This is a genomic window from Vibrio sp. zbq_1 (assembly GCF_043102935.1).
Taxonomy (GTDB): Bacteria; Pseudomonadota; Gammaproteobacteria; order Enterobacterales; family Vibrionaceae; genus Vibrio; species Vibrio parahaemolyticus.
Map to the genome: position 1 here is coordinate 519,044 of NZ_JBICJH010000015.1, position 54,532 is coordinate 573,575.

Genomic DNA, 54,532 nt, shown 5'->3' on the forward strand with positions numbered 1-54,532 from the left:
TTTGCGGCCAAGATGCGTATCGGCGATGGCAACACTTTCATCCGTTGTTTGTCTCACCACAACATTGATGACGGTTGGGACTTGTTCAACAAAGTGGAAGATGGCGCAAACGGTGCGGTGACCATTTTGGATTCCATTTCGTTCAGCAACGGTCGCACACTCGATGTTGCCAACAAGGGTGGCACGATTGGTAACGGCTTCAAGCTAGGCGGCGAGGGGATTCCGGTTCCACATGTGGTGAAAAATAGCTTGTCTTTCAATAACAACATGGACGGATTTACGGACAACTTTAACCCTGGTGCACTGGTATTGAGCGACAACGTGTCGATTGATAACAAGCGCTTCAACTACTTGTTCCGTAAGAGCCCATATTCCGGCGAGATTGAGCAAGGCACGTTCACCAATAACCGTTCTTACCGATTCCACGTCAGCAGCAAATATGACGACGTGATCAACAGTGCGAAATCGACTGGCAATGCGTTGGTCGAAAATGGCACGACTTACACCAGTGATGGCAAAGCGGTCGACAGCAAAACGCTCGCGCCATTAAAGCAAGCGTCAGTGATTGATACCCAGCAAGCCATTCCGGGTAAGCAAGAGGCGATGCAGCTTAAGCAACTTATTCACTAACGAGTAACCACGGGCTCTCAGGAGCCCTTTTTTTTCGTCAAAACTCACCTTACAACGGTCGCATTTTTACGCTTTTCGACTTGTCAGTGACAATCTCTTTTTGGTTCTAAGATTAACTAAGGGAATGCAGCAACGACGAGTATGGATCCGCAGTTATTTACAAGACGCTCACTATTGATCTTCATCACGTTTGAGCGCAAAAAATAAAAAATGAACCGTTGTTTTGATTTTTGTCTCAGTTAGTTTTGTTTTTTGAAAATATAATTTATCTAAATTAAAACAGCGTTTCGAGGTTTCTATTATGGAATACGATTACTTAGTAATAGCAGGCTACTTTGCCCTGATGGTGGCAATCAGCTTGCTGTTCAAAAAAATGGCAAGCAATAGTACCAGCGACTATTTCCGCGGGGGCGGTAAGATGCTTTGGTGGATGGTTGGTGCCACAGCATTTATGACTCAGTTCTCTGCATGGACGTTTACCGGTGCAGCGGGTAAAGCGTTTAACGATGGCTTCGCAGTATTGGCTGTGTTTGTTGGCAACATGGTGGCGTACGTTTTCGCTTACTTCTACTTTGCTCGCCGCTTCCGCCAAATGCGTGTCGATACACCAACTGAAGGGGTAAAACGCCGCTTTGGTAACACTAACGAGCAGTTTTTCACTTGGGTAATCATTCCGTTAAGTGTGATTAACGCGGGTGTTTGGCTAAACGGTTTGGGTGTGTTTGCTTCTGCGGTATTTAATGCCGACATCGTGACTACCATTTGGGTGACTGGCCTTGCGGTATTGGCTATCTCATTGCTGAGTGGTGCGTGGGGCGTAGTGGCGTCGGACTTTATTCAAACGCTGGTTGTTGCGGTTATCTCCATTGCTTGTGCGGCAGTTGCATTGTACGTCGTTGGTGGCCCTAGCGAGATCGTTGAGAACTTCCCTGGTGGCTTCATCATGGGCCCAGATATGAACTACCCACTACTGTTAGTTTGTACGTTCATCTTCTTCGTAGTGAAACAGCTGCAAAGTATCAACAACATGCAGGAGTCTTACCGTTTCCTTAACGCGAAAGACTCGAAAAACGCAAGTAAAGCTGCGTTGATGGCGCTTGTGATGATGCTATTTGGCGCGGTAATTTGGTTCATCCCACCTTGGGCTTCAGCAATCCTGTACCCAGATGCAGCAACGCAATACTCATCATTGGGTGCGAAAGCAAGCGATGCGGTTTACCTTGTCTTCGCTCGTGAAACAATGCCTCTAGGCACCGTTGGTCTGTTAATGGCAGGTCTGTTTGCGGCGACCATGTCTTCGATGGACTCTGCACTAAACCGTAACTCAGGTATTTTCGTTCGCAGCTTCTACTCAAACATCGTGCGTAAAGGCCAAGCTTCGGATAAAGAGCTACTGCGTGCTGGTCAAATCGCATGTTTGGTGAACGGCATCCTCGTTATCATGATGGCTCAGTTCTTCAACTCACTGAAGCACCTAAGCTTGTTTGACCTAATGATGCAAGTGGCGACGCTACTTCAATCACCAATCCTAGTTCCATTGTTCCTTGGCATCATCATTCGCAGAACGCCGAAATGGGCACCATGGGCAACAGTTGTGGTTGGTATGTTTGTCTCTTGGTCAGTGGTGAAAATCTTCACTCCAGAATTTGTTGGTAGCTGGTTTGGTATGGATGAGCTAACACGCCGCGAAGCAGGTGAAATGCGCACAATGATCACTATTGCTGCTCACCTTGTCTTTACTGCTGGTTTCTTCTGCCTATCGACTCTGTTCTACAAAGAAGAAACAGACACGCACAAAGAGACAACGGCGGAATTCTTTAAAGATGTGGACACCGAGTGTGTTGCAGAAGAAGGCCAAGACATTGTTGACCGCATGCAACGCGCGAAATTGGGTACGCTGGTTATCTACATGGCCGCAGGTTTAACACTGATGGTGTTGATTCCAAACCCACTATGGGGCCGCCTATTGTTCCTTGCTTGTGCAGCGTCAGTCTTTGCTGTGGGCTACGGCTTGAAGAAGAGTGCCAAGCTAGACACGCAGCCCTCTAAAGTAGCCGCGACAACGACCCAATAATCTGAATTTTTGTTTTGGCTGCCCTCGCTTGGGCAGCCCTTTTGTGGAGATATATTATGGCTAAAGGTGATGTGATTACTCTCAACTTCGAAACGTTTGTTGATAGTGATACCCAAGTGAAAGTGACGCGATTAACGCCAACGGACGTGATTTGTCACCGTAACTACTTTTACCAGAAGTGCTTTACTCAGGATGGAAAAAAGCTGCTGTTTGCAGGTGATTTCGACGGAAATCGCAACTATTACCTGCTTAACCTTGAAACGCAACAAGCAGTCCAACTGACGGAAGGTAAAGGTGACAACACCTTTGGCGGTTTCATTTCGACGGATGAGCGTGCATTTTTCTACGTGAAAAACGAACTGAATTTGATGAAAGTCGATTTAGAAACGCTGGAAGAACAAGTCATTTATACGGTCGATGAAGAGTGGAAAGGCTACGGTACTTGGGTGGCAAATTCTGACTGTACCAAGTTAGTCGGCATCGAGATTTTAAAACGTGATTGGCAACCGCTGACATCTTGGGAAAAGTTTGCCGAGTTCTACCACACCAATCCAACTTGTCGCCTAATTAAAGTGGATATCGAAACCGGTGAGCTGGAGGTGATCCATCAAGACACTGCGTGGCTAGGTCACCCGATTTACCGTCCGTTTGATGACTCAACGGTTGGTTTCTGTCATGAAGGTCCGCATGATTTGGTGGATGCGCGCATGTGGCTGGTCAATGAAGATGGCAGCAACGTTCGTAAAATCAAAGAGCACGCAGAAGGTGAATCGTGCACGCACGAGTTCTGGATTCCAGATGGCAGCGCAATGGCGTACGTTTCTTACTTCAAAGGTCAAACTGATCGCGTGATTTACAAAGCCAACCCAGAGACATTAGAGAATGAAGAAGTGATGGTGATGCCACCTTGTTCTCACCTTATGAGTAACTTCGATGGTTCTTTGATGGTTGGTGATGGTTGCGATGCGCCAGTTGATGTTGCAGACGCGGACAGCTACAACATCGAAAATGACCCGTTCTTGTATGTATTGAACACAAAAGCGAAATCGGCGCAAAAACTGTGTAAGCACAGCACATCTTGGGATGTGTTGGATGGCGATCGCCAAATTACTCACCCGCATCCGTCATTCACACCGAACGATGATGGTGTGTTGTTTACCAGTGACTTTGAAGGCGTTCCTGCGATTTACATTGCGGACGTGCCGGAGTCTTACAAGCACTGATTACGTCAAACATGATGATGAAAAACGCCCGGTGATGCCGGGCGTTTTTATTAGGATGAGAGCTGGAATCGAAAAGACATGAACCACTATTGATTGGATTCCGCGTCTTCACGTTTAATCACTTTGTGCCCATCTTCAGACACGCCTTGCTTCCAATAGCTGCTGATGTAGATATTCTCGCGATCGACTTCTTTCTCATTGCGGAAATATTGGCGCAGCGCACGCATTGAATCGAACTCACACGCACACCATATCGAAGCGTTACCATCTAACCACTCGAGTTCGCGAACGCTATCAGCCAAGGCTTGCCCTTCGGTTAACCAAATCAACTCCATGTCTGCTGGCGCGTGTAGGGGTTGGATGTCGGCTGGAGACATCACGCTGATCACGGCATAGCCTTTGGCCTCTTCTGGCAACGTACGAATTTTCGCAGAAAGCGCTGGAAGTGCCGTCATATCGGCAGCCATGAAGAACCAATCCGCCTCAGTATTTAAGTTGGAAATGCTACCCGGCCCCACGATGTTGATCGTGTCGCCTTTTTGCGCGGCCATTGCCCAACGTGCGGCAAATCCGCATTGCAGATCTTGCGTTACGTGTCGGACGAAATCCACTTCGATTGAGCTGGTTTCTGGATGAAAACGTCGAATTGTGTAAGTGCGCATGATTGGTCGGTCGTCTTCTGACAGGATGCTCAGATCCGGGCCGCCCATATCGTTAAACAGTAATTTGATGTAACTGCCTTCGCAGTCACGAGGAAAGTGGCTCAGCGCCTCACCTTGCAAGGTAATGCGCTGCATGTTTGGAGTGATGGTTTCTGTGTCTGTGACAACAAGCGTTTTAGGTTGAGGCTTCTTTTTCATTGTTACTTTACTCGATAATTATTCTCTTTCTCATTTAAAGGTTATCAAGTTCCCTAACAAGAGGGTAGCGTCTTTAAACAAATTTACACTGTGAATTAACGCCAAAGCCCCAAGAAAAATATTACCTCTATCCTTTCTCTAACCACGTAAAGTGAGTCGTTTTTTAACCATAAATGGACTTATATCATTGGAATCGTAGACAAAAGCAACAGAGCGGCCATGCTGTAGTTGAACCCCTTAACGCGTTTATCGGTGGTCAACCAACGCTGCAATTGCATGCCTGCCGCCGTCCAAAATGTCACCGATGGCAAGTTGGCTAAACAGAAGATACCGGCGATAAAAGTCAGTTCAAGCCAAGAACCGCCGCTGGTGTATACCGTAATCGCCGTCAACGCCATCGACCAACCTTTTGGGTTCACCCACTGGAATGCGACAGCCCCTAAAAAAGACATCGGGCGAAAATCGTGTTTTGCTTCGGTTTTGTCGCTGGTGGCGATTTTGTACGTCAAGTACAGCAAATAACTCAAGCTCAATACTTTCAAAATCGAGTGGGTGAGCGGGTAAGCGTGGAACAGGCCCATCAAGCCAATACCCACCAAAATTAGCATGGCACCAAAGCCGAAGGTAATGCCCAACATGTGTGGGATAGTGCGTTTAAAGCCGACATTTGCCCCTGAGGTCATCAACATAATGTTATTGGGACCCGGCGTAAAAGTGGAGACAAAAGCGAACAACGCCAAAGCGCCCAGTTGATGATATTCCATAGATTGTTCCTTGAATCAGTTCTCGATAAGTTGAGAACAACTATAAGTAGAACTGAGGTCAATATTGTGCTTTTATTTGATGATTAGAAACTAAATAAGCAATGAAACATCATCATGGATAGATTTGACGAAAGAATATTGCAAGTGCTCAAACGAGACGGAAGAATCTCCAATGTGGAGCTGTCGGAACGCGTTGGTTTATCTCCGTCTGCAACCTTACGCCGAGTGCAAGATTTAGAGCGTAAAGGCGTGATCAAAGGCTACCGAGCAGTACTGGATAATCAGCAACTTGGCGTGGGTTTTGTTGCTTATGTGTCGATTGGTTTGGCCTCGCACTCTAAGCAGGCACAGTTGGGTTTCGAAGAGCATGTGCGTTTTGTAAACGAGGTGGTGGAATGTCACAACATCACTGGCGCGAATGAGTATTTGCTGCGTGTGGAAACGCAAGATCTCGCCGCTTATAAAGCGTTTCACGCTGATGTGTTGGGTGAGTGCGAACACGTCAAGTCGATCACAACCATGGTGGTGATGGACACACCAAAAGACGAGCGCTAGCCAAACGAGAGTGAAAGTTTTTGTGGCACACGAATTTGAAGTGACTCGAAAGAGTCAGTCGAGTATGAGAATGGTTCACAACAAATGCTGGAAAGCAGATGGCACTCTTACAATTTCCATATTTATTCTCACCTTCTAAATAATCCCATCCTGCTAGTTTTGCTTAAACCGCTTGTGTTTCAGAGCGGCGAGTCAGCAAAATTAAGGATGAACGATGAAATCACATGTAACACTTCCTCTTTTGAGCTTAAGCGCTGTTGCCGCATTGAGCTCATTTAACGTCAACGCCCATGGCTGGGTAGAGTTTCCAAGTGCTCGTCAAAATACGTGTTATTTAGACGGTGGCTTTTGGACCAACGAGATCCCTAACCAAGCGTGTAAAGCGGCTTTTGAAGAATCTGGCGCGTACCCGTTTGTGCAACGCAGCGAAATTGCGGCGAACGTACCAAACTACCGCGACATGGCACACGTTCAGGCGGTGGTTCGTGACGGTGAACTGTGTTCTGCCGGCGATGCCGCTAAGAAAGGCTTGAACATTCCTTCTCCAAACTGGCAGCGCACCAATGTTACGCCAGATGCAAACAACCAGATTGAATTGGTGTTTTACGGCAAAGCGCCGCACAACCCATCGTACTGGGAATTCTATCTCACCAAGCCAACTTATGATGATTCAAAGCCTCTTACTTGGAGTGATTTAGAGCTGATCGACACCGCAGGTGATGTGTATGTTGATGCGGAAAAACGCTACCGTATTCAGGTGACTTTCCCTGCTGATCGTTCCGGCGATGCGGTGCTTTATACTCGTTGGCAGCGCATTGATGTCGCTGGGGAAGGTTTCTACAACTGTAGTGACATTACGTTAAACGGAACGGGCACGACGCCACCGACTGACCCTGTTGATCCAACCGAACCGGGCAACAATCTGACATCTCTAGGCTACTTTGTTCAGCAAGGTTTTGGGCCAGTAGAGTCTGGCGATACGGTGCGTTTCCGTACGTTTAATGCGACGGGGAATGAAATTGTCGATATTTCACTACCAATCAGCGCAAACAATACGGCGACTTGGGCGGCAGAAATAGCAGATCAATTTAACGCGCAGCAAACGGGCGATTGGTATGTTGGCATTTGGCATCAAGAGATGAACCACTACATGTTCGATAGTAAGAACGTGAATGCAAACCAAGTATTAGCGCCAAGTGCAGACTTCAGTTATGCGTTGTCACTGATCAAAGCGGATGTACCGCCACCAGTTGAACCAACCAACTTGTGGGACAAGACGGCCGTTTACAACCAAGGTGATGTGGTGACGCACAACGGCAAAGAATGGACTGCCCAGTGGTGGACGTCTGGTGAGGAACCAGGCACAACGGGTCAATGGGGTGTATGGCGTTAAGCCAGTTATTTGGGCCCTGAACAGTAAAACCCTTCTCATGTGAGAAGGGTTTGTTTTTTCAGTCTAAAACGATCACTTTGGTTGAGTGGTTGTCTTGAAAATCAGAGCACATATCGTTATTCGCTTGCTCTCCACTCGCTCCAGTTGAGCATCGCGTAGTCTGCCAGTTTGAGCATCGGAATGTCTTCATGCGTATCACCGTAGGCATAAATAGACGCAAACTCGTCGAGCGAAAACGCCGCTTTCACACGTGAGACTTTTCTTTCTAAACTGCAATCACCTTGCTGGTAAAAGCCACTCAGTTTTGGCTGTTCTGAGATCAGTTCACTGCACAGCAAGTGGTAACCGTTCACTTCACACCAAGGCTTGAGATACGCATTGAGTGATGCCGACACCACCACAATGGTATCGCCTCTGTGTTGATGCCACGCCAACCTTTCCATTGCTTCTGGCCGTAAGTACAGCGGGATCACTTCGTGGGCAAACTGAGCGCCAATCGCTTCAATTTTCTGCGTTTCTTTCCCTGAAAATGCAATAAAACTGCTGAGTGGACGCATAACACGAGCGGGTAACACTCCGAGTTTGTACAGCACATAAAATGGCATGATAGCGACCTTTCCTACTCGTTTGCGCAGACCATAAGCAGAATAGTGGAGGAAAAGGCTAAACATATCCTCTCGGGTGATGGTGCCATCAAAATCAAACAGTGCCAGTGACGGCTTAGTAGTATCGAGCAAATTCAGCGCCTATTTTTTGGTTTAAGATCGTTTTGTGTTTATTGATAAAACACCGCCAACCAGATGGTTTCTTGCGTTGGGTCAGTCCAGCTCACTTTGTGTTTGGTATGAGCGGGAATCGTAACGTGCTCGCCTGCATCAAGCCGTTGCACGACACCTGATTCAAAAGTCAGCTCTCCAGCTCCTTTAAGAACCAATACCCATTCATGTTCTTCTTGATCGTACCAGCCACTTTCGGGCGAGGTTTGCCCCGTTGAGACAATGCGTTCTATACGCAGGTTTTTGTGGGTCAGCAGGTCTTCGAACACTTCCTCGTCGAGGTTATTCGGTAAGTCTTTAAACAGGTTCATGGCCTTTCCTTAGAGAATGATCAGTCCAAAAGGCGCAAGCAATTGCTCTTGTTGCCAATCACAAATTTTAACACCAAACAGAGAAACGCGGCGAACATCCAGCCCGTCCAGTTCGACATGAGTCAGATCACACTGCTCAACGTTAAAGGTTCCCCATTGTTCTGGCGAGAATTCGCAGCGAGATAAATCCGAGCCTTTGAGAGTTGCCCCTGCGAGGTTCGCACCGTTCCAACGGTTTTCAAAGAGGTCACATTTTTCTAGTAACACTCGCTCGAAGTTACAGTAGGTGAGGTTGCAGCCAGTAATAAAAGCAGAACAGAAAAACATGGTGTTACTGACGCGATTAGCAAAGTTCGCACCTTGGAAGTTTGCCCCTTTGAGATCGCACTTACGCAGCTCCAAGCCCATACAATTTGCGCCGTTAAACAGGCTCATCGCCAACATACAGTTCGTGAAGCTGGCATCTTTTAAGTTCGCGAAGCGAAAACTACACCCTTCTAGCGCTTTGGATTCGATAAAGCGACAGTCGATGAACTTAGCATCGCGCAGATCGGCATGGTCGAAACTGCACATATAAAAGTGGCAGTTTTTAAAGGTGGCATTCTGAAAATCGTGATGAGAAAAGTTTTCTCGTTCAAAAATGAGATCGGTTTTTAACATGTCTTCTCCTTAGCTGCGAGCAGACTAGCACTCCAAGTGACTGATTTTCCAGAAAAATAACTTCTTGTATTTCAGTGTTTTACAAACTCCTCAAATCGCGATTTTAAGGGGGCAAACGAGCGTTTTAAGTGGGTTGTTTTTTGAAAATAGAAGACGTAGAGGAAGAAAAAAGTTTTTGCTGGCTACGGGCCTTAGCGAGAGGATTCGTATTTTTGAGTATGCATGGTTTCTCACACGCACAGTTTGCATTACAGAATTGTATCCGATTTGCATAATTTGTTGATCGGTATGGCGTTTCTCTATACAAAAAACCTATATTTTTCACAAATTGATTTCCATCAAAATAGTAGGGTTTCTATGTGCTAGATTGCGCGCAGCTCAAAAAAAATATAGATGCCCGTGTGCTTCAAGGCGCTGAGTTTACTTGAAATCTAAGGCCAGTCAGCAGGCACACCTTTGGGTACGACATAACGAAGCCCTACAAAAGGAAATAAAAAATGAAAAAAACAATCTGCAGTCTAGCAGTGGTTGCTGCACTCGTGTCACCAAGTGTTTTCGCTCATAAACAAGGTGACTTCGTTCTTCGTGTTGGTGCGGCGTCTGTCGTTCCAAATGACAGCAGCGATAAGATTCTTGGTTCTCAAGAAGAATTGAAAGTGGATTCAAATACACAGCTTGGTTTGACGTTTGGCTACATGTTCACAGACAACATCAGCCTAGAGCTTCTAGCTGCAACACCATTCAGCCACGATATTTCAACAGACTTGTTAGGTCTTGGTGATATCGCGGACACCAAACACCTTCCACCAACGCTTATGGTTCAGTACTACTTTGGCGAGCCACAAAGTAAGTTCCGTCCATACGTTGGTGCAGGTCTCAACTACACCATCTTTTTTGATGAAGGCTTTAACAACAAAGCGAAAAACGTAGGCTTAACTGATCTTAAGCTAGACGATTCATTTGGTTTAGCAGCAAACGTAGGCGTGGACTACATGATCAACGATCAATGGTTCCTTAACGCATCTGCGTGGTATGCAAACATTGAAACAGAAGCAACATACAAATTTGGTGGAGCGAAGCAAAAAACCGACGTCAAAATTAACCCTTGGGTATTTATGATCAGCGGCGGTTACAAGTTCTAAGAAAAGCGGTAGTTACACACATTACACGCGCATTACAATTATTGGCATGACTTTGGGGGCGGTTACGGGGACTGCCCCTTTTTTTATCTGCATTTCCGTGTGTATTAGATTGCACACGATTCAAGCAATAGTTCAAGGTTTAAAACTGGATCTTAACCTTGCAGATCATTTTATTGTTCCAAGATCGAAAAGTCCTACACTGGTCACATAATTGAACAAGTGGACAATATAAATGAGCGGCGACATCGCGAAGCATTCTTCCGCCAGATCTAAGCTGGTAAAAACTCTTTTCTTCACTCTCTGTGTTATCGCATTTGGTGCGATGTATTGGTCTTGGCAGTATTCAGACAGTCACCCAAGCACAGAAGATGCCTATGTTAGGGCAAAAATTTTGTCGGTAGCGCCTCAGGTAAAAGGCCAAGTGGTTTCTGTGGATGTCAAAGACTTCCAATCTGTTAACAAAGGTGACCTACTGCTGAAGATAGATTCACGCCCATATTTGTTGGCAGTGAAGCAAGCAAAAGCGGCATACCAATTGGCGGTCCAGCAACATGACGTAGCCGATAAGCAGGTAACTGAAGCTGTTGCGGGCTTAGATGCGGCGCGCTCTAACCTGACAGAAGCGCAAGTAGAGTACAAACGTACGGATTCTCTAGTGAAACGCAAACTGGCGTCAGACCAAGATTTAGATACGGCGAAAAACAAACTAGCCAATGCTCAAGCGAGCCTAGAGCAAGCGCGCGCGACGGTAGAAAAAGCCATTGCGAACCGTGGTGAAGAAGGCGCAGAGGCTGCGGTTGTTCAACAAGCGGCGGCACAGTTAGCGCAAGCGGAGCTGAACTTGAGCTACACCGACATTACGTCACCAGTGGATGGCATTGCCGGTGAAATCAATACGCACGTAGGCTCGGTCGTTAGCGTGGGTCAAACGCTGTTCCCTGTGATTTTAAAAGACAGCTATTGGGTACGCGCGAATTTTAAAGAAACCGATCTTACTCATATTAAACCTGGCATGCATGCGGATGTGGTGATTGATATGTACCCAGACGTGGTGTGGAAAGCAACGGTAGAGCAGCTGTCGCCTGCGAGTGGTACATCGTTCTCCTTGATGCCACCAGAAAACGCAACGGGTAACTGGGTTAAAATCAAACAGCGTTTCCCTGTACGTTTGGCGTTAGAAGTATCGGCTGATGCGCCGCAACTTCGCGTGGGTGCGAGCTCAGAAGTCACTATTGATTTACAAAGTAGCGTGCAATGAGCCATCAAATTACGGCAGACAAACGGGGGATTGCCACCGTCGCCGTGATGCTTTCTGCCATCATGGTGTTAATCGATATGACCGTTGCGAACGTGTCGCTATCGCACATGATGGGCGCGTTGGGCGCAACGGCAGACCAAATTACTTGGGTGCTGACGGGTTACAGCATGGCGGAAGCGATCTTCATTCCGATGACCAGTTTCTGGGTGTCGCGCTTTGGTGAACGCAAAGTCATGCTGGTTGCTGTGATCGGTTTTGTAATTGCCAGTGCGCTTTGTGGGCAAGCACAGTCTCTTGAAGAGATGGTGCTATTTCGCATTATCCAAGGCGCTTTCGGCGCGTCGGTGATTCCATTGGCGCAGTCGACGTTAGTGCAGATTTATCCGTACGAGCAAAAAGGCAAAGCGATGGCGATTTTCTCCATCGGCATTTTGCTTGGTCCTATTTTGGGCCCAGTCGTGGGTGGCGTGATCACCGACAACATCAATTGGCGCTGGATATTTTACATCAACTTGCCATTCGGTTTGATCTGTACCTCTTTGATTTATCGCTATATCCACATCGACAACAAATCCAAACCTAACTTTGACTGGTGGATCATCGGTTACATGGCGTTAGGTGTGGGCGCGTTGCAGTTTGTGTTGGATAAAGGTAACGAAGAAGACTGGCTCAACTCACGTATGATCCAGACCGCGATATTACTCGCAGTCATGGGATCGGTGATGTGGATTTATCGCAGCTGGAAAACCAAAAGCCCAATAGCGCCATTATGGCTGCTTAAAGACCGAAATCTTATGGTCTCGTCGTTGATGATTGCCGTGGTGTCGATGGCGATGTTTGGTCTGACGACTCAACAACCGATGCTGTTGGAAAGCTTGCTGGATTATCCGGTCTCAACCACTGGCTTATTAATGGCACCGCGTGGATTGGCGTCAGCGGCGATGTTAATTTTGGTGATTAAACTCAATCCGCAATTCGATCCCAGAATCAAAATAGTCTTTGGCTTGAGCTGCATCGGGATTGGTAGTTATTTGATGACGCAATACTCACTGCAGATCGATACATTTTGGATTGTGATGCCGAGTATGATTCAGGGGATGGGGCTTGGTTTAACCTTCTCGACGCTGTCCACCTTGGCGTATTTAACGATTCCGAAAGAGCAATCTGTCGCGGCGGCAAGTATTTACAATCTGTTCCGTACGATTGGCAGTTCGTTTGGTATCTCTATCGCCACCACGTTCCAATATCGTGATAGTCAGCAGCAATGGCATGCGCTGGGAGAGGGTATTAATCCTTATAATCCTAACTTGCATGACTGGGCGGCCAATCAGGGGCTTTCCATTACCGACCCGGTTGCGTTAGACCAATACCAACAGATGTTGCAGCAGCAATCGCAAATGGTCGCGTTTGTGCACACCTTCCAGCTTGTGGGAGTGATGTTCGTGATCATGATGCCGATGCTGGTTTTCATCCGGTCGCGTGAATAACAACAAGTTCAGGTGAACCGTGTAAGAGAACGCCTCTCAAGTTGTGTCAGCTTGAGAGGTGTTTTTTATTGGACGGCGTCAGTGAAAGAAGGACGTTTACTCAAACGTCACTTCGTCAAAATGCGGATTGGCTTTGAGCGCGCGCATTGCGACTAATTGTTCAGTCGGGAAGGCGGTGTGCTCACCATCCATATCTAAAAACAAGCACTCTTGTCGCTGCATGTCGTAGCCTGTGTCGAACGCGTTGCCCTGATGAGTTTCACCATTTTTTAGTGTGATCTCGATAGGGAGCTTAAACATACAGGCGATTTCAATAAAATCGTATTGGCTGCAAGTCACCATAGTTTTCTCCTTTCAAACCGACGCAGTATTCAGAAGGTTTGAGAACCGTATCCTTAAATAGAAGACGTTTGATTGAAACTGAATCTTCATCTTACACCTCATTTTGGTCACGAAATAGACATACACGCACGTTTTAATAAACCTACTGTTGAGCGTTCGCAAGCGAGACAAAACTACGATATGTCTGAGACGATACTTAAGCGCACATACCTAACGAGTGAACAAAAGACACAAAAGCCAAGTTCACTGATTTCCCCTCAAACCTACCATGCGCAGTTGGCGCACCGTGTTCACCACTCGCCTCAATTTGAAAACGGCCGCGTTAAAAACGAGATGCCAAATGTCCCTAGTCCGCAATCATTCTGGCAGGTGTGTTGGAGTTATCTTGGTGGTAGAACGCCGTTGAGTCCTAACGAACATCTGCCACATTCCCCAATTCAACCTACGCAGTTTGCGCGGCGAAGTGAATCGATGCGCCTTACTTGGCTGGGCCATTCCACCATGCTGGTGGAGATCGAGGGCATTCGAATTCTGACCGATCCGGTATTTGATTACGCTTCTCCGTTCATCGCAAAAGCGTGGTTTGAACGCAATATTCCCAATACCCATGCCAGAGATCGTTTGCCGATTCCTGAAATTATTGTGATTTCGCACGATCATTACGACCATTTAGAAGCATCGACCATACGTTTTTACGCCGATAAACCCGTGACGTTTTATGTACCCTTAGGGGTAGGCAAGCATCTGATAAAGTGGGGTGTTTGCGCAGACAACATCGTGGAATTCGATTGGTGGGATAGCGTGCACTATGCCGGAATTGAACTGATTTGTACGCCTGCTAACCATAATTCGGGTCGTACTTATTTCGATAAAAACGCGACCCTGTGGGCTTCTTGGGTCATCAAAGGCAAAGAAGAGACGCTCTATTTTAGTGGTGATTCAGCTTACGATTCGCACTTTTCCGAGATCGCACAGCGATGTGGACCAATCGACATTGCCTGTTTGGAAGTGGCTGCCGATGTGAAAGGCCAAGGTTATCCGGTCGAAAACTGGGGGCACATGCAGGCTCATCATACCGTGCAAGCGTTTCACGATTTAAATGCGAAAAAACTGTTGCCAGTACATTGGGCTACATACGAGCTGTTTACTCACCGTTGGGACGAACCGATTTCAGATTTGCTTGCCCATTGTCAAAAAGAACATATAACGCTGCTGACGCCAATGCCGGGGGAGAGTTTTTACGTTCATCAAGAACATATAAATAAACAGTGGTGGCGAGAAAAAGAAATATGTGAGCCAGCTAGAATTTTGACTTAATAATATGATCTTACTTCAATAATTATTTTAGAAATTAACCTTGTTATTTTCAGAATATAACAAGGATTTTACTGGTCATTGAAATTAAAAATTTCCATAGATTCACTTTCCAATTGTGATCTCACGCTTTTATAAATCGATTGGTGTCATTTTTTGATACTTTTGATCTGAAAATTTGCGCTCTTATCAGAAAAGTTTTAGTAAAAATCTTTGCCATCTTAATTTTACTCTTCAAAACAATTATACTGACTATTATCTTGATAAGCCCATAGAGCAATGGCTATAACTTGTTCTTGATGGGTAAAATGTATCCAGTTAAAGAAAAGTAAAAAAATCTAATGGATAAGACATGTTTTACGCCAACAAGATAGAATATTGAGACCAAAATCACAAGAGTAGGACTCTCTTGAATTTATCATCATGGATGCTGAATAAATAAAATACAGGCATTGTTAGATGAATAATTCTGCAACGTATTTACTTGCTGCTTTACGAGAAAAAATAAAAGAAAAAGGCATTGGATATTCCGAGCTTTCTATTGGACTTGGAATCCCGCTTTCTACTATAAAAAGGCAGCTTCACAATACGTCTCTTGGTTTAGATAAAATCTTGTTGTACGCCACGCACCTTGATACGGATTTGGTTGAGTTATCCATGCGAGGTAAGCAGCTGCAGCAAGAGAGTGAACAGTTTATCACTGACACCAACAGTGAGATTTTCCATCAATATCCTCACTTATTTGATTTTCTTTATCTTTTGCGTCGACCTGAGTGGTCTTTAGAAGAGATCGCACGGAGATACCAGCTGAGTGATACTTCCGTTGCGCTCTATTTACGTGCACTAGAAATGATGGATTACATTGAACTGAAAGGGGATAAACACTATCAATTTAAAGATACAGGCCGCTTTATTTTTGAAGAAGGTTCAAATTTAGACACGCTATTTGCACAGCGCTTTCGTGAAGAAGTGTTTAGCCACGATATTCGACCTCCAATTTGTGTTGGACGCATTGCGATTACCGAAGAACAAGAAGAAAAACTGGCAAATGAAGTGTACAACAAATTAATTGAGTTTGATGTTCAAAATAAAACCAGTGAAAACAGTCAACGACTAAAAAATGTTTTACTCACTTTTACGCCTGGTAATCAGATATTTTTGGCTGACACAATTCCGAATATTAATGGCGATTTATTAAAAGCCATCACTATCGCTAAAGAAAAATAAAAGAATAATTATTGGAAGCTCGTGCTTATTTAGTGCGAGCCGGGCTTCTGCACACTAAAAACACTCATTTATATAAATGAGAATATAAAAATAACGTAAATAATAGGGAAAAAGTATGTTTAAAAAGAGCACACTTGCCATTCTGATCGGGGCTACTATTTCGCTTGTTGGATGTGGTTCCAATGATAAAACTGAAATCCGTTTACCACAGGCGCCAACTTCAGAATTTACTAACGTGATTGATCGCACTGGTAATCCAACTTACCTGCGTGATTACGACAGTTATTCGAACCTGAAGTACAATGCACTCACGGACAACGGCGCGTGGCATGGCCATTTGCTACCTGAAGATGCGGCGGGTTATGGCGCTTTCGGCGGTATTATGCAAGTGACGCAAGAGTACGCGCATTTTATGTCTGACCAAACGTTCGACAAGCTCACGTTGACCGACAAAGTGAGTGGCCAAACTTACGATTTATCGAACGCAGAAGCGAAAGTCTATTCCATTCCAGGTGCGTTAGTGCAGGTGTTGGACTTGGACGATATTCACGTGCAAATGGTGCTGCGCTTCGTGACTGACCGCTCTTCGCTGGTGGAAACGCTCATCACTAACAAAACTGATCGTGATATGAACTTGGCGTTGGAGTGGGACGGCGAGTTGGTGAAATACGCGCTGTCGACGCGCAAAGACCAAACCGTGGCGCAGTACTACCCAGATTACAAGCGCCAGATTTCGACCATCGAAAACGGCATTAAAATTAACTTTAGCGAGATGAAAGACAACTGGGCGATCCGTAATGACCGCGATGCCGAGTTCCGCATTACTCGTTCTCTACCGACGAAGACGTTCACCAACGAAACCTCATTCAGTTCTACTGCGGAGATGAGCCTACCAGCTGAGCAAACATCGGCGGTTTATACGGCGTATTCTAACCTGCACAATGCGAAAGAAGTGCAGTCAGAATCGTTGAAATTGCGAGATGTATTGGCGAATCCAACTCAATACATGGAAGCGTCGAAAGCGCGTTGGGACGGCTATTTAGCGAATGGTCTTATCAACAAAGAAGCGACAGCAGACCAAGCTCGCGTAGCGGTAAAAGCGATGGAGACCCTAAACGGTAACTGGCGCTCTGCGGCGGGCGATATTGAACAAGCGACAGTCACGCCATCGGTCACTGCGCGTTGGTTCTCTGGTAACTTAACATGGCCGTGGGATTCGTGGAAACAAGCGTACGCGATGGCGCATTTCAACCCAGATGTTGCGATGGACAACATTCGCACGGTATTCCAAGAGCAAGTTCAAGCTGATGACAAGATTCGTCCGCAAGACAAAGGCTACTTGCTGGATGTGTTGACGTACACCAAACCTGTTAGTCGTGGTGGTGCTGGCTCTGAAAACTGGAACGAACGCAATACGAAACCTTCGTTGGCGGCATGGTCTGTGATGGAGGTGTATCACGCTCTGGTGAACCAGTTTGATCGCCCAGAAGACGCGCAAAAATTCATTGATGAAATGTATCCGAAGTTGGTGGCATACCATGATTGGTGGCTATCCAACCGCGACCACAACCAAAATGGTGTGCCTGAATACGGCGCGGCAGTAGACCCAGCACACAACACGGAAGAAGGCGTGATGTACGTTTGGGTAGAAACGCGCGATCCTAACTTCACGACCATTATTCCGGCAGAAGACATCATCGAGCAAAACGGCAATTCTTATAAAGTAAAAGGCATGGCGTCTTACAATAAGATTCTCGATAAAGTGGATTACATGACGATTCACGTCGGCGCACAAGAAGCGGCGGGCTGGGAATCGGGCATGGATAACGCAGCTCGTTTTGGCTTTATCTACAACATCCATAACATGAATTCGCAAGCTGAAGACATCAGCAACCCAGACAGAAATGTGGATCAACTTGGTCGCTACGCGGCAAGTGCGTACGGCTTTGATAACAGCATCAAGCTGGAAGGCGAAGAGTGGGTGTACAGCAACACGTCAGCGGAAAACTTAGCGAAACTCGATCTTGCGAAGAAAGATTGGGAAGTTCGTTTTGCAGAAAATCGCACCAACAATAACGCAGCGGACGGTGAGCTGCTTGGCTTCTCTATGCTGCAAGAATCGGTGGATCAAGCCTCTTACATGTACTCAGACAACAAATACTTAGCGGAAATGGCGAAGTTGGTGTCCGATGGCGTAGAAGGTAAAGACCGCGCGCAAGAATTCCTGAACGGCGCCGAGAAAATCAAAACGTACATTAACCAATGTATGTTTGATGAAAGCACAGGATTTTTCTACGACATTCACTTAAATGTGGCTGAAGATGGCACTACTCCTGCACCTCTTGCAAATGGTTGTGCGGGTTTGCCGATTGTAGAGCGTGGACGTGGTCCTGAAGGTTGGTCGCCGCTGTTTAATGGTGCAGCAACGCAAGAGCATGCCGATAAAGTGATCGCGGTGATGCGAGATCAAGACGAGTTCAACACGCCAGATAAATTCCAAGGAACGGGTGTGCCTTTGCCGACCGCATCGCAAACCAACCCTGCTTACGGTAAAGATGTGTACTGGCGTGGTCGTGTGTGGCTAGACCAAGTGTACTTTGGCTTCCGTGCGATGGAAAACTACGGCTACAAAGAAGAAGCGATTGCAATGGCAAATGAGTTGTTTAACAACGCAGAAGGTATGACGGGTGACATGCCAATTCGTGAAAACTACAACCCTGAGACGGGCGCGGTACAAGGTGCGTCGAACTTCTCTTGGTCTGCGGCGCATTTGTACATGATGTACAACGGATTCTTCAAAAACTAGATCGCACACATTAGGCGCTTTGGATGACCCCCCTAGCATTCGTAGCGCTTAACGAACGATAATTCAGTGATAAATAAGACAAACCGGACTGTATTGGCAGTCCGGTTTTTTTATGTCTCTTGTCATACAGATTTCAGTGCTGGGTAAGGGCGTGTTGCCAAATCGAAAGCATCTCTTCACTAAACAAGTAAAAGCGCATGTCGAGTGCCGCGTATTCCGGTCTTTGGCAAACGGCCATCGCGACTTCTGCTGCTTCTTGAGGTGGGTAACCATACACTCCGCAAGAAATCGCAGGCAGCGCCACACTTTGGCAGTGGTTGGTGAGCGCGAGATCCAGCGAACGTTGATATGCAGATTCCAACACCGCTTTTGGATCGGCGAATTTATCGTAAATCGGGCCAACGGCATGAATGACGTAACGCGCGTTTAAATTGCCAGCCTCAGTAATGCGTGCGTCACCAAACGGGCATCGAATACCGTCGACATCATCAACGGCATAACACGCATTGATAAGCGCAGGCCCTGCTGCGCGATGAATGGCACCATCGACGCCACCTCCGCCGAGCATTCTCGGGTTTGCTGCATTCACGATGGCATCGACATGTGCGGTGGTGATGTCGCCTTGGACTAACGAGATCGCGTTCATTTTTTTGAGCCTTCTACAATGATGAGAAACAAATGGTCAGTAACACAGTTAAGTGTAGCTTACTCATCAATCACTTGAGGTTTTAACTCGACGACATTTCCTTCCGGATCATGAATATAGAGTGAGCGACCGAACCCCTGTGCGCCGTAGCGCTTTGCAAACTCTTCGGTTTCAATGCCGTTCGAACGCAGATATTCCAGCATTTCATTTTCGCAAAAAGGCGCCAGTTGCAGGCAAAAATGGTCAATATTACGACCATTTTGAACTGGTGGCTTTCCGCCAAGTTGCCCTAACTCGCTGTCCACCGTCACCACATCAATCAATGCGTTACCAGCCCTAAGCTGGGTTAAACCAAGCTCCATTACTTCGCGCTCGACTGGGCAACCCAAAACATCTCGATAGAAATGCAACATGGCGTCGAGGTTGCACGTTCTTAGCACGACATGATCAAGGGCTTGGATTGCGATTGGGTTGTTGGTGGGCATGCTTCACTCCTTTTGTGCGGTTATGGAAAAGTATACGACCTGAACGTCCATATTGATCGTTAAACCATTTTTAACATATGCGCGTTTAGTCATAAAGAGTGCGTTTAAGAAGAGAGAAAGAGTTTTGGCGAAATGCCTTGATGTGCGACCGCGTCAGGCGTTTAGGCCTGTAGCAAATTGGTCACGCGCCCAAGCTCGCAAACGTTGATGGGAAGTACTCGACTCATCTCGTTTATGGAAAATCAGTTTATAGCTGACCGGCTCGGAAAACATTGGAGTTTGAATGACTTGCAGGTTCAAAGCCGATTGCCATTTCTGCGCCAAAGACAGGGGAAGCACGCCTAAGCAATCGTGTTTCGCCACATAAAGCATCATGCCAGAGAGCGATGTTGTCATCATTTCCACATCACGCTCTTGCAGCCCTGGCTGGTGAACTTCGGTGTCGCTAACTGGGAAGTCTTCGTCTCCGACAAATCGACAGTGCTTTTCAGAATAAAACCGTTCTTGTTCGATTTTTCCTGCGATACGTGGGTGATCTTGACGACAAATCACCACCATTGGCTCTTCAAAAACTGACTCACTGATAAACGATGGGTCATGAATGGTCGTTGGGCTAATAATCAAATCGATCTGTTTAAGTCGTAGATCATTCAATAACGAAGGTAAATCCGTATCGGCGCAAATGCTGATCGTGTTGGTTGGTGTGATGCGGTGGATCAGCGCTTCGTTACAGCTCAGGCGGAAAGTGCTTTGATCGGAAATGGCATCATTGATCATCGCAAACGCCTGATGAAATTTAGGTAGCAACTGATGCGCTACAGAAGTGAGTTTGATTTGTCGCCCATCCTTCACAAATAACGATTTGTTGGTTTCTTTTTCCAAACGCTTCATGGATGCGCTAATCGCTGGCTGAGTTAGCCCTAGGTGCTCTGCGGCGCGAGAGTAAGATTGATATTCAGCAACAATTAAAAAGGTTTGGATTAGATTAAAATCCATACGATACCTAAATAAAAATAATCACCAGATTGAGTGGGTGGCTCTTTGATTTTTGGGCTTGATGTTCGCCCTAGACACCCACCTTGAAATAAGCCTCCTTAACGCACTTACGAGCTAAGGAGGCGACAGAGCAGTGGTTCGTTAAAACGAATTATTTAACTACTTTGATTTCAGGCATTTGATACTCACCACTTTGGATTGCATCGTCTGCGCCGTAGAAACGCATGATGGCGTAGAACGGTTTTTCAGGTACTGGCAAGAAGTTTGGATCGTCTGCACGGCCTTTCTCGTTCGCACTCATGTAAATGGTGTAGTAACCGTCTTTGTCCGCTTTCATGGTTCGGTCGCCACGGCTGTGACGGTTTAGGTCGTTTTTCGCCATCAAACGGTTGTCGTTGCCGTAAATAGTAACAGACCAGAATTCGCTGACGTTCGGCGCTTTAAAGCGCATCACGTAATCATGCTTCGAACCATCCAGTTTTTGACCAGTGCTGTCGAAATCTGATTTACGGTAAGACGCTTCGATAGGTGGTAAGCCCCACTGACCAAGGTAAGTACCTTCTGCAAAAATATCGCGTGGCGCATCACCCAAGGTATCGCGTGTACCAAGCAACGTACGAGCATCTGTCATTTTAGGCGCAAGTTCGACGAGGTGTTCCATGCCTTTCTTCTCACCAATTTTTGCCAGTTTTAGCTGCTCAGGTGTGAAGTCAGTTTTGCATGGTTCAACGCCGATAGATTGGTATTTGTCCAACCACTGTTTGTCTGCATTGCCCATCGAGCCATCACATAGCACGAAGTTCACGCGTTCAAGCCATGTTGAATTTTTGGGATCTGGGTACGTTCTTTGTACTGGTTTTGGCCCGTTCTTACCTAAATATTCCGATAGGGTACGAATGTTCCATTGGTCCATGTAGTTAAGCGCGACTTTCGCATCTTCGTCATTCACTGCCATGATGCGACCCATCAGCTTCACAAGGTTGCTGTCTACGCGAACCACTTCGTCGACAGAAGCTGGCACTTCACCTTGCCAATCTTGTGCTGCAAACATGAACTGGCCGCCTTTTGTGCCGCGAGTACGAGAACTGAACGCTGCGTTGGTGTAGTGGCCCATGTCCATTGTATGCAAGATCCAGTAACGGCCTTCATCCATATCAGGCACGCTCACAATGACAGGTTCTGCAGCAACATCTAACCAGCCCATAAGGTGAAGCGTATCGTTATTAATGGTTGGGTGAGCGGTGTAAGAGTCATCAGCTAGAGCACGAATATTCTGAAAGCGGTTGAGCGGATAGTTGTTTTCTACCGCCGTGTGATAGAAAAACTTGTACGCTTCATCAATAGAGTATCCGTAGATATAAGCATCTTCTGCAAGATCAACATTGGTGTTAGCCGCAAATACAGGGCTGGCACCTAGCGCTGATAATCCCAATAGAGTAACGAGTAATTTTTGTTTCATGGCTGGTTTCATCCATTTGGTTGTGAGGATATGTTTCCAGCTAAGCTTAGTCGTTAACCCGTTTATTACAGAAATGAATTGTGAGTATTTAGTCTATATCAAAAGTGATATGCTTTGAGAAAAGCTAAAGAGATAACGTTGATGAACTTTGATTACAATTTGCTCAAGGTGCTTGCAGTGATTCTTGAAACACGTAACACCACAACGGCTGCGGAGCGTTTGTGCACCAGCCAGCCTGCTGTGAGCCGAAGCTTGCGTAAAATTCGGGATTTGTTTAACGACGACATTTTAGTGCGTAAGGGCACCAATATGGAGCTCACGCCGAAATCCGAAGAGATCAAAGCGCAGCTTTCTGGGATCATCAACGACATCGACAAGCTGGTGAATGTTTCTCATAGTTTTGATCCTGCGACCGAAAACAGTGTGCTGCGTGTTGCGATCAACTCATCCATTGCACAATGGTTTTCTGCCGCGTTTACTCAGCTGCTAGCCAAGGAAGCGCCGTTTATGAACTTGGTGATCGAAGACTGGACGGAAACCACGCCAGACAAAATCGATGCGGGTGAAATCGCTTTTGGTATCAACTATTTCCCTATGGAGTTGCCGAAGCATCTGGTTCAGAAAAAAGGCGGGCGGGACGACTTTGCTCTGGCCTGCCGTGCGACGCATCCGCATGGTGGCAAACGCATGTATTTGGATGACATTTCAGAGTACGCGTACGCGGTTCACATCATCCAACATTGGAATGAAAAAGAAGATCACATCTCGCGCTTATTACAGCCTTTTTCAGTTGTCCCAAGAATTCAACTGCGTACCACGCACATCAACACCATTTTGAATTTGGTTGCGGATAGCGATGTGCTGTTTCCTTGTTCGCGTCACTTGATCAATCAGTTAGATAAGCGTTTTTCTTTTATCGAATTTGATGACGCGCTGCCGAAATTAGAGGGTAACTTCGGTTACGTTTACAGCGTAAAGCGCCGCAATGATCCGTTGATATTGTGGGTTAACAACACCGTTGAATCGTTGATGAAGTCGTTAGGCATTGAGTCGTAACAATGGTTGGTGAAACGGTTTGAACAACCGGGTTCGATAACGCACTGATCCCGGTTGTGTTGCTTGATGCAATTACTCGTATTCAGAAGCGTAAGTTTCTTCATAAGTGTGCGAGTAAAGCTCGAAAAGGTTGCCGAATGGGTCTTCTAGATAAACCATTTTCGCAGGCTTGTTATCGTCTTCTGGGTGGTAACGCATGATGTCCATACGCACTTTGCCACCAAACGCTTCAGTGCGCTTGATTGCACTTTCAAAGTCGTCCGTCTGCAAACAGAAATGGAAGATACCGATGCGAGAAAAATCCACTTCATGGCGCTCTTGACGCTCTTTCATTTCAAATAACTCAAGTCCGATGCCATCGCTTGTCACTAGATGCGCAATGTTGAAGCCTTTAAAGCCCTCACCAAAGACCGCAATACACATTCTGCCAATTGCGGTTTCGCGTTCTTCAATCACTTTCGTGTTGCCCATAACGACTTTTAGACCAAGCGCTTGCGTGTAAAACTCAACCGCTTTATCCATATCTCCGACCATAATACCGACATGATTCATTTTCATTTGTTTGCTCCCAACATGTGTGCTTAAACGTTGTTTTGTTTCGATGTGGGAGAGTATATGGTGTGGTTTTAATTACATGAAATTATCATAAATTATAAAAATAATAATTTTTTGCAATCAACATGGACGGGGTTAGAGCTAATTGGCTAATGTCTCAACAGCTTGCTGTACCGAGGTGAAGTGAATTTTGATGATGCATCTTTGTGCGAGACTAAACTCATGCGACTGGATGAGTGACGTAACTTCCTCGACGGACAGAGTGCGTTCTTCCGGTTGTAAAACGGTGGCGTTCGAACCATTGTATTGCAACCCGAACGTGTTGCCATTTGAGTCAATTACGTAATCATCTGGCCCCCAAATGAGCGCTTCGCATTCGGAATCAAGATCGGCATGAGAACGCAAATAGATAAGTTCATCGTCGCCATCGAGTTTCAATAAACATGGCCATGTAACCATGGGGCCTCCAGTGTAGTGGCTAAAATTGTTTCAATGTCTGAAAGGGCAAGGTGAGCGCTGGCATTCAAGGTGTTGACCTTAAACCGCAGTCAAAAATTACGTGTGTTGAGCAATAATCGAAAACAGCTCGTCAACCGTTCTTGCCACGTAATCTGGTTGCACGCTCCAATGCTCTGGCATCGCGCCGCTGTACGCTGCTGCAACGGCAATCACTTTACTTTGGCCACCCAACTGCTGTTCGATGTTGCGTGCGAATTGCGTGTCGGCTTCATGGTCACCGATGTACATCAGCTGTCGATTTTCTGCGTGACCAAAAATCGACTCAACGCATTTGATGCCACTGTACGCATCGGGCTTTTGATGCCCGTTCGAGACGTCATCATACCCGACGATGGATTTAAACGGCGCGCTGATGCCGTTGTCGGACAGCACTCGATGAATATTACTTTGTGAGTTTTGAGAGCAAATGCCGTGAGGCAGCTGCGCAAACTCTTTAATGACGCCATCAATGCCTTCAAACAGGGTTACCGGTGTTTGGTTTTTCTCTTGATGCTCTGCCCATAAACCACCAGCTTTTAGCATTTCATCATGGGACATGCCGTAGTAATCCACGTAGAGCTCTTGCCAGTTTTTCGCCGCGTGGTTTGCGTAGTGATAGTTGGCTTCTGAATGGAGATATTTCGGTAAATTATCGCCAGTTAAATGCGGGGCTACGATGGCTAAGATCGCTTTGGTGATGTCGATGTTTTTCGGTACAGAGTTTACGAGTGTCCCATCGTAATCCCACAATATGGCGTCTAATTTCATTCAACGTTCTCGTTGTTATTGATGGTTAAAAGCTGGAACCGGGTTGCTGCAAAAATGCTAACTCTTCAGGAGTGCCTTCTCTACCCAAGATGGCGTTGCGATGTGGGTAACGTCCAAATTGGTCGATGATGGCTTTGTGTTTTAGCTCAAAATCGTAGTTATTTTCAAGCCCTGATGCGCGAAACAATTTCTCAGCTTCGACATGAATGAGGCGAGATTCGCTGTGCATAAACGGCATGTACAAAAAGCTTAGCTGCTCAGGCGCTAATTCTTGATCGTGTCCTAACCGAATTGCTTCTTGAGCCAATGCTAATGCGAGCGGGTCTTGCGCAAACGCTTTTGGGGTGTTGCGATACACATTACGTGAAAACTGGTCGAGGACGATGATTTCGGCCAATCGTCCTTGTGCGCTGTCACGCCAATTAAACAGTTCACAACGAGCGGCTTGTTCGAGTACCGAGGCAAATCGTGACGCAATATGTTTGTCCAGTTCTGGGTTGTTTTCAAACCAGTTTTGAGGCGTTAGCTCCTCGAACCAGAACTTGATGATTTGTTGATGCATGGCGCTTCCTTTTATTGTGCTTTAATAGTAAAAAGCCAGAAGCGTGGCTTCTGGCTCTTGGCGTGTTATCGACCGTAAGTCTCTACGATGTAACGTTCAAAATCGTCACACATTTGTTCGTCAGAGATGGCGTTGCTTGCCAGTTCTGTACTGCCGTCGACGACTTTAATCGTCGCGTTCAGTGAAGCGACTGGTGCTCGTTCTCGTGTTGCAAGTGAGTCGATTTTCTTCTGCTGCACTTCCCACGCCTGTTCTGGGGATAGGTTACACACGTCTGCAAGGTACTTGGCGTTAAAGCCTTCACCAGTCAGGCTGACAATGGTTTCGTTGTGCGACAAATGATTGCCTGCGTGCCAGTAGTGTTTTGCCAACAGTGGGCCAATTTCTGGGTTATCCGTCAGGTAGCCAAACTGCTCAAGGAAGTATGCACGGGTCTGATACACCGCCATGTGCGCGAGTAGATAACCTTGGTATGCACAAGCCGCTTCGTCAGATAGCAAATGTGGAATCGCCATCAGTGGGCGAGGGCTGCATTCCAAACCAAGGATCTGTTTTTCACAATCGCGAGCCAGCTTAGTGATGTGCTCTGGCGTTAACTCATCATCGCTAAGTTGATATAACGCGCGCTCAAAGTAAGGCACAACCAAGATGCTACGTTCTTCATAAGCTTTGAATGGCTGACGACTGTTGATCATCGCTTGAATTGTCTCATCAGGAACCGAATTCCCTTCATCATCCAGTGCGTACTGTTTTAGCCAATCGGCATCGGTTAACAGGCTGTCACAGAACATCGACTGAGTTTCTGCATAAGCCATCGACGTCGGCGCAAACTCCTGCGAAAAACAAGGCGCGTTCATTTTTACGTTCGCAAAGTGTGCTGCGTGGCCACCTTCGTGGAACAGCGTGTTAATGCCATCGTAGCCGCTGCCCACTTGGTCTGGTTTGGCATTGCTGGTGAAGTTCACCTGTGCTGCGACCCATTCGCCTTGATTGTAGAAAGAAGGGATCGGGCCGTGGCAGAACCCGTTCGGGTACTTACCTTTGCGGTCTAACAAATCCAGCGTTAGCGTCGCGCCAGAGTAATCAATATTCAGACGACCAAACGATTCTACCCAGCGTCTCAGAGATTTAGAGAACGGCACGTATGGGTCAAGGTCACGCATGACGTCACCCGCGAACGAGTAAACAAAGTTGAAGCCAGTGAGTGCGCTTGCGCCTTTCTCTTTCGCCAAGTTTTCTAAGCTGTTTAGGTGCGCATCTCGCGTGCGTTGTTCGAAATCTTCCAAAATCTCGAATAGCTGCTCAGAGCTCATCTTTTCCGTTTTTTGCACGGAGTAATCAAAGAAGGTCGCATAACCCAGTGAGCGAGCGAACTGGTTGCGCAGTTTGATCAGTTCTATAAAGCCGTTTTGCAGTAGCCATTGTTCAAGGTTCAGCAACGCTTGATGAGCCGATTGGCGAACTTCTTCATGATTGCTGGTGCGAATGGTTGAGCTCAATACTGGCAGTGAGCCTTCTACTTGCTCGCCGTTTTCATCGGTAAACGTTTGTACGTGGTTCTGTTTTTTCTCGAATAGCTCAGCTTCAAAGGCAATGAGCTGATTTTTCAACGCTTGTGCTTTTTCGCCCTCGATTGCGTGAGATTCAAACATCGCTAGCCAACCAGAAAGGCCCGTAATGGTTTGTTGTTTCTCTTGTGGGTCGGTAATTGAGTCCGCGGCTTCAAGCTGTTGTTTGATGGCAGTAATTTGCTCGGCGTTGCTCAAAAAGCTTGTCCACGCCGTTTGTGCTTGCGTCGAGCCATCATGGTCATCGCTTATACCCATGTAAGTTTCCCAAAAGAAATCTTCTTTGGTGCGGTGAATCGCGAGGTAACGTTGATTGAGGTCGTTGAGATAATCCGTTGCGGTCATTTTGATCCTTCAAATGGTTTCGTTATGTAGACAGTTGATTATTGCACGCTTGGCAGCGAGAAAGGAGCGACAATCTCATTTGTCGATTTTGCATCGCGTAAACGTGATTTTACTATTTGTTTACATTTTAAATGGTTAGTAGGTTATTTGTTGTGGCGCACCTTACGTTTGGGCGCTGATGGTATACAATTTATAAAATTTCTTGTTGCGGTCGTACAAAGCGGAAACGAAATGATAAATAAAGAAAAAATAACGTTGCTTACGCTAGGAGTGGTTTTAGCGGGATGTTCGTCAGTGACGGCTCCTAAAAAGGATGCCATTGAGAGTATTCAGCAAAAATGTGCGGTCATTCTGAGTAGTGATGTTTCTGATGATCACCGTTGGCAGGTGTATAACGAGCTGATGCAAGAATATGCGGTACATGCCATTAAAACTCAGGCTCAACTTGACCGTTTTGAAGCGTTTGTTCAACGAGTGCAAAGTGATGATTCAGGTCAGCTGATTACTGAGCTGATTGAAGTCACTGACTGGGGATGCTCAAACGGCAATTATCTTGAAGAGATGGATATGTTCATTCAAGAGGTTCAAAAGTAAAAAACCGAGCGTTAAGTCGCTCGGTTTTTTGTTTTTGTAGCACTCTTTTTTGTAGGCTCTAGTGCGCTGGCTCATCGGGACGTTTACTCTTCTGGGTACTCGCCCATACCCTCAGTTTTGCCTTCTGCTTTCCAGTGCTCATTGGCATCATAAGCTTCATCGCATAAGTCCACGGTGTAGCCCATTTCAGTAATTTCTTTCAAAGTGAGGTTGTCAGCAATTTTGGCAATTTCGCCTGCTTTATTACGCAATTCCATCGTGTTTCCTCCGTTATCGCTCACTTGCAGCAACGTGACTACAACGCCTAGTAACAAGGCATCGAAGTCTCTTTGCTTTAAGTATATATCCCTCTGTTCAAAATGACGGATTAAACCCTTTTTTATGTGTGGTTAAGGCGTAATGATTTGAGCTACGCCTGCAATTTGCATCGACAGCATCGCGATAGCAGGCTATTTGTGATTTATTGAGTGATTCATTTATAAGTTTGGAAAATCGAAATGGTGATTCTCGACCACTCCTTAGCACAGCAAATTGTTGATCGAACCATGTCCATCATTGGTCACAATGTGAATGTGATGAACTCAGCAGGCATCATTATTGGCAGTGGCGATCCCAAACGCGTTGGGCAAGTGCATGATGGCGCGGTATTGGCGTTGAATCACGGCGATTCACTAGAGCTGAATGAGCAGCAATGTTTGACGTTGCAGGGTGTCAAACCCGGAATCAATATGCTGTTGAAATTGCATGGCGACGTGGTCGGTATTGTTGGTGTGACAGGCGAGCCAGAGAAAATCCGAGATTTTGCCAAACTGGTCAAAATGACCGCTGAATTGACAATCGAGCAAGCTGCGCTGGTGGAAAAATTTCAGTGGGACAGACGTCATCGCGAAGAGTTTATTCTGGCTTGGATCAATGGGAAATTGACCGATGAAGAGCTAAAAGATTGGGCGATGCGTCTTTCTATCGATGTTACTCAACCACGGGTGGCAACGGTGATTGAAGTCTCGACGCCGTCCGCCTCGAAAAGCATGAAGAGTGTGCGCAATATTGTTGAGCTGCTTGAATACCCAGAGCGTAACAACCTAGTTGCGATTGTCTCAGTGAATGAAATTGTGGTGCTGAAACCGTGTCATTCCGCCAAGCAGTGGGATAGCCAAATCGAAAGTGAACGCATTGATAAGTTGATGTCGCGTTTAAGCGATCACGATTCGCATACGTTTCACATTGCGCTAGGGCAGCTGTTTAATGAGCCTAAAGATGTCGCGTTGTCATACCAAAGCGCGAAGCAGGTATTAGCCATTGGCAAGCAATTCTACCCAGAGAAACGTAAGTACCTGTTCGATGAACTTCGTTTGCCTGTGCTGTTAGCGCCGTTGGCGGATATTTGGCAAGGTGAACAAATTATTGATGGCGTGAAACGGTTGAAAGAGAAAGACAAATCTGGGCAATTACTGAAAACCCTAGATGCATTGTTTGAATGCAATGGCAATGTGACAGAATGCTCTAAAATGCTGTTTATTCATCGGAACACACTGCGTTATCGGCTAGAAAAAATCACCGAGATAACAGGGCTGCCAACCACCAATTTTGTGGGGTTAGCGGAGCTTTATATTGCGACTCGGCTCTCAAAAATGGCGTGATATTGTGCATTTGCACAATACGCGTCATTTTTTGACCACATCATTTGTCACTCCGCCTAAAGGAATTCTAAAGCAAACGATTAATAATTCATGCGTCCCTACATGTTGAGTGAGCCAACACGGACTCGCTCAGCAAAATAAGAATAAATGGAGTTATCATGAACCTTATATTAATCCTGCTCGGGGTGATCGCATTTATTGTGCTCACGACCACCAAATTCAAATTACATCCCTTTTTAGCGCTGATCATCGCGGCGTTCCTTGCGGCATTTGCTTACGGCTTACCGGCAGATAGCATTGCCAAAACCATTGCTTCTGGCTTTGGCGGCATCCTTGGTTACATTGGTTTGGTTATCGTTTTAGGTACCATCATCGGTGTTATTTTGGAGAAAAGTGGTGCGGCGATCACTATGGCCGATACGGTCATCAAAGTGTTGGGTGAGCGTTTCCCAACATTGACTATGAGTATCATCGGTTACATCGTTTCTGTTCCGGTATTTTGTGATTCAGGCTTTGTCATTCTGAACTCGCTCAAAGAATCACTCGCGAAGCGTTTAAAAACCTCAAGCGTTGCGATGAGTGTGGCGTTGGCTGCTGGCCTATACGCGACGCACACGTTTGTGCCGCCAACTCCTGGCCCGATTGCCGCTGCGGGTAACTTAGGCCTGGAATCTAACCTTGGTTTAGTGATTGGTGTGGGTGTGTTTGTTGCAGCGGTTGCGGCGCTAGCGGGTATGTTGTGGGCGAACCGATTCCAACATGTTGAACCAGATGGCATTGAAGCCGCAGAGGAAATTCAGCATGACTGGCAAGCACTCAAAGCGTCTTACGGCAAATTGCCAACGGCGAGCCAAGCATTCGCTCCTATTTTTGTTCCAATCTTATTGATCTGTTTTGGCTCTATCGCGAAATTCCCAAGCCTACCGCTGGGCGAAGGTTTTGTGTTTGATGTTCTGACTTTCTTAGGACAGCCACTAACGGCATTGGTGATTGGCCTGTTCCTTTCTGTTCGCCTACTCAAGTCAGACAACAAGATTGAAGAATTTGGCGAGCGAATCAGCCAAGGTATTACGGCTGCTGCGCCTATTCTTTTGATTACCGGTGCGGGTGGCGCATTTGGCGCGGTATTAAAAGCAACGCCGCTAGGTGAATACTTGGGGACGACGTTATCAGCGCTGGGCGTGGGTATTTTCATGCCATTTATCGTTGCGGCTGCGCTAAAATCGGCGCAAGGTTCGTCAACGGTTGCATTGGTGACCACATCGGCTTTGGTTGCGCCTATGCTTACGCAATTGGGGCTAGATTCAGAAATGGGCCGCGTATTAACGGTGATGGCGATCGGTGCAGGTGCGATGACGGTTTCTCATGCAAACGACAGCTTCTTTTGGGTAGTTTCGCAGTTTAGCCGCATGTCGGTGGGCTTAGCCTACCGCGCGCAAACCATGGCTACGCTCGTTCAAGGTGTCACGGCAATGGCATTGGTGTACATTTTGAGTCTCGTTCTCTTATAAGTCTCTGGAAATACGTATGAAAGTGGTAATTGCACCTGATTCATTTAAAGAAAGCTTAACCGCCAAACAAGTGAGCGAGGCGATCAAAACGGGTCTTGCTCGCGTATGGCATGATGCCGAGTTTGTTACGGTTCCGGTCGCAGACGGAGGCGAAGGCACGGTTCAATCTTTGATAGATGCAACTCAAGGCGAACAAGTCTTCACAACAGTGACTGCGCCATTAGGGAATGATGTTGAAGCGTTTTATGGCATCCTCGGCGACGGCGAAACTGCGGTTATTGAAATGGCGGAGGCCAGTGGGCTACACCTTGTGCCGAGTGACGCTCGCGACCCAAAACTGACCAGCAGCATTGGTACCGGACAGCTGATCAAACACGCGCTAGACAGAGGTATTCAACGCTTAATCATTGGTTTGGGCGGCAGCGCTACCAATGATGGTGGCGTGGGCATGTTGACCGCGTTGGGGGTAACGTTTCTTGATGAATCTGGCCATGCAATTACCCCAAATGGAGGCGGGTTAGCGGCGCTTGCATCCATCGATATTTCTGGTCTTGACCCGCGCTTAGCTGCTTGCGAAGTGTTGGTAGCGTGCGATGTTGATAACCCACTCTGTGGCGACAAAGGCGCGTCGGCTATCTTTGGCCCGCAAAAGGGAGCGACAGCGTCAGACGTCACTCTGCTCGATAACGCATTGCGCAAGTTTGGCGAGTTGACGGAACAAGCGACGGGTAAGCACGTACTGACTCGTGAAGGGGCGGGTGCTGCTGGTGGTATGGGCGCGGCCTTGCTCGGGTACACGCCAGCACGTTTGCAACCGGGAATTGAGATTGTGCTTGAAACGGTCAAGCTTGCTCAGCATGTTGCGGATGCGGATATCGTATTCACAGGCGAGGGTCGCATCGATCATCAAACCGCACATGGCAAAACGCCGATGGGCGTTGCTAAGGTGGCCAAGCAGTTTAATTTACCAGTCATTGCATTAGCAGGCTGTGTGGGCGACAACTATCAGGCGGTTTATGAGTGCGGTATTGATGCGGTGTTTGCTTGCGTACCAAGGGCGATGAGCTTATCTGAGGCCATGAAAGAGGCCGACGTCAACGTTGCCAATTTAGCCGAAAACGTCGCGAGAATGTGGCAAATTAAGTCGCACTGAGGGCGATAACGATACGAGAAAACTCCACCTTTGCGTGGAGTTTTTTGTTGTTACCTGTTTGCGTGTGTGGGCATAAGTTCATTTAGCAAGAGCGAGTTAACAGACATGCTTTGCTATCAACTTTGCCAGTGTTTGCATCGCGTGACTCCAATCGGTTTCATGACCAAAGTTTGCCACGCTGATGCGCACGCAATGTCGATATTGCTCTTGAGTGCCAAATACGGTGCCGGGAAGTAGGCTGATTCTGTGCTTATTGCACGCTTGATACAACGCATAACTGTCCGTGTCTTCGGGCAGGCGTAACCAAAGCAAGAACGAGCCTTGCACGGCGTTGATCTGGTATCGATTTTTTAGAGATTCGTATTCATCTAAGTATTGATGAAGCATCTGGATAAATCGGCGCATGTTGTTTTGATAAACCCGACCCATTCGCGCAGTATGCGTTCGATACTTGCCTGACGTTAGAAACGTTGCCACGGCAGATTGCATCAGGTTCAAACTGCCCATGTTCTCACACAGTAGATATTGCTCAATTTGATCTCGATATCGCCCCGCCAACATCCAACCAATTCTCAAACGCGAATCGAGTGTTTTGGATAACGAATTCACGTAAATCACGCGTTGCTTGTCATCGAGCAAGCTCAAGCTTGGCAACGGCTTATCATAACTTAACCCGCCAAACACATCGTCTTCGATAATAGGAACATTGCCGGACGCCAAGAGCAATTGCTGGCGCTTTTCTAACGGCATCATGGCACCAGTAGGGTTGGTGAAGTTTGGTGTTACGATGATCGCTCTTATGTCCCATGTCGCCATTGCTTTTGCTAAGGCTTCGGGGCACATACCGTCTCGTGGGCAACTCGGGATTTCCACCACTTTGAGGCCGAGTGATTCGAGCATCAATAAGTTTCCAAAATAACAAGGAGACTCCACCGCGACGATATCGCCTTTTTGTGTCGTTGCGCGCAGCGCTAGGCTTATTGCTTGTTGCGCGCCGTGCGTCACCATGATTTCATCCAATTTGGCTGGCGTGCCCAAATCTTGCGTGATTTTCGCCAGTTGTTTGATTAAGAGGTGATCTCCGGGTGGCAACTGGTAATGGCTCGGTACATGCGTTTGCTGGCGGCTGTGACGGCCAATCTCGGCGTACAAGCTTTTGATCGCGGGGGAATCAATGTTTGGGTGGGCAGAGCCAGCGGGCAAACGCTCTTGGTATTCAGGGTACGTGAGTATTTCTTTACAGATCGAGAGCAAATCCACACGAGTCGGATCCGGAATTGAGCGAGAGGTCGGCAAGGCGATTTTCACTCGATAACCCGATTTGGGAACCGAGTACACCAAGTTTTGCGCTTCCAGCTCTTGATATGCACGAATCACGGTGTTTTTGCTGACGTTTAACTCTTGGCTCAATGAGCGAATGGAGGGCAGTCGATCATCCGCTTGATAAACGCCACCATTGATGGCTTGTTTGAGGTGTTTTTCCACCACGAGGTACTTATTCCCTTCACCGCTTCCCAATAAATCTGTACCCATAAAAACACTTCCATCTGTCACTTTTTGAAAACACTGTACCTAATTACATTAGCAGCATCTCAAAACATAAAGCAAGCGTGAGTGAGGCGAACATGTTAATCCGAGCCATCCCTTTTGTATTTGTCATCCTTTGGGCTTCTGGATTTGTTGGTGCGCGTTTTGGTTTGCAATATGCCGAGCCAGCGACACTACTTTCTATCCGTATGGCATTCAATGTCTTACTGTTTTTGGTTCTTGTGGCGGTATTGCGTAGAAGGTTGCCGACAGGAACAGATTTTTGGCACAGCTGCGTGGTTGGGGCGTTAATCCACGGTTTCTATCTGGGCGGTACTTATTTCGCTATCGCTTTGGGTATGCCTGCGGGGTTGAGTTCGTTGCTGGTGGGCATTCAGCCGATTTTAACCGCGGCTTTGCTGGTTGCGTTTGTCCGTGAGGAATTTAAACCCTCGCAATGTCTGGGTTTGGCTCTTGGTTTTGTCGGTATCGCTATGGTGTTGATGGGCAAAATGGAGTGGCAATCCGAGCAGCACAAAGTGTTGGCCATTGGTTTGTGTTTATTGGCTTTGGTTGGTATCACGCTAGGGACGCTGTATCAGAAAAAACATTGCCAACAAGTGGACATGGTTGGTGGTGCGACAGTGCAATATTTGGCCGCGCTCATCATGTTTCTGCCTGTTGCGATGCAGTTTGAAACCATGCAAGTGCAATGGGAAATGGAGTTTATTTTTACCGTGTTGTGGTTGGTCGTCGTGCTCTCTTGTGTGGCGATTCTATTGTTGCTGTACATGGTGAGAAATGGGGCGTCTTCGAGTGTGGCGTCTGTGTTTTACCTAGTGCCGCCAACGACGGCGATTCAAGCTTGGCTCGCGTTTGGAGAGTCGTTTGATTGGATGGGCATTTCTGGCTTTGTCCTAGCGGCTACGGCGGTGTATTTGGTGGTTAAAAAACCAGATCTGACGATAAAAAAGGCTATCAAAACGGAATATACCTAAATTAGGTAGGGACATTCACGTGCCAGTGAGTACAATTCTGCTTCATCTTAATCCGTGGAGCAGAGTGATGACGGCAAAGCCAGACCGAATGACCGCGATGCGTAATATCATCGACCAAGTAAAAGCTGAACTACCGATTTACGAACCGGAAACCTTTGTGTGTGGGCCGGAGGGGCAGTGCATCGGTTGTCCGAAGAAGTTACTGGAAATGGTGGATTCAGAGCTGAGCTATTGGGAATCGGCTATGGAGCGCGGCATTGTTCCGCAATTCGATGAAATTCGTCGTTTTGGCAAAATGTGCACGAATGTTCGTCGTGGTCTGGTGCGAAATAATGTGCCTTTACTCAATAGCTAGAGAGTAAAATCGTCTAATATCTGATACATAGCGTCGTTTTGTTGCACTGCTCTTTGGCTACTGTTCTCAAGTTTGAGTGGTGTTTGTCTCTTCTTACCCCTTGGGCCTTTAATCGTAAGAAATTGGCGATATATTGGCTCGGTCTCACATGGATGTGGGGCTATTGTCTTGGGCTAGTTGAGATAGGAAACGTGAAATCAAAGGGATTTACGCTGATGGAAATCACCATAGTGCTCACCACTTTGGCTTTCATCGCATTAGCTGCTTTACCAGTACTACTCTATATTCATCGCCAAGCATACGCTGCGATGCTGCACAGTTCTCAGTCTTCTTTAGGTACGGCTCTCAAATTCTTCCATGCTCAATCTGTGATTGATAACGCTTACGACCAAGAGCACGTTCACTACATTGACCGACAAGTCAAAACACGCAAAGGCATGCCAGAAGCCAGCGCCGACAGTATTCGTGCTTTATTAGAAATAGACCTGCCTGCCAGAGGCTACTCGAAAATTGACGTGCCGTGCAAAGGCAGTGATTTTTGTATCATCGGTCAGCAGCACCCGAACAGCGCTCATTTTGTCGCGATTCCTGATTATCAGTTCTTAGATAAATCGGGTGTTGATCGCGTGGTGTACATTTGGCCGCAGGGTTACACATTGGCAGAAGAAGCGTGCTACTTCTACTATGTGAATCAAGCCTCGACCGATTCAATTGTTCGAGGGCATGTGACGCAAGGGTGTTAGTCCCAATTAAGCTTTGTGAAAAACGGTTATCGAGAATCTACAAATCGGGGTTGTTCGAACGGCGTTGCGCTTTATTCAATACCATTTTTTGACTCATTAAGACCTTGCCATTTGGCAAGATCACTTCCCCAAGTTCTCCCTGATGTTCAAACCCAAAGCGTTTATACAAAGCAATCGCTGGTGTGTTGGTTTTGTATACGTTGAGTACGATTTGGTCATAGCCAAACGCCCAACCGCGCGCGATTGCCATTGATAATAATTTCCGTCCTAATCCTTTGCCTCGGTAGTTTTTGTCGATGTGAATACCAAGAATACCGACGCGAATGAGCTGCCCGCCTTCGTAACCGCACATTTCTGCAGGGAAAATTTCAACGCTGCCGATAAGCTCTTGGCGGTCAAACGCGACAAACTGAGGGATGGATTCGTTCTCAACACGTTGCAGGATGCTACGAAGTGTTGCGTTATCGGGGGCTGGAGAAATCAAAAACTCCCCCTCGGAGTACACCCGATTCCACAGCGCGGTGAAGCGCTCGAGATCGCTCACCTTGATGGGTCTGATTTGCATTCATCTTCCTTGATTAGTGCAGGTAACGGTTAGGGTATAAGCTCAGATAAACAGCGAATTTGATTGGGAATGGGCTCGGCTGGTGCATCAGCGCCCGTTGGGTTAAACCAAATGGTGTTTACGCCCGCTTGCATGGCGGGATAAATGTCTTTGTGAGGTAAATCGCCGACCATGGTTATTTCACTCACGTTAACCCCTAACTGTTTTGCGACGGCGAGATAAAACTCAGGTTGGTTTTTAGCGATACCGAGGTTGGCAAAACAAAAATAGCCATTTAAGAATTGGTCCAAGTCGACACGGACGAATGCACGCTGAACCTCTTCCATGTTGGAGTCAGACGCACTGGTCGCAATGTAAATGGGATTATTTTGGGAAAGAACTGCTAGCGTTTCTGTGGCCTGAGGAACCGTTTCTACGTGTTCCCAATCGCACATTTTTCCTTGTGCGTGAGGGAAATCTACCATCAAGGTGTTCCCCCAATCGAAAAGATAAATCATGTTCGAATCTCCTTTATACCCAAGCATTTTGAAGTCACTTAGGTATATCAGTACATCATATCGCCTTTTCTAAAATCGGGGGACAAATCGAAGTGATAAATGCGATTTAGTCGGCTTTAGTCGTGAAAAGCGTTTAATTGCTGCTATCGTTACAAATGTTTCAGCATAATGCGTGAGTTAGTTTTAAAACCTTGATTATCGTAAAAACGCTGTGCTGGCTGATTGAATTCCATCACTTCCAATCGAACTTGCGTGGCATTGGCATCGCGCGCCCATTGCTCGCAAGCTTGGAGCAGTTGACGACCGATTCCTTGCTGTTTTTGCTCTTCATCGACAACGATCGTCCCCACGCGGCAAATTGGGTCTTTGATCAGAAAACTGACGGTGTCGTTTTGGGTGATCATCGCGGTTAAGAAGCCAAGAATTTGCTGTTCACGTTCGGCAACCAAAAAGAGTCGCTCTTTGTTCTCTAGTGCTTGCGCAAGAAATTCGCGATCAGCTTCTGAAGGCGCAACAAAGGCTTCTGGCGCATTCGCAAAATGCAGTGAATTGATCTGCAAATTAAGCTGAAAAATTCCGTCTAAATCCTTGGGAGTAGCTTGTCGGATATGGATTTGCATTCTATCTGCCCCCAGCAATATCGATAAATGATCCTGTGACATAAGAAGCTTCGTCACTCAGTAGCCAAGCGATCGCATTCGCCACTTCTTCTACTGTGCCGCCGCGTTTAAGAGGAATTTGAGGGCTCAGTCTATCCACTCGGTTTGGTTCTCCGCCGTCGGCATGCATATCGGTATAAATGAAACCAGGTCGAACGCCATTGACGCGAATATTGCGCTCTGCCAACTCGAGCGAGAGCCCTTTAGTTAAGGTATCCATCGCGCCTTTTGATGTGGCGTAATCAACATACTCAAATGGCGCGCCTGAGCGTGACGCTCCAGAGGAGACATTCACAATGGCACCGCCCGCACTGAATCGCTTCGCCGCTTCTCGACAGCAGAGAAAACAACTGACGACATTCGTGTTCATCACAGTTTGGAAGCGCTCCAAGCTGATGTCGGCCAAAGGCGATTGGGTAAACAGCACGCCCACGTTGTTGACCAAGTGCGTCACTACACCAAATTCGCGCTCTGTTTCCTCAAACAAGGAGAGCACTTGCTGCTCATCGGCTACGTCTGCGGCGATGGCAATGGCTTTTCCGCCGTTTGCTTGTATTTCTGCCACAACTTGGTCGGCGGCCTCTTGCTGAGTGCGGTAATTAACACAAACGCGATAGCCTTGCTCGGCCAGCTTTTTCGCAGTTGCGGCTCCAATGCCTCGGCTTGCGCCGGTAACGATGACTACTTTATTCAAAATACGTCCTTATTTTTGTCGCGAGTAGATTTTATCGGCGTAGTGTTTGCCTCCGATTTGGTATGCGTCTGGAATGACTTGAGAGAGTTCGAAGCCGCATTTTGTGAGCACGCGCTCTGATGCGACATTTCCTTCGGTCACTGTGGCTGAAAAGCGGAGGATATCGTGCGTGGTTTCTGCCCAGTGCAGCAAAGCATTAAGTGTTTCTGTGCCGAATTGCTGGCCATGAAACTCGGGCAGCAGCAAATAGCCCACTTCGGCTTTGTCTTCCTCTAGTACAAAACCCGTGATCCCAATAGGTTGTTGAGTATTTGCATCGAAAATGGTCAAGCACAACCAATGGTCACACTCTGGTGTCCAGCTCGCTAAACGAGATTCAAACTTGTCGCGTAACACTCGCTCGTCAGGTTTATCGAAGCAGAGAGCGATGACACTCGGCTCGATATGTAAACGCTGAAATAGCGCCCAATCTTCTGCTCTGATCGGGCTCATTTTGGTTCTGGGTGTAGATATGAGAGTCGACATGCACATCCTTAATGCATCGAGTTGAATTGCCAGTCTCTCATTCTCTTAGCTTATTGATCAAACCGTTCAATTTAGAAAAGTGATTTATGTTGTGAATGTCGAATTGTGCAAAAAATTTGCGTTAGATATGAATTCATGGGAGCTAAATAACGAAATTTCATTCTTGAGACGCAGAGAGCAACACGGTAATGATGTGGATCAAGAGTTATCTACCCACAAAGTAGTAATTTGCGACCTATAATTACATTTTATTTGGAAGTGTTGCGAATTATGTCAATAAAAAAACGATATATTGCATTGCTAGTTGCTGCTGGCGTTGGTGTGGGTTGGTTAACTTTGGGCGGCAGTGCAGCGGTGATGCACTACACGTCTGACACTGAGTTTTGTGTCTCATGCCACTCTATGGAAATCCCTTATAAAGAGTATCAAGGCTCAGTTCACTTCAGTAATGCAAAGGGCATTCGCGCGGAATGTTCTGACTGTCATATTCCTCAAGAACCAATGGATTACCTGATCACCAAAATTCGTGCGTCGAAAGACATTTACCACGAATTTGTGACAGGCAAGATCGACACGCCAGAGAAATACGAAGCACATCGTAAAGATATGGCTGAAACTGTATGGGCTCAGTTCCGTGAAAATGATTCAGCGACGTGTCGTTCGTGTCATGATTTCGATGCAATGGAAGAGTTTGAGCAATCACGCGATGCGGCGAAGATGCACGAATACGCGAAAGCGAACGATCAAACGTGTATCGATTGTCACAAAGGTGTGGCTCACTTTGCACCAGAAGCAGAGCTAGACAGCAAAGCATTCGAAACGCTGATGAGCTTCACGACGAAGACAGCTGCTAACGCGAAGGTAGTTTACCCAGTAACGACGATTAATATGGGTGAAATGGGTACCATCAATCCAACAACAAAACTGGAAGTGATGAGCGCGGAAGGCGACAACCGCACTGTTAAGTTGAATGCATTCCAAATGAAAGGCGCAGAACAAGTGCTTTACATGGGAGAAGGTCAACGTGCCATCGTAGCTACGCTAACAGAGCAAGGCCAACAAGCGCTTGAAGCTGGTGAATTTGAGGCGGATGTTTACGGCAACGAATGGCGCTCGGTTTCTCTAACAGGTGCTATTGATTCTCCAGTTGTAGACACGCTTGATCCAGTATGGTCATACGCAGAAGAGTTGGACAACGTTTACTGTGCCACTTGTCACGCGAAAATTCCTTCAAATCACTTCACAGTGAATGCATGGGGACCGGTAGCGAAAAGTATGGGTGATCGAACTGATATTTCAGCCGAGAACCTAGAAATTCTAACCAAGTTCTTCCAGCACCACGCGAAAGATGTGGTTGGTCACTAACGATAAATAGAAGGATAAGATTATGACTAATATGACCCGTCGCGGATTTCTAAAAGGCACTGGTATGGCGGCTGGTGCAATGGCATTCACTTCATTTTCACCTATGTCTGTTGCGTCTTCTAATGCTCGCGGCAAAGGCATTCTAACGGCGGGCCGCATGGGCCCAATGTTGTGTGAAGTACAAGATGGTAAGTTGGTTTCGACCACCAATGCTCTGCCTCAAACGGTACCAAATAGCCTACAAAGCACCGGTCCTGACCAAGTGCACACTAAAGCGCGTGTTAAGTACCCAATGGTACGTAAAGGCTACTTGGCAAACCCATCGGCTCCCGAAGGCGTTCGTGGCAGCGATGAATTTGTACGCGTGTCTTGGGATGAGGCTTACAAGCTGATCCACGAACAGCACATGCGCATTCGTAACGAATATGGCCCGGCTTCTGTATTTGCAGGCTCTTACGGCTGGCGTTCAAGTGGCGTGCTGCACAAAGCACAAACCTTGCTGCAACGTTACATGAGCATGGCGGGTGGCTATTCAGGCCACTTGGGTGACTACTCAACGGGCGCTGCACAGATCATCATGCCGCACGTTGTGGGCTCTATCGAAGTGTACGAGCAACAAACCACGTACCCAGTGGTATTAGAGCACAGCGATGTGGTTGTGCTTTGGGGCTTAAACCCAATCAACACTCTAAAAATCGCGTGGAGCTCAACAGACTGTGCTGGTCTTGAATTCTTCCATCAATTGAAAAAATCAGGCAAGACGGTTATTGCGATTGACCCTATTCGTTCTGAAACCATTGAATTCTTTGGCGAGAATGCGGAGTGGATTGCTCCTCACCCAATGACCGACGTGGCAATGATGATGGGTATCGCACACACCTTAGTGAAACAAGGTAAGCACGATAAAGCCTTCCTCGATAAATACACCGCAGGTTACGATAAGTTTGAAGCGTACCTGATGGGCGAAGAAGACGGCGTAGAAAAATCAGCAGAATGGGCATCACAAATCTGTGGCGTACCTGCGAAGCAACTTGAGCTATTGGCTGACATCTTCAGTAAAAACCGCACCATGCTGATGGCGGGTTGGGGCATGCAGCGCCAACAATACGGTGAGCAGCGTCACTGGATGCTGGTTACACTGGCAACGATGTTGGGTCAAATCGGTTTACCGGGCGGTGGTTTTGGTTTCTCTTATCACTACTCAAACGGTGGTAACCCTGCTCGTGATGCTGGCGTACTTCCTGCGATTTCGGCATCACTGGGTGGTGGCTCTTCTGCGGGTAACGACTGGGCAGTGTCTGGCGCGGTGCAAAGCTTCCCTGTGGCGCGTATTGTCGAGGCGTTGGAAAACCCAGGTCAATCCTACCATCACAACGGTCATGAACTGACGTTCCCGAACATTAAGATGATTTGGTGGGCTGGCGGTGCAAACTTTACTCACCACCAAGACACCAACCGCTTGATTAAAGCGTGGCAAAAGCCTGAGCTGATCGTGATTTCAGAGCCTTACTGGACGGCGGCTGCGAAGCATGCGGACATCGTTCTGCCAATCACCACATCGTTCGAGCGTAACGACTTAACGATGACGGGTGACTACAGTAACCAACACTTGGTGCCAATGAAGCAAGTGGTTGAGCCGCAAGGTGAAGCGCGTAATGACTTCGATGTATTCGCGGACATGGCAGAGATGTTAGCACCGGGTGGCCGTGATGTGTACACCGAAGGCAAAACTGAAATGGAATGGTTGTACGGCTTCTACAAGGCGGCGCAACAAGGTGGCCGTGGTTCTCGCATTGCAATGCCGAACTTCAGCAAGTTCTGGGAAGATAACCAACTGATCGAGATGAAGTGGAACGAGAAGAACGCCCAGTTTGTTCGTTACGCGGATTTCCGTGAAGACCCGATCATGAACCCGCTAGGTACGCCAAGTGGTAAGATTGAAATCTTCTCGAAAACCATTGAAGGTTACCAGTTGGAAGACTGTCCTCCACATCCAACGTGGATGGCACCAACCGAGTACACCGGCAATGCAAAAGATGGCGAGTTGCAGCTAATGACCGCGCACGCAGCGCATCGTCTACACAGCCAATTTAACTACGCGAAGATTCGCGAAGAGTACGCAATTGCAAACCGTGAACCTATTTGGATTCACCCTGAAGATGCGAAAGCGCGTGGTATTAAAACGGGCGATCTAGTTCGTGCGTTTAACGACCGTGGTCAAGTATTGGTTGGCGCGGAAGTGACTGACCGAATCAAGCAAGGTTCAGTATGTATTCATGAAGGCGGTTGGCCGGATTTGGATCCGAAAACCGGCATTTGTAAGAACGGCGGTTGTAACGTGTTAACGTTGGATATTCCGACCTCTCGACTTGCAAACGGCTGTGCGGCGAACTCGGCACTGGTTCGTATTGAAAAATACACTGGCCCAGAATTAGAACTAACAGCGTTTGAACCACCAAAAAATGGCTAGAAAAAAGTAGCGCTTGAAAGCAAGAAGCCAGCGAATCGCTGGCTTCTTTTTTTCTAGTAATCGTTCACATTAGCGTGAAGCAAGAGAAACAAACGGCATCTGTTTCTTAATTTGAAATGTCGGGATTAAAGTAAATACAATCGCGACAAACAAGACCGAGCCTATTAAATCTTCAGGGCGATGCATGCCCAGCCATAAGCGGCTATATGCGACACTCATTCCCCACATCCATAATGACAGTGCAGAGATATAGCACTTGTTCTGTAAGAACAACCCACCAAAGAAAGCCAAACAAATCGAAACGAAAATCGTATGGCCCGACGGGAAAGAATAGTCTTTCTCGCCTTGCCAATGGCGCGTCCGCCAATCACTGACTTGTTCAGAAATCTGGTTAATTACGTTGGCTTGTTGCTTTGTATCCAACTGATAAAACGTTTCTGGTGTTTCAATCAATTGTTCTGCTGCGAGCAATTCCGTGTACGGGCGTGGGCTTTCTGTCATCAGTTTTAGCCCCGTTTTGCTGGCAAAGCCAATCACAAGTAACAGCCCTAACATTGAGAGCTTTTGCATCCACTCAATGCGACTTGGTTTAAAGCGAAATAAAGAAAGCAGTAGCAGTGTTAACGTAATTAAAAAGCCTTTGCTGCCAGCAGAATCTGTGAGCAAAGTAAAAGTAATACCCAGACTTTCAGGCACCTGTGAGGTGAGATCGTGATAAGAGCCAAACAGCGACATTGGGATGATGCCAAGAACAAACAAGGCGAGCATCATCAATCCATATTTTTTGGTTTTCATTGAGAGCGTTTTGTTTTTATTGAGGGTTATTCAACCACGTGAAAATAAGGGACTTATCTTACGTTATCTGGCGTGAAAAACTTATCAACGCTTTGTCAATTTGACGAGAGAATGAAGGTTGAGTGATGAATTGATGACATTTATCCGGAAGGTAAAGGCGCTCATCCTTAAGCGCTGGGGTCTTAATCCATCAGAGAAAGTAAGTATTCTGCTGCTTTGGTTGGGTTTTCTGCATGACAAATGGCAGAAACCAAAGCCAAACCATGTACACCTGTCGCACTCAGGGCAGGAATGTTGGTTTCGTTGATGCCACCAATAGCGACGATTGGTAAGGACGTGGTGTTCAACGCCATCTTCAAACCTCCAATACCCCAGTGTTTTTTGGTGTTGGTTTTGGTCGGCGTAGCGAAGATGGCACTCAAGCCGATGTAATCAATGGGCAGAGAATCCGCCTCTGCCAGTTGATCTTCAGTCTCAATCGATAAGCCGAGAATCTTGTTTGGGCCAATCAATTGACGAGCGATCTCTGCTGGCATGTCTGACTGCCCGAGGTGAACACCATCGGCATCGACGGCAAGGGCAACATCAACACGATCATTGATGATTAACGGGACGCCAGTGCCTTCAAGGATCGTCTTCACGGCTTGAGCTCGTTCAATAAATGCACGAACGTCACCATGTTTTTCGCGCACCTGTACCATGGTGACCCCACCTTCTACCGCCTTTCTTACAACGTGTTTGAGAGTGGATAAATCTTGTTGGTCGTCGGTGACCAAATACAAACGATAGGCGTTCATTGTGTTTCCTTTCGCCTCCCACTTTCGTTGGAGTGAGAGGCGTTTAAAGCATTGAGAAGCGATTTATCTCACTTGTAATTTAAGGCGTGTTGCCAGTGTTTCTTCATCCAGTTGGTAAAGCTCATCCAAAAGATGCATTTGCAAGCTACCTGGCCCTCGCGCTTGCTCAGCCGCAATTTCACCCACAACGCCAAGCACCGCTGCCGCAGCAAGGCCCGTTTCGTCACCGATTGCTGCGAAAGCGCCAGTCAGTGCCGTTAGTGTGCAGCCCATGCCCGTTACGTATGGCATCATCTCGTGACCATTATTCAGCTGTATGGTTTGCTCTTTTGTCACTATGTAGTCAGTTTCGCCGGAGATCACCACGCTCGCTCCGTATTCTTCAACTAAGAAGTGAGCCGCCCCAAGGGCTGCATCACTACTGTCGAGTGCATCTACACCTTTGCTTTGTGCTTGCTCACCAGCGAGAGCAATGATTTCGGAAGCATTACCACGAATGATTAACTTGTTTGCAAGGCGGGCGATTTCGCGCGAGGTTTCGGTGCGCAGTGAACTTGCACCGCAACCGACAGGGTCGAGCACAACAATTTTACCGTTCGAATTGGCTTGCTCGACGGCATAGCTCATGCGCGGCGTCCAAACGCTGTCTAGGGTGCCGATGTTGATCACCAAAGCGCCAGCAAACGACATCATTTCTGCCATTTCTTGCTTTGAATGCGCCATGATTGGCGAAGCACCGATAGCCAACAAAGCGTTCGCCGTGTTGTTCATCACCACGTAGTTGGTAATGTTCACGACTAAAGGCTTTTGCTGACGCACTGCGGTTAATGCTTGAGTGATTTGTTCTATTAACATGAGATTCTCCAATTAACCTTATTGTGCGTTTAGACCTTGTTGCCAAAACGCCACTTCCATACGCGTTGCAGTTTTGAAGACCTGAATCAGGTTTTGACCGCGCTGGCTGTGGATGTCGATTTCAGCCAGCAACTGGTTAAAGTGTTCGGCCCCACTTGCCACGCCTGATTGGAACTCTTCACCGCCGTACAAGTTAATCCAACTTGCATAAGGATTGCCTTCGAATACCGTGTTTTCATCTTCAATCAGCATTTTACCAATGACGGCGTAGCCGATGGAGCAAGGGGCGAGCGCGGCATACAAGTCAACTAAGTCGCCCGTCATTCCCGCATCCAGTACGTAGCGCGTGTAAGCCACCGTACCAAAATCTTCCGGCTCGTTTTCGAGATCAGATTCCGTCAATCCCCACTGACCGCAGTAGGTCACATGGTGGGCAATCTCTGAATCTAAAAGCGCATGTACACTTGGTAGTGCGCGGCGCATGTCGTCTAACGTACGTGCTTTGTAGATTGCCAGCGCATAAGCTCGCGCGTACTGTTTTAGGAATAAGAAATCTTGTTTCAAGTAATGCAGAAAACAAGGTTGAGCCAGTGTGCCTTTGGCTAATTGCTGCACGAAGGCATGCTCGGTGTATTCTTGCCAATCTTGGCGGCAAGCGTCGATCAAATCTTGGTATTTCATAATGAGACTGCCTCGTAATTAGTCAAAGCTCGGTACGTAATCTTTCGCTTTTGGTAGCGTTTCGATGATTTTTTGTGAGTACATGAACTCGGCGTAATCGTCATAGCGTTTTAGGTCGACTGCTGATGGGCGAAGCGCGAAACGAGTTAACGTGTCATTCCAAGCGCGTTGGTTGAGCTCGTTGTTTAGCGTGTCTGGTGAGTAAGCGACAAACTCTTTCCAAGACTCTTTAGGGTGGTTGACGATGTAAGTGGTCGCTTGCTCCAGCGCTTTGTTGAACGCTTTAATAGCCGCTTTGTCGTAGGTTTTTGCATTCGCCACAAACACCAGTTCGTCATACGCTGGTACGCCGTGTTCTTCTGGGAAGAAGGCTTTGGCTTTGTAGCCTTCTAGCGCAAGTTGGTTGGTTTCGAAGTTGCGCAGGCCGCCCCAAATGGCGTCCACTTTGCCGGATGCGAGAGAGGAAGAGAGTGCCCAGCCGACGTTGATGATTTGCACGTCAGAAAACTTCACGCTCTCCTGTGCAAGCATGGTGCCGATTGTCGCCTCTTCGTTACCTGCGATCGCAATACCGATCTTCTTGCCTTTAAGGTCGCCAAGGTTGTCGTTCTTACCGTTATCCAACACCATCAACGTGTTAAGTGGCGTTGCGATAAGCGTTGCTGAGCGAATCAACGGTAAGCCAGCCGCTACGTCGATGGTTAAGCTCGGCTGGTATGAAATCGCCATATCGACTTTGCCAGCCGCAACTAGTTTGGGTGGTGTGCTTGGGTCGGCGGGTTCTTGGATATTGACCTTCAAACCTTGCTGTTTAAAGTAGCCGCGCTCTTGTGCGATCACGATAGGGCCATGGTTCGGGTTAACGAACCAATCCAGCATTAAAGTAAGCTCTTTTTCGGCAGCAAGTACGTTAGTTGAAACCATTGAAGCGAGCAGAGCGGCAGCGCTCATGAGTTTGTTTTTATTCACGGGGTTCTTCCTTTTTCTTTCCCTATTTGTTTTCCCAGGGAATGGCTTTTTTCAGTAATTTGTCAGTAGTGAAATAGAGTGCGATAGACAGCGCGGCGAGGATGAATAGGGCAGCGAACATCTCATCGATGATCATGCGAGCGTTGGCTTGCAGCATCAGATAGCCCAAGCCCTCACTTGAGCCGACCCATTCACCTACCACGGCACCAATCGGCGCAATAACCACGGCAACACGAATACCAGACGCTAACGTTGGCAGGGCGGCAGGTAGTTGAATATGGCGCAGTAATTGCCATTTCGATGCGCCCATGGTTTTGGCAAGATCGAGGTAACCAGTTGGTGTATTGCGTAAACCGTCGTAGCAACATGTCGTGACGGGGAAAAAGATGATGATCGCCGCCATTACTACTTTCGATGCAATGCCGTAACCCAGCCAAAGCATGAGCACTGGCGCGATAGCAAACACAGGAATCGCTTGGCTAGCGATAAGAATCGGCAATAGCCAGCGTTTGAGCGGCTCGAACATCAGCATTTGCAAAGCGAATAGCAAACCCATCGATAATCCAAGCGCCAAGCCAAGTAGGATCTCTTGTGCTGTTACCCAAGTGTGTTTGAGTAGCACGTCGTATCGAGTCACTAATCTATTCAATACTTCAATTGGCGAAGGCAAGATGAAGCTTGGCATGTCAAACACCACTACAATGAGTTGCCACAAACCTAAGATCACGGCTGCGCTGATCAGCAGACGCAACGCCGGATGAGTCACGCGTTCCTTTTTATTAATATGCGCCGAAACGGAGTTGTACTGAGTCATATCACTCATAGTCTTTCTCCAACTGATCCAAAATCGCTTGCTGTAGAACTGCGCACTCTCCATCAAGTAGGCGAGGTGGTGGCGAATCAGGTACATCAAGGTGCTGTGCTTGAGCAGGCGTGCCTTGCAACACATAGAGTTGGTGTGCCAATCGCACTGCTTCTTGTGGATCGTGCGTAATCAAGACAACGGTTTTGTCCTTTAGTAGCTCGGCAGAGAGAGTTTGCAATCTGTGGCGTGTCACGGCGTCCAATGCCGAGAAAGGTTCATCCATCAAAACCAAAGGTTTGTCTTGCATCAGAGTACGAGCAAGGGCTACGCGCTGTCGCATACCTCCGGAGATTTGAGCGGGTTTGGCGTAAGCGTAATCTGCCAACCCAACGAGCTCTAACAAGTTGAGAGCGCGTTGTTTCTCATCCGCTGAATTTGAGTAGGCGTGAGAAAAGCGCGAGCTAAGACAGACGTTATCCAGCACGTTAAGCCACGGTAGCAATAAATCCTGCTGAGCCATGTAAGCGACACGGTCATGCAGTGCGGCGCCATCGCTTGTGATGAGTTCGCCATGCCAGTCAACTTGGTTATCCAGTAGGCCAGCTAAGTAACGCAATATCGTGGTTTTTCCGCAGCCACTTCGCCCGAGTAATACCGTCCATTGACCGATAGGAATGACCATGTTCACTTTCGCTAAAGTCGGTGTTTGGCTGTCTTTGTATTGCAAACTGGCGTCGGAAAGCTGAATGCCAATCGCGTTAGCGAACATAGGTATGACCCGCAAAGAAGTGATGTACTGGTCCGTGACCTTTCCCCACTTCCAATTCATCCGCATGAGCGATGGCTTGGCTGATGTACTGTTTTCCTAAATGCACGGCTTTGTGCAGGTTGTTGCCTTGACCAAGGTAAGACGCAATAGCGGAAGACAGTGTACAGCCCGTACCGTGGGTGTTTTGGGTTGGGAAACGCTTGGCGCTGATTAACTCGGCACTGTTTTGCATGATCAGCAGATCGTTGCTGTTTTCATCTTCTTCAAGGTGACCGCCTTTGAGCAGAATGGCTTTGGCACCAAGCGCACGAAGGTCGTCAATCATGTCACTCATTTCTGCCTCAGATTGAGGTACAGGCTTACCTGTCAGTGCGGCACCCTCTGGCAGGTTAGGAGTGATGATGTCTGCCAGAGGAATTAGTTCTTGTTTTAATGTGCTGATTGCTGATTGCTCAAGTAGCAAATCGCCGCTGGTGGCGACCATGACGGGATCAATCACAAGATGCTTGGGTTGGTACTGTCTTATTTTGCTTGCCACCACTTTGATGATGTTCGAATCCGCCAGCATGCCGACTTTTACCGCCACAATATTGAGATCGGTAAACACCGCATCGAGTTGGCTTTCAACGTGATCAAGTGGGATAGGGAAAATGGCAGAAACGCCTTGCGTGTTTTGCGAAGTGATGGCGGTAATGACCGAGCATGCAAAACTGCCTGTTGCCGACATTGCTTTGATGTCTGCTTGAATACCTGCGCCGCCGCCACTGTCGGAGCCTGCGATGGTCAATACGATAGGGGTAGGTAAGGCTGGCGTCTGATGTGAATAAGGCTGTGATTGCTGCGTCATGGTCGCTCCTATTACAAGACGTATAGGAACTGACTTTGACCGCTGTGGGCAGATCGATTGTTCGATCGTTTCACTCGCCAAAGAGAGGCGGCGAAAGGCAAAGCGCGCATAGTTCCCTACGTCAGTGCTAACTGAATCAGGTTCAACGGGTCTCGAATTTCGATCTCAGCCAACGCTTATCACGTGGCCCCCCGACTATTTCGCTCGGATGATAACAGGACGCTTACTCAAGAGATACGTTTTTTGAGAGTAATTATTATTGAGTATTCAATTATGCGAAGTGAGTGATAGAGTAAGCTTCTTAATACTTTGTTGCGCGGAATTTTCCAGTGCAACGCTCTGATGAAAGAGCAGAAACTGGAATATTAAATAAAGAATCGTGGTCTCTTTTGGCAAGGATTAGCATAAAACAAGGTTAAAAAACTGTTAAAATTTAACGCGTTGCCAATTTAACTTTACGGAATTTATCGGAAGTTATTTAGGAAGGCTAAGACGATCATCGAGCAAGGAGACTTCATGCTTAATTCTGTAACAGCGAAGTCAGTGATCGATCATGCTCTCTTTTTAGGAGCTGATTTCGCTGAGCTATTCGTTGAACATCACCAAACCAACACCGTCCAGATCGCATCTGGTGAGGTGGATAATGTAAATTCAGGTATCGATTTTGGTATCGGTATTCGCCTCTTCTTCGGTCACAAAGTGCTTTACGGTTACACCAACAGCACGGACGAAACCGAACTAAAACGCGTGACATCACTGCTTGCAGCGAAAGACAAGCGTGAGCAAATCGCGTCAGCGGGTTCTTTGAATTTGAACCGCTACCCAATCCAACATGGTTGCAGCATGCCGCTAAGTAAGGATGCTAACCTAGATTCAAAAATCGCATTTCTATTGAAAGTTGACCAAGCTGCGCGTGCAGAAAGTGAATACATCAGCCAGTTCATTGGTAGTGTGCTTCAGCGCGAGCAGCAAGTGTCTATCTTCAACTCAGAAGGTTTGCATGTAGACGATACGCGTCACTACATTCGTGTTGCGGGTAACACAGTTGCCCAGAAAGGCAATGAGCAATCTTCTGGCATGGAAGGCCCGGGGGCACTTGCCGGTTGGGAGTTTAGCGAACAGATCGATGCGAAAGAGCTGGGTCAAACTATCGCTCAACAAGCGTTAGTGAAATTGGGCGCGGATGCTTGTCCATCGGGTGAAATGCCTGTGGTAATTGGTAACGGCTTTGGCGGCGTTATCTTCCACGAAGCGTGTGGCCACCTGCTAGAAACCACTTCGGTTGCGAAGAAGGCGTCGGTATTCCACGACAAAATGGGTGAGATGATCGCTCATACCGCAGTGAACGCAGTAGATGACGGCACGATGACCAATGAGTGGGGCTCAATCCACGTTGATGACGAAGGTTTGCCAACGCAGCGTACCCAACTGATCAAAGACGGTAAGCTAACTAGCTTTATGGTCGACAAAATGGGCGGCATGAAGACAGGTTACGAGCCAACAGGCTCTGGTCGTCGTCAGAACTACAAGTTCGCACCAACCTCACGCATGCGCAATACCTTTATCGAAGAAGGCGAGCATTCACTCGATGATATGCTTGCGGGAATCGAACGCGGTATTTACGCCAAGAAGATGGGTGGTGGCTCCGTTCAACCTGGGACGGGCGAATTTAACTTCGCTGTTCGTGAAGCGTATTTGATTGAAAATGGCAAAATTACCAAGCCTTTGAAAGCGGCGACACTGATCAGCACTGGTCCTAAAGTATTGAAAGAAATCAGTATGGTCGGTAAGGACATGGCACTTGCTCCAGGTATGTGTGGTTCAGTGAGTGGCTCAGTACCTACAACAGTCGGCCAACCAACCCTTAAAGTGGACAATATTCTGGTAGGAGGCGGTAACTAATGAGCCAAGAACAACAACTTCTTAACGCGGTTGATTACGTCCTGTCAGAAGCCAAACGCCAAGGTGCGGAAGCGGATGTGATTGTGAACCGTAACAGCAGCTTTTCGCTGAAAGCAAACCAAGGCAAGCTGGATGAGTACAAAGTCAGCTCAAGCCAAGTGCTGGGTGTTCGAGTCATTAAAGATGCCCGTGTCGCGACCAGTTATTCTGAATCACTAGAGCAACCAAGTTTAGATTTGATGCTCATAAACGCGCTGCAAAGTGCTCGTTTTTCTAAGCAAGATGAACATCAAACTATCAGCTGCGTAAACAGCAAAATCACCACTGATATTGCAGAAATTGCGCAAGACGATACCACATCGGTCGATGAGAAAATTGAACTGTCCCTCGCGCTTGAACAAGATGTTGTGGCTCAGCCTCACGCTTCAAGCTCACCATACAATGGTTATAGTGACGGCGAAACTCAGCTCATCATCGCGAATACTCAAGGTACGTTATGTCAACATTTCGAGCGCTCTTTCACTTGTTACGCGTATACCTTATTTGAAAAAGATGGCAAACAGTCGATGGCAGGTAGAATGTCGTTAGGTCGCCGTTTTGATGAGTTGAATCCAACTTACTGCATTGAAGGCGGTTACAACCTTGCTCGCGACCTCCTTGATGGCGCACCAGTTGCGACAGGTAACTATCCAGCCATCTTCCACATCAATGCGCTAAGCAGCCTGTTTGGTGCATTTGGCAGTGCGTTTTCTGGTGTGAGTGCGATGAAAGGCATCTCGCCACTGGGTGACAAGCTTGGTCAAAGCGTAGCAAGTGAACTTCTCACCTTTACCGATGCGGCATACATGCCAAATGGTATGGCTATCGCAGGGTTTGATAGTGAAGGTTTTGCCACTCAAGACAATGTGTTGATCGCCAATGGCCAACTGAATACGCTATTGCACAATAGCCAAACAGCGAGTTATTTAGGTGCAGTGTCGACGGCAAGTGCATCTCGCAGTGCGAAATCGAGCCTAGACGTATCGGCAAATCATAAAGTGATTGCGACAGGCAACAGCAGTGCGTCAGAAGTCAAAGCAGGTGAATACCTAGAATTAGTGGAACTGCAAGGGGTTCACTCTGGTGCAGATGCTGTCAGTGGTGATTTCTCATTTGGTGCGAGTGGTTTCTTGTGCCGTGATGGTCAGCGTGTTCAACCTGTGCGCGGAATTACAGTTGCAGGTAACTTCTATAAGATGCTGCAAGAAGTAGAAGCTGTGGGTGATACGCAGCTTATTAATGACAGCCGCACTTTCTTCGCGCCAGATGTGCGTTTTGCTCGATTGAGTATTGGCGGTAAATAAGCGCGGCATAGAAAGTCAGAAACAAAAAAGAGGACTCAATCGAGTCCTCTTTCATCATCTAGCAACGTGTACGCGAATAACTAGAATTCGCGGATATCCAGTTCGTTGTGGATCAATACTACACACTGAGAAGCAAACAGCATCTTAGGTCCAAGGCTGATTTTCTCAGTACCTAGGCGCTTCAAGCTGTTGAACGACTTCTTCGGCATCGGAATGTGGTCGGTTAGCAAGAAGCATGGGTTTTCACCAATTTCTGCATCACGAACAAATTCGCCTTTCTTGTCCAACATATAAAGTTGGTGGTCTTCCGCCAGTTCTTGAACCAAGCGTTCGAAGCTCACTGTACGAACCGTAATACCCGGCTCAACTTCACGAAGCTGCTCTTTACCCATACCAACAGATGTGTCCAACGCACGGGCAACGGCAGAGATCAACGTTGACTCGTGAAAACCACCAATATTGGTAATGTCGTTTGAACGAATGGTAATCGTGCGCGAGTAATCCTTCGTGCTCTCTAATACCAAGTGGACAACCACATCTTCACGGTGAGATTGTGCCACGAACATGGTGTTCATCATGGTATGAGCAAGGATCTCGGTATGTGCCTCGTTACCAACACCTTCTAATAGTGCTTTGCTGGTGGTTGGCGCCGCGCGAGCTCGTAAAACAAAAGAGCGCATGAATTTAGCCTCTATATAGAATAGAAAGAGTGAATGCGCGGAAGTATATACCCAAGCAGGGAACGGATGCGAGTTTAATAGTAAATGTGAACTTACTTACAAAGCTTCGATTGTGGAGCTGGGTGTGCTCGTTAGAATAGGAGGCAACCCTGTTAGGAGCGGTATATGGAAATCAAACAGATAAATAAAGACATTTATAAAAAGAAAGTAAACCTTGTGATTGGCGGTTTTGTTGCGTTGCTCGCCATCTCCTCTCTTGCCTTTAGTACCTTGTTGATTATTTTGTTTGGCAACACTGAAGTCGTACCAGAACAATCAACGGGCAATTTCCATTGGAATTTGATTGGTGTCGTTCTCGCAGTTGCAACTTCCCTCTCTTTATTGAATCAAATTAAAACTCGACCATACATGGAAGAAGTGCTGTACGTTTGGAAACTCAAGCAACTGCACAACAAAATCTTTCGTAAACTAAAAAGCATTAAAGCAGCCGCGAGCAATGACGATGTAAAAGCGCTCACTACGCTTAAGTTCTATTACACCACGCAACGCCAAGTGTTTGAGCTAGACAACAACACATTGACGATGAGTAGTGTAAATAAAGAACTAGAGGCAATAGATCAAATCGAAGTCGACAAATCACTGCACCTTGATATTGCAAGCTTTGAAGAGGGGTGGATAGACACATACTGATTGCTTATTTGCTACTTGAACTTAACAACTGAGTGCTAAAAATGAGCGTTTGAATGAGATTTCATCACTCGACGCTTTTTTTTGAATTTTTTTCTAAAAAGGGGTTGCCAAGAAAACTCATCTCCCTATAATGCGCCTCCGTTGTCAGGGCAAAGCGGAAACGCAAAAGCAGTTGGCAATAAGGCGAAAAAGCTCCTAAAAATTAATTTTAAAAAGTGTTTGACACTAAGAATTAGTTCATTAGAATACGCCTCCGCTTTGAGAGAAAACTTCTCGCAGAGCAAGCTCTTTAACAATATAAACCTATCAATCTGTGTGGGCACTCGTTGATGATAATCCAATT

Annotated in this window: 55 protein-coding genes, 1 pseudogene and 1 riboswitch (1 of these 57 only partly in view); of the genes and pseudogenes, 24 read left to right on the plus strand and 32 right to left on the minus strand. The window is 47.1% G+C overall.

The window, feature by feature from the left end; genetic code table 11:
• The 3 genes from ACF8CV_RS10280 to ACF8CV_RS10290 form a co-directional block, all read left to right on the plus strand.
• On the plus strand, positions 1-630 hold the 3' portion of the coding sequence (locus ACF8CV_RS10280) for an exopolygalacturonate lyase (RefSeq protein ID WP_138938173.1). The gene continues 1,599 nt to the left of window position 1, outside the view; the window shows 630 of its 2,229 coding nt (coding positions 1,600-2,229); its start codon lies beyond the left edge, outside the window; it ends in the stop codon at positions 628-630.
• Positions 631-931: 301 nt separating this feature from the next.
• Positions 932-2,704: a sodium:solute symporter family protein gene (locus ACF8CV_RS10285; protein WP_138938174.1), complete on the plus strand. Its 1,773-nt coding sequence runs from the start codon at positions 932-934 to the stop codon at positions 2,702-2,704.
• A gap of 56 nt (positions 2,705-2,760) precedes the next feature.
• Positions 2,761-3,927, plus strand: coding sequence for an oligogalacturonate lyase family protein (locus ACF8CV_RS10290; protein WP_005482890.1), 1,167 nt, complete (start codon positions 2,761-2,763; stop codon positions 3,925-3,927).
• 86 nt (positions 3,928-4,013) lie between these two features.
• On the opposite strand, the gene ACF8CV_RS10295 is transcribed toward ACF8CV_RS10290, so the two are convergent.
• Positions 4,014-4,787 (minus strand): siderophore-interacting protein, encoded by a 774-nt coding sequence (locus ACF8CV_RS10295; protein ID WP_053315033.1) that lies wholly within the window; start codon positions 4,785-4,787, stop codon positions 4,014-4,016.
• 179 nt (positions 4,788-4,966) lie between these two features.
• The gene (locus tag ACF8CV_RS10300; protein ID WP_025509795.1) at positions 4,967-5,551 is read right to left on the minus strand and encodes a LysE family translocator; all 585 of its coding nucleotides are present in this window, start codon (positions 5,549-5,551) and stop codon (positions 4,967-4,969) included.
• 114 nt (positions 5,552-5,665) lie between these two features.
• On the opposite strand from ACF8CV_RS10300, the gene ACF8CV_RS10305 reads away from it, so the two are divergent.
• Both ACF8CV_RS10305 and ACF8CV_RS10310 read left to right on the plus strand, forming a co-directional pair.
• A complete protein-coding gene (locus tag ACF8CV_RS10305; RefSeq protein WP_005482841.1) occupies positions 5,666-6,106 on the plus strand; it encodes an Lrp/AsnC family transcriptional regulator in 441 nt (146 codons plus the stop codon).
• A 214-nt stretch (positions 6,107-6,320) separates the two neighbouring features.
• Positions 6,321-7,499 (plus strand): lytic polysaccharide monooxygenase, encoded by a 1,179-nt coding sequence (locus ACF8CV_RS10310; RefSeq protein ID WP_025501431.1) that lies wholly within the window; start codon positions 6,321-6,323, stop codon positions 7,497-7,499.
• A 116-nt stretch (positions 7,500-7,615) separates the two neighbouring features.
• Here ACF8CV_RS10310 and ACF8CV_RS10315 read toward each other — a convergent pair whose 3' ends face one another.
• Genes ACF8CV_RS10315 through ACF8CV_RS10325 form a run of 3 tightly spaced genes read right to left on the minus strand, consistent with a single transcriptional unit; the run spans position 7,616 to position 9,246 of the window.
• Positions 7,616-8,236: an HAD-IB family hydrolase gene (locus ACF8CV_RS10315; RefSeq protein ID WP_138938175.1), complete on the minus strand. Its 621-nt coding sequence runs from the start codon at positions 8,234-8,236 to the stop codon at positions 7,616-7,618.
• 38 nt (positions 8,237-8,274) lie between these two features.
• Complete coding sequence (locus ACF8CV_RS10320; protein WP_005482886.1) at positions 8,275-8,586, minus strand: cupin domain-containing protein; 312 nt, start codon at positions 8,584-8,586, stop codon at positions 8,275-8,277.
• Positions 8,587-8,595: 9 nt separating this feature from the next.
• Positions 8,596-9,246, minus strand: coding sequence for a Qnr family pentapeptide repeat protein (locus ACF8CV_RS10325; protein WP_005460782.1), 651 nt, complete (start codon positions 9,244-9,246; stop codon positions 8,596-8,598).
• A 497-nt stretch (positions 9,247-9,743) separates the two neighbouring features.
• Here ACF8CV_RS10325 and ompW point away from each other — a divergent pair, with 497 nt between their 5' ends.
• The 3 genes from ompW (at position 9,744) to ACF8CV_RS10340 (ending at position 13,133) form a co-directional block, all read left to right on the plus strand.
• The gene (gene ompW / locus ACF8CV_RS10330; protein WP_005460838.1) at positions 9,744-10,388 is read left to right on the plus strand and encodes an outer membrane protein OmpW; all 645 of its coding nucleotides are present in this window, start codon (positions 9,744-9,746) and stop codon (positions 10,386-10,388) included.
• 232 nt (positions 10,389-10,620) lie between these two features.
• The gene (locus ACF8CV_RS10335) at positions 10,621-11,646 is read left to right on the plus strand and encodes an HlyD family secretion protein (protein ID WP_025501435.1); all 1,026 of its coding nucleotides are present in this window, start codon (positions 10,621-10,623) and stop codon (positions 11,644-11,646) included.
• Positions 11,643-13,133, plus strand: a complete 1,491-nt coding sequence (locus tag ACF8CV_RS10340) for an MDR family MFS transporter (RefSeq protein WP_005460814.1) — start codon at positions 11,643-11,645, stop codon at positions 13,131-13,133. The genes ACF8CV_RS10335 and ACF8CV_RS10340 overlap by 4 nt, the downstream gene beginning before the upstream one ends.
• 96 nt (positions 13,134-13,229) lie before the next feature.
• On the opposite strand, the gene ACF8CV_RS10345 is transcribed toward ACF8CV_RS10340, so the two are convergent.
• Positions 13,230-13,475, minus strand: a complete 246-nt coding sequence (locus ACF8CV_RS10345; protein ID WP_005460845.1) for a Rho-binding antiterminator — start codon at positions 13,473-13,475, stop codon at positions 13,230-13,232.
• A 180-nt stretch (positions 13,476-13,655) separates the two neighbouring features.
• On the opposite strand from ACF8CV_RS10345, the gene ACF8CV_RS10350 reads away from it, so the two are divergent.
• The 3 genes from ACF8CV_RS10350 (at position 13,656) to ygjK (ending at position 18,822) form a co-directional block, all read left to right on the plus strand.
• On the plus strand, positions 13,656-14,792 hold the full coding sequence (locus tag ACF8CV_RS10350) for an MBL fold metallo-hydrolase (RefSeq protein ID WP_138938199.1): 1,137 nt from the start codon (positions 13,656-13,658) through the stop codon (positions 14,790-14,792).
• Between the two features lie 456 nt (positions 14,793-15,248).
• Positions 15,249-16,016 (plus strand): hypothetical protein, encoded by a 768-nt coding sequence (locus ACF8CV_RS10355; RefSeq protein ID WP_020841655.1) that lies wholly within the window; start codon positions 15,249-15,251, stop codon positions 16,014-16,016.
• A gap of 115 nt (positions 16,017-16,131) precedes the next feature.
• The gene (ygjK, locus tag ACF8CV_RS10360; RefSeq protein ID WP_138938176.1) at positions 16,132-18,822 is read left to right on the plus strand and encodes an alpha-glucosidase; all 2,691 of its coding nucleotides are present in this window, start codon (positions 16,132-16,134) and stop codon (positions 18,820-18,822) included.
• Between the two features lie 133 nt (positions 18,823-18,955).
• Here the strand turns inward: ygjK and ACF8CV_RS10365 are convergent, their stop codons facing one another.
• The 4 genes from ACF8CV_RS10365 to ACF8CV_RS10380 all read right to left on the minus strand — a co-directional run bounded on the left by ACF8CV_RS10365 (position 18,956) and on the right by ACF8CV_RS10380 (position 22,408).
• Complete coding sequence (locus ACF8CV_RS10365) at positions 18,956-19,468, minus strand: O-acetyl-ADP-ribose deacetylase (protein ID WP_025579576.1); 513 nt, start codon at positions 19,466-19,468, stop codon at positions 18,956-18,958.
• 59 nt (positions 19,469-19,527) lie between these two features.
• Positions 19,528-19,953 (minus strand): VOC family protein, encoded by a 426-nt coding sequence (locus tag ACF8CV_RS10370; protein WP_138938177.1) that lies wholly within the window; start codon positions 19,951-19,953, stop codon positions 19,528-19,530.
• A gap of 153 nt (positions 19,954-20,106) precedes the next feature.
• Complete coding sequence (locus ACF8CV_RS10375) at positions 20,107-20,949, minus strand: LysR family transcriptional regulator (RefSeq protein WP_138938178.1); 843 nt, start codon at positions 20,947-20,949, stop codon at positions 20,107-20,109.
• 151 nt (positions 20,950-21,100) lie between these two features.
• Positions 21,101-22,408, minus strand: a complete 1,308-nt coding sequence (locus ACF8CV_RS10380) for a DUF1254 domain-containing protein (protein ID WP_025524951.1) — start codon at positions 22,406-22,408, stop codon at positions 21,101-21,103.
• A 141-nt stretch (positions 22,409-22,549) separates the two neighbouring features.
• On the opposite strand from ACF8CV_RS10380, the gene ACF8CV_RS10385 reads away from it, so the two are divergent.
• A complete protein-coding gene (locus tag ACF8CV_RS10385; protein WP_171055950.1) occupies positions 22,550-23,464 on the plus strand; it encodes a LysR family transcriptional regulator in 915 nt (304 codons plus the stop codon).
• Between the two features lie 72 nt (positions 23,465-23,536).
• Here ACF8CV_RS10385 and ACF8CV_RS10390 read toward each other — a convergent pair whose 3' ends face one another.
• The 5 genes from ACF8CV_RS10390 to ACF8CV_RS10410 all read right to left on the minus strand — a co-directional run bounded on the left by ACF8CV_RS10390 (position 23,537) and on the right by ACF8CV_RS10410 (position 27,760).
• Positions 23,537-24,022: a VOC family protein gene (locus tag ACF8CV_RS10390; RefSeq protein ID WP_029805053.1), complete on the minus strand. Its 486-nt coding sequence runs from the start codon at positions 24,020-24,022 to the stop codon at positions 23,537-23,539.
• Between the two features lie 138 nt (positions 24,023-24,160).
• Positions 24,161-24,478 carry a DUF4144 domain-containing protein gene (locus tag ACF8CV_RS10395; protein WP_138938180.1) on the minus strand — a complete coding sequence of 106 codons (318 nt, stop codon included), beginning with the start codon at positions 24,476-24,478 and terminating at the stop codon, positions 24,161-24,163.
• Between the two features lie 96 nt (positions 24,479-24,574).
• Positions 24,575-25,285, minus strand: a complete 711-nt coding sequence (locus ACF8CV_RS10400; RefSeq protein WP_029560184.1) for an HAD family hydrolase — start codon at positions 25,283-25,285, stop codon at positions 24,575-24,577.
• A 25-nt stretch (positions 25,286-25,310) separates the two neighbouring features.
• Positions 25,311-25,847: a DUF924 family protein gene (locus tag ACF8CV_RS10405; RefSeq protein WP_042762812.1), complete on the minus strand. Its 537-nt coding sequence runs from the start codon at positions 25,845-25,847 to the stop codon at positions 25,311-25,313.
• A gap of 65 nt (positions 25,848-25,912) precedes the next feature.
• Positions 25,913-27,760 carry a M3 family metallopeptidase gene (locus tag ACF8CV_RS10410; RefSeq protein ID WP_138938181.1) on the minus strand — a complete coding sequence of 616 codons (1,848 nt, stop codon included), beginning with the start codon at positions 27,758-27,760 and terminating at the stop codon, positions 25,913-25,915.
• 231 nt (positions 27,761-27,991) lie between these two features.
• Here ACF8CV_RS10410 and ACF8CV_RS10415 point away from each other — a divergent pair, with 231 nt between their 5' ends.
• Positions 27,992-28,354 carry a hypothetical protein gene (locus ACF8CV_RS10415; protein ID WP_025541972.1) on the plus strand — a complete coding sequence of 121 codons (363 nt, stop codon included), beginning with the start codon at positions 27,992-27,994 and terminating at the stop codon, positions 28,352-28,354.
• Between the two features lie 83 nt (positions 28,355-28,437).
• On the opposite strand, the gene ACF8CV_RS10420 is transcribed toward ACF8CV_RS10415, so the two are convergent.
• Positions 28,438-28,611, minus strand: coding sequence for a hypothetical protein (locus ACF8CV_RS10420; protein ID WP_005460772.1), 174 nt, complete (start codon positions 28,609-28,611; stop codon positions 28,438-28,440).
• A gap of 240 nt (positions 28,612-28,851) precedes the next feature.
• Between ACF8CV_RS10420 and ACF8CV_RS10425 the strand changes: the two genes are divergently transcribed.
• The 3 genes from ACF8CV_RS10425 (at position 28,852) to ACF8CV_RS10435 (ending at position 32,658) form a co-directional block, all read left to right on the plus strand.
• Positions 28,852-29,994 carry a sugar diacid recognition domain-containing protein gene (locus tag ACF8CV_RS10425; protein ID WP_005460816.1) on the plus strand — a complete coding sequence of 381 codons (1,143 nt, stop codon included), beginning with the start codon at positions 28,852-28,854 and terminating at the stop codon, positions 29,992-29,994.
• 158 nt (positions 29,995-30,152) lie between these two features.
• Entirely contained in the window at positions 30,153-31,505 is a 1,353-nt protein-coding gene (locus ACF8CV_RS10430) for a GntP family permease (protein WP_138938182.1), read from the plus strand.
• Between the two features lie 16 nt (positions 31,506-31,521).
• Positions 31,522-32,658 carry a glycerate kinase gene (locus ACF8CV_RS10435; protein WP_138938183.1) on the plus strand — a complete coding sequence of 379 codons (1,137 nt, stop codon included), beginning with the start codon at positions 31,522-31,524 and terminating at the stop codon, positions 32,656-32,658.
• A 96-nt stretch (positions 32,659-32,754) separates the two neighbouring features.
• Here ACF8CV_RS10435 and ACF8CV_RS10440 read toward each other — a convergent pair whose 3' ends face one another.
• Entirely contained in the window at positions 32,755-34,191 is a 1,437-nt protein-coding gene (locus ACF8CV_RS10440) for a PLP-dependent aminotransferase family protein (RefSeq protein ID WP_017447022.1), read from the minus strand.
• A 92-nt stretch (positions 34,192-34,283) separates the two neighbouring features.
• On the opposite strand from ACF8CV_RS10440, the gene ACF8CV_RS10445 reads away from it, so the two are divergent.
• From ACF8CV_RS10445 to ACF8CV_RS10455, 3 genes are all read left to right on the plus strand, one after another.
• The gene (locus ACF8CV_RS10445; RefSeq protein ID WP_138938184.1) at positions 34,284-35,183 is read left to right on the plus strand and encodes a DMT family transporter; all 900 of its coding nucleotides are present in this window, start codon (positions 34,284-34,286) and stop codon (positions 35,181-35,183) included.
• A gap of 67 nt (positions 35,184-35,250) precedes the next feature.
• A complete protein-coding gene (locus tag ACF8CV_RS10450; protein ID WP_005459922.1) occupies positions 35,251-35,538 on the plus strand; it encodes a hypothetical protein in 288 nt (95 codons plus the stop codon).
• A 152-nt stretch (positions 35,539-35,690) separates the two neighbouring features.
• A complete protein-coding gene (locus tag ACF8CV_RS10455; protein WP_268866113.1) occupies positions 35,691-36,281 on the plus strand; it encodes a type II secretion system protein in 591 nt (196 codons plus the stop codon).
• 37 nt (positions 36,282-36,318) lie between these two features.
• Here the strand turns inward: ACF8CV_RS10455 and ACF8CV_RS10460 are convergent, their stop codons facing one another.
• From ACF8CV_RS10460 to ACF8CV_RS10480, 5 genes are all read right to left on the minus strand, one after another.
• Positions 36,319-36,846 (minus strand): GNAT family N-acetyltransferase, encoded by a 528-nt coding sequence (locus ACF8CV_RS10460; RefSeq protein ID WP_005487103.1) that lies wholly within the window; start codon positions 36,844-36,846, stop codon positions 36,319-36,321.
• Positions 36,847-36,875: 29 nt separating this feature from the next.
• Positions 36,876-37,343: an HAD family hydrolase gene (locus ACF8CV_RS10465; RefSeq protein ID WP_015312789.1), complete on the minus strand. Its 468-nt coding sequence runs from the start codon at positions 37,341-37,343 to the stop codon at positions 36,876-36,878.
• Between the two features lie 149 nt (positions 37,344-37,492).
• The gene (locus ACF8CV_RS10470) at positions 37,493-37,963 is read right to left on the minus strand and encodes a GNAT family N-acetyltransferase (RefSeq protein WP_020838400.1); all 471 of its coding nucleotides are present in this window, start codon (positions 37,961-37,963) and stop codon (positions 37,493-37,495) included.
• A gap of 1 nt (position 37,964) precedes the next feature.
• Positions 37,965-38,696 carry a glucose 1-dehydrogenase gene (locus tag ACF8CV_RS10475; RefSeq protein ID WP_025524969.1) on the minus strand — a complete coding sequence of 244 codons (732 nt, stop codon included), beginning with the start codon at positions 38,694-38,696 and terminating at the stop codon, positions 37,965-37,967.
• Positions 38,697-38,705: 9 nt separating this feature from the next.
• The gene (locus tag ACF8CV_RS10480; RefSeq protein ID WP_025524971.1) at positions 38,706-39,221 is read right to left on the minus strand and encodes a GNAT family N-acetyltransferase; all 516 of its coding nucleotides are present in this window, start codon (positions 39,219-39,221) and stop codon (positions 38,706-38,708) included.
• Between the two features lie 270 nt (positions 39,222-39,491).
• Between ACF8CV_RS10480 and ACF8CV_RS10485 the strand changes: the two genes are divergently transcribed.
• Complete coding sequence (locus tag ACF8CV_RS10485) at positions 39,492-40,586, plus strand: NapC/NirT family cytochrome c (protein WP_015312793.1); 1,095 nt, start codon at positions 39,492-39,494, stop codon at positions 40,584-40,586.
• Positions 40,587-40,608: 22 nt separating this feature from the next.
• Positions 40,609-43,056 (plus strand): trimethylamine-N-oxide reductase 2, encoded by a 2,448-nt coding sequence (locus ACF8CV_RS10490; RefSeq protein ID WP_025604436.1) that lies wholly within the window; start codon positions 40,609-40,611, stop codon positions 43,054-43,056.
• A 69-nt stretch (positions 43,057-43,125) separates the two neighbouring features.
• Here ACF8CV_RS10490 and ACF8CV_RS10495 read toward each other — a convergent pair whose 3' ends face one another.
• The 8 genes from ACF8CV_RS10495 to thiD form a co-directional block, all read right to left on the minus strand.
• Positions 43,126-43,851 (minus strand): phosphatase PAP2 family protein, encoded by a 726-nt coding sequence (locus ACF8CV_RS10495; protein WP_138938187.1) that lies wholly within the window; start codon positions 43,849-43,851, stop codon positions 43,126-43,128.
• A gap of 182 nt (positions 43,852-44,033) precedes the next feature.
• Positions 44,034-44,648: a thiamine phosphate synthase gene (gene thiE, locus ACF8CV_RS10500; RefSeq protein WP_021821247.1), complete on the minus strand. Its 615-nt coding sequence runs from the start codon at positions 44,646-44,648 to the stop codon at positions 44,034-44,036.
• 63 nt (positions 44,649-44,711) lie between these two features.
• Positions 44,712-45,503: a hydroxyethylthiazole kinase gene (gene thiM / locus ACF8CV_RS10505; RefSeq protein ID WP_025635258.1), complete on the minus strand. Its 792-nt coding sequence runs from the start codon at positions 45,501-45,503 to the stop codon at positions 44,712-44,714.
• An 18-nt stretch (positions 45,504-45,521) separates the two neighbouring features.
• The gene (tenA, locus tag ACF8CV_RS10510; protein WP_006740999.1) at positions 45,522-46,184 is read right to left on the minus strand and encodes a thiaminase II; all 663 of its coding nucleotides are present in this window, start codon (positions 46,182-46,184) and stop codon (positions 45,522-45,524) included.
• Positions 46,185-46,202: 18 nt separating this feature from the next.
• Positions 46,203-47,153, minus strand: coding sequence for an ABC transporter substrate-binding protein (locus ACF8CV_RS10515; protein ID WP_025525480.1), 951 nt, complete (start codon positions 47,151-47,153; stop codon positions 46,203-46,205).
• A gap of 22 nt (positions 47,154-47,175) precedes the next feature.
• On the minus strand, positions 47,176-47,976 hold the full coding sequence (locus ACF8CV_RS10520) for an ABC transporter permease (protein ID WP_069543946.1): 801 nt from the start codon (positions 47,974-47,976) through the stop codon (positions 47,176-47,178).
• Positions 47,969-48,727, minus strand: a complete 759-nt coding sequence (locus tag ACF8CV_RS10525) for an ABC transporter ATP-binding protein (protein WP_021484383.1) — start codon at positions 48,725-48,727, stop codon at positions 47,969-47,971. The genes ACF8CV_RS10520 and ACF8CV_RS10525 overlap by 8 nt, the downstream gene beginning before the upstream one ends.
• Positions 48,717-49,574: a bifunctional hydroxymethylpyrimidine kinase/phosphomethylpyrimidine kinase gene (gene thiD / locus ACF8CV_RS10530; RefSeq protein ID WP_155007048.1), complete on the minus strand. Its 858-nt coding sequence runs from the start codon at positions 49,572-49,574 to the stop codon at positions 48,717-48,719. The genes ACF8CV_RS10525 and thiD overlap by 11 nt, the downstream gene beginning before the upstream one ends.
• Positions 49,575-49,670: 96 nt before the next feature.
• Positions 49,671-49,778: riboswitch (TPP riboswitch) on the minus strand.
• A gap of 312 nt (positions 49,779-50,090) precedes the next feature.
• On the opposite strand from thiD, the gene ACF8CV_RS10535 reads away from it, so the two are divergent.
• Both ACF8CV_RS10535 and ACF8CV_RS10540 read left to right on the plus strand, forming a co-directional pair.
• Positions 50,091-51,476 (plus strand): TldD/PmbA family protein, encoded by a 1,386-nt coding sequence (locus tag ACF8CV_RS10535; protein WP_025501218.1) that lies wholly within the window; start codon positions 50,091-50,093, stop codon positions 51,474-51,476.
• Positions 51,476-52,819: a TldD/PmbA family protein gene (locus tag ACF8CV_RS10540; protein WP_138938189.1), complete on the plus strand. Its 1,344-nt coding sequence runs from the start codon at positions 51,476-51,478 to the stop codon at positions 52,817-52,819. The genes ACF8CV_RS10535 and ACF8CV_RS10540 overlap by 1 nt, the downstream gene beginning before the upstream one ends.
• A gap of 80 nt (positions 52,820-52,899) precedes the next feature.
• On the opposite strand, the gene trmY is transcribed toward ACF8CV_RS10540, so the two are convergent.
• Positions 52,900-53,499, minus strand: coding sequence for a tRNA (pseudouridine(54)-N(1))-methyltransferase TrmY (gene trmY, locus ACF8CV_RS10545; RefSeq protein ID WP_023623060.1), 600 nt, complete (start codon positions 53,497-53,499; stop codon positions 52,900-52,902).
• Between the two features lie 165 nt (positions 53,500-53,664).
• Between trmY and ACF8CV_RS10550 the strand changes: the two genes are divergently transcribed.
• Positions 53,665-54,189: a DUF3087 domain-containing protein gene (locus ACF8CV_RS10550; RefSeq protein WP_031851417.1), complete on the plus strand. Its 525-nt coding sequence runs from the start codon at positions 53,665-53,667 to the stop codon at positions 54,187-54,189.
• Positions 54,190-54,314: 125 nt separating this feature from the next.
• Here the strand turns inward: ACF8CV_RS10550 and ACF8CV_RS10555 are convergent.
• A pseudogene (locus ACF8CV_RS10555) lies at positions 54,315-54,532 on the minus strand (hypothetical protein); the annotation flags it as partial.

What these genes read in the sequence shown, in the direction of transcription:
- ACF8CV_RS10420 (WP_005460772.1), bottom strand. Translation starts at nt 28,611, where the DNA reads ATGGAATTGCGTAATAAAGCAGGCGAAATTGCCAAAATTGCTGACAAC.
- ACF8CV_RS10305 (WP_005482841.1), top strand. Translation starts at nt 5,666, where the DNA reads ATGGATAGATTTGACGAAAGAATATTGCAAGTGCTCAAACGAGACGGA.
- ACF8CV_RS10405 (WP_042762812.1), bottom strand. Translation starts at nt 25,847, where the DNA reads ATGCATCAACAAATCATCAAGTTCTGGTTCGAGGAGCTAACGCCTCAA.
- ACF8CV_RS10295 (WP_053315033.1), bottom strand. Translation starts at nt 4,787, where the DNA reads ATGAAAAAGAAGCCTCAACCTAAAACGCTTGTTGTCACAGACACAGAA.
- ACF8CV_RS10285 (WP_138938174.1), top strand. Translation starts at nt 932, where the DNA reads ATGGAATACGATTACTTAGTAATAGCAGGCTACTTTGCCCTGATGGTG.
- ompW (WP_005460838.1), top strand. Translation starts at nt 9,744, where the DNA reads ATGAAAAAAACAATCTGCAGTCTAGCAGTGGTTGCTGCACTCGTGTCA.
- ygjK (WP_138938176.1), top strand. Translation starts at nt 16,132, where the DNA reads ATGTTTAAAAAGAGCACACTTGCCATTCTGATCGGGGCTACTATTTCG.
- ACF8CV_RS10380 (WP_025524951.1), bottom strand. Translation starts at nt 22,408, where the DNA reads ATGAAACAAAAATTACTCGTTACTCTATTGGGATTATCAGCGCTAGGT.
- ACF8CV_RS10470 (WP_020838400.1), bottom strand. Translation starts at nt 37,963, where the DNA reads ATGCAAATCCATATCCGACAAGCTACTCCCAAGGATTTAGACGGAATT.
- ACF8CV_RS10455 (WP_268866113.1), top strand. Translation starts at nt 35,691, where the DNA reads ATGTGGGGCTATTGTCTTGGGCTAGTTGAGATAGGAAACGTGAAATCA.
- ACF8CV_RS10525 (WP_021484383.1), bottom strand. Translation starts at nt 48,727, where the DNA reads ATGTTCGCTAACGCGATTGGCATTCAGCTTTCCGACGCCAGTTTGCAA.
- ACF8CV_RS10335 (WP_025501435.1), top strand. Translation starts at nt 10,621, where the DNA reads ATGAGCGGCGACATCGCGAAGCATTCTTCCGCCAGATCTAAGCTGGTA.
- ACF8CV_RS10400 (WP_029560184.1), bottom strand. Translation starts at nt 25,285, where the DNA reads ATGAAATTAGACGCCATATTGTGGGATTACGATGGGACACTCGTAAAC.
- ACF8CV_RS10425 (WP_005460816.1), top strand. Translation starts at nt 28,852, where the DNA reads ATGGTGATTCTCGACCACTCCTTAGCACAGCAAATTGTTGATCGAACC.
- ACF8CV_RS10290 (WP_005482890.1), top strand. Translation starts at nt 2,761, where the DNA reads ATGGCTAAAGGTGATGTGATTACTCTCAACTTCGAAACGTTTGTTGAT.
- ACF8CV_RS10340 (WP_005460814.1), top strand. Translation starts at nt 11,643, where the DNA reads ATGAGCCATCAAATTACGGCAGACAAACGGGGGATTGCCACCGTCGCC.
- ACF8CV_RS10490 (WP_025604436.1), top strand. Translation starts at nt 40,609, where the DNA reads ATGACTAATATGACCCGTCGCGGATTTCTAAAAGGCACTGGTATGGCG.
- thiD (WP_155007048.1), bottom strand. Translation starts at nt 49,574, where the DNA reads ATGACGCAGCAATCACAGCCTTATTCACATCAGACGCCAGCCTTACCT.
- ACF8CV_RS10450 (WP_005459922.1), top strand. Translation starts at nt 35,251, where the DNA reads ATGACGGCAAAGCCAGACCGAATGACCGCGATGCGTAATATCATCGAC.
- ACF8CV_RS10365 (WP_025579576.1), bottom strand. Translation starts at nt 19,468, where the DNA reads ATGAACGCGATCTCGTTAGTCCAAGGCGACATCACCACCGCACATGTC.
- tenA (WP_006740999.1), bottom strand. Translation starts at nt 46,184, where the DNA reads ATGAAATACCAAGATTTGATCGACGCTTGCCGCCAAGATTGGCAAGAA.
- thiE (WP_021821247.1), bottom strand. Translation starts at nt 44,648, where the DNA reads ATGAACGCCTATCGTTTGTATTTGGTCACCGACGACCAACAAGATTTA.
- ACF8CV_RS10445 (WP_138938184.1), top strand. Translation starts at nt 34,284, where the DNA reads ATGTTAATCCGAGCCATCCCTTTTGTATTTGTCATCCTTTGGGCTTCT.
- ACF8CV_RS10385 (WP_171055950.1), top strand. Translation starts at nt 22,550, where the DNA reads ATGAACTTTGATTACAATTTGCTCAAGGTGCTTGCAGTGATTCTTGAA.
- ACF8CV_RS10300 (WP_025509795.1), bottom strand. Translation starts at nt 5,551, where the DNA reads ATGGAATATCATCAACTGGGCGCTTTGGCGTTGTTCGCTTTTGTCTCC.
- ACF8CV_RS10435 (WP_138938183.1), top strand. Translation starts at nt 31,522, where the DNA reads ATGAAAGTGGTAATTGCACCTGATTCATTTAAAGAAAGCTTAACCGCC.
- ACF8CV_RS10345 (WP_005460845.1), bottom strand. Translation starts at nt 13,475, where the DNA reads ATGGTGACTTGCAGCCAATACGATTTTATTGAAATCGCCTGTATGTTT.
- ACF8CV_RS10485 (WP_015312793.1), top strand. Translation starts at nt 39,492, where the DNA reads ATGTCAATAAAAAAACGATATATTGCATTGCTAGTTGCTGCTGGCGTT.
- ACF8CV_RS10465 (WP_015312789.1), bottom strand. Translation starts at nt 37,343, where the DNA reads ATGATTTATCTTTTCGATTGGGGGAACACCTTGATGGTAGATTTCCCT.
- ACF8CV_RS10410 (WP_138938181.1), bottom strand. Translation starts at nt 27,760, where the DNA reads ATGACCGCAACGGATTATCTCAACGACCTCAATCAACGTTACCTCGCG.
- ACF8CV_RS10395 (WP_138938180.1), bottom strand. Translation starts at nt 24,478, where the DNA reads ATGGTTACATGGCCATGTTTATTGAAACTCGATGGCGACGATGAACTT.
- ACF8CV_RS10310 (WP_025501431.1), top strand. Translation starts at nt 6,321, where the DNA reads ATGAAATCACATGTAACACTTCCTCTTTTGAGCTTAAGCGCTGTTGCC.
- ACF8CV_RS10520 (WP_069543946.1), bottom strand. Translation starts at nt 47,976, where the DNA reads ATGAGTGATATGACTCAGTACAACTCCGTTTCGGCGCATATTAATAAA.
- ACF8CV_RS10350 (WP_138938199.1), top strand. Translation starts at nt 13,656, where the DNA reads ATGTCTGAGACGATACTTAAGCGCACATACCTAACGAGTGAACAAAAG.
- ACF8CV_RS10375 (WP_138938178.1), bottom strand. Translation starts at nt 20,949, where the DNA reads ATGGATTTTAATCTAATCCAAACCTTTTTAATTGTTGCTGAATATCAA.
- ACF8CV_RS10550 (WP_031851417.1), top strand. Translation starts at nt 53,665, where the DNA reads ATGGAAATCAAACAGATAAATAAAGACATTTATAAAAAGAAAGTAAAC.
- ACF8CV_RS10430 (WP_138938182.1), top strand. Translation starts at nt 30,153, where the DNA reads ATGAACCTTATATTAATCCTGCTCGGGGTGATCGCATTTATTGTGCTC.
- ACF8CV_RS10480 (WP_025524971.1), bottom strand. Translation starts at nt 39,221, where the DNA reads ATGTCGACTCTCATATCTACACCCAGAACCAAAATGAGCCCGATCAGA.
- ACF8CV_RS10355 (WP_020841655.1), top strand. Translation starts at nt 15,249, where the DNA reads ATGAATAATTCTGCAACGTATTTACTTGCTGCTTTACGAGAAAAAATA.
- ACF8CV_RS10540 (WP_138938189.1), top strand. Translation starts at nt 51,476, where the DNA reads ATGAGCCAAGAACAACAACTTCTTAACGCGGTTGATTACGTCCTGTCA.
- ACF8CV_RS10460 (WP_005487103.1), bottom strand. Translation starts at nt 36,846, where the DNA reads ATGCAAATCAGACCCATCAAGGTGAGCGATCTCGAGCGCTTCACCGCG.
- thiM (WP_025635258.1), bottom strand. Translation starts at nt 45,503, where the DNA reads ATGTTAATAGAACAAATCACTCAAGCATTAACCGCAGTGCGTCAGCAA.
- ACF8CV_RS10535 (WP_025501218.1), top strand. Translation starts at nt 50,091, where the DNA reads ATGCTTAATTCTGTAACAGCGAAGTCAGTGATCGATCATGCTCTCTTT.
- ACF8CV_RS10440 (WP_017447022.1), bottom strand. Translation starts at nt 34,191, where the DNA reads ATGGGTACAGATTTATTGGGAAGCGGTGAAGGGAATAAGTACCTCGTG.
- ACF8CV_RS10390 (WP_029805053.1), bottom strand. Translation starts at nt 24,022, where the DNA reads ATGAAAATGAATCATGTCGGTATTATGGTCGGAGATATGGATAAAGCG.
- ACF8CV_RS10370 (WP_138938177.1), bottom strand. Translation starts at nt 19,953, where the DNA reads ATGCCCACCAACAACCCAATCGCAATCCAAGCCCTTGATCATGTCGTG.
- ACF8CV_RS10325 (WP_005460782.1), bottom strand. Translation starts at nt 9,246, where the DNA reads ATGTTAAAAACCGATCTCATTTTTGAACGAGAAAACTTTTCTCATCAC.
- ACF8CV_RS10320 (WP_005482886.1), bottom strand. Translation starts at nt 8,586, where the DNA reads ATGAACCTGTTTAAAGACTTACCGAATAACCTCGACGAGGAAGTGTTC.
- ACF8CV_RS10415 (WP_025541972.1), top strand. Translation starts at nt 27,992, where the DNA reads ATGATAAATAAAGAAAAAATAACGTTGCTTACGCTAGGAGTGGTTTTA.
- ACF8CV_RS10495 (WP_138938187.1), bottom strand. Translation starts at nt 43,851, where the DNA reads ATGAAAACCAAAAAATATGGATTGATGATGCTCGCCTTGTTTGTTCTT.
- trmY (WP_023623060.1), bottom strand. Translation starts at nt 53,499, where the DNA reads ATGCGCTCTTTTGTTTTACGAGCTCGCGCGGCGCCAACCACCAGCAAA.